The following is a 56,143-nucleotide window of genomic DNA, read 5'->3' as shown; positions in this document are numbered from 1 at the left end:
GTCGGTGGCGTACTCGGTGGAACGCGAGTCCAGCGGGTTGCTGATGGTGAAACCGACCTGGTTGTTGATCACGATGTGCACGGTACCGCCGGTCTTGAAACCGCGGGTCTGCGACATCTGGAAGGTTTCCATGACCACGCCCTGACCGGCAAATGCCGCGTCACCGTGGATGGAGATCGGCAGTACCTTCTCACCGGTCAGGTCGTTGCGACGGTCCTGACGGGCGCGCACCGAACCTTCGACAACCGGGGAAACGATTTCCAGGTGGGACGGGTTGAACGCCATGGCGAGGTGAACTTCACCGCCGGTGGTCATCACGTTGGACGAGAAGCCCTGGTGGTATTTGACGTCACCGGAACCGAGCTCGACCTTCTTCTTGCCTTCGAACTCGTCGAACAGCTCGCGCGGGTTCTTGCCGAAGGTATTGACCAGAACGTTCAGACGGCCACGGTGGGCCATGCCGATGACGACTTCCTTGGTGCCGTACGAGCCGGAACGCTGGATCAGTTCGTCGAGCATCGGAATCAGGCTTTCGCCGCCTTCCAGACCGAAACGCTTGGTGCCCGGGTATTTGGTACCGAGGTATTTTTCCAGGCCTTCACCGGCAGTCACGCGCTCAAGCAGGTGGCTCTTGATGTCGGCGGAGTACGTCGGACGGCCACGCACGCTTTCCAGACGCTGCTGGAACCACTGGCGCTGCTCGGAATCGGTGATGTGCGTGAATTCAGCGCCGATGGTGCGGCAATATGTCTGCTGCAACGCTTCGTGAATTTCGCGTAGGCTCGCTTCCTCTTTGCCGATGAACAGGTCGCCGGCACGGAAGGTCGTATCAAGATCGGCATTGGTCAAGCCGTAATGATTGATCGACAGGTCTGCAGGTGCAGGACGCTGCCACAGCCCCAGCGGGTCAAGCTGGGCTGCCTGGTGGCCACGCATACGGTAGGCCTGGATCAATCGCAGCACTTCAACTTGCTTCTTCTCGTGCTCACTGCTCACGCTGCCGGCGGAAACCGGTTGGGCGCGGCGCTGGTTCTTTGCCAGCAGCACGAAATGATCGCGAATCGTCGAGTGCGAAACATCAGTGGCAGAGTTGCCGTCGGCTGGCAACTTCTGAAAGTAGGTGCGCCACTCTTCTGGCACAGCGTTAGGGTCGTGCAGGTAGAGCTCATAAAGCTCTTCCACATAGGCAGCGTTTCCACCTGAAAGGTAGGCGCTGTTCCACATGCGCTGCATCACGCTTTCTTGCATGCTTGGTCACCCTCGGTTAGGGGAACACCATCGGTGTCGACACCGAGCAAACTTGCAGAAGTCCGAATGCAGCGACTAAAACAAGCCACCTAGGATCACACTGATAGTCCGGGTACCAGCCCGGATGCCCCTGCTTGTCTCATTTCTTCAAAAGAAGAGCTGCAGCTTATGGCTACTGCTCTGGTTATAGCCATGACGCGGGTTGAAGCCCGCGCCACAGCCTCTACGGTGCAACGGTTACAGCAGCTGAATCACACGCCGCTCGAAAGCAGCATGTTACGGATGTGACCGATGGCCTTAGTCGGGTTCAGGCCTTTCGGACATACGTTGACGCAGTTCATGATGCCCCGGCAGCGGAAAACGCTGAACGGGTCGTCAAGTGAAGCCAGACGCTCGCTGGTCTTGGTGTCGCGGCTGTCTGCCAGGAAGCGGTAGGCTTGCAGCAGCGCAGCAGGACCCAGGAACTTGTCCGGGTTCCACCAGAAGGACGGGCAAGAGGTCGAGCAGCAGGCGCACAGGATGCACTCGTACAGACCGTCGAGCTTTTCGCGCTCTTCTGGCGACTGCAGACGCTCGATGGCCGGAGCCGGCGTGTCGTTCTGCAGGTAAGGCTTCACCTTCTCGTATTGCTTGTAGAAGATGCTCATATCGACGACCAGGTCACGGATAACCGGCAAACCTGGCAGCGGACGAACGATCAGCTTGTTGCCTTTTACAACGGCAGACAGCGGCGTGATGCAGGCCAGACCGTTCTTGCCGTTGATGTTCATGCCGTCGGAGCCGCAGACGCCTTCACGGCAGGAGCGACGATAGGAGAAACCTTCGTCCTGCTCTTTGATCAGGGCCAGCACGTCCAGCACCATCAGGTCTTTACCACCGGTATCGACCTGGAAATCCTGCATGAACGGCGCGGCGTCCTGATCAGGGTTGTAGCGATAAACACTGACTTGCAACATGGCGGTCACCCTTAATAAGTCCGGACTTTAGGTTCGAAAGTCGGAACAGTCTTCGGCGAGAAGTTCACGGCACGCTTGGTGACGCGCTTGTCACCCGGGAAGTACAGGGTGTGGCACAGCCAGTTTTCGTCATCACGGTCTTCGAAGTCTTCACGGGCGTGAGCGCCGCGGGACTCTTTACGTACTTCGGCCGCGATGGCGGTAGCTTCAGCCACTTCCAGCAGGTTCTGCAGTTCCAGCGCTTCGATACGTGCAGTGTTGAACGCTTGCGACTTGTCGTTGATCTTCACGTTGGCGATACGCTTGCGCAGATCGGCCAGCTGAGCGATGCCCTTCTGCATGTATTCGCCAGTACGGAATACACCGAAGTAGTTCTGCATGCAGCTTTGCAGCTCGCGACGCAGGGTGGCAACGTCTTCACCGTCGGTACGGTTGTTCAGCGCGTTCAGACGCGACAGTGCAGCTTCGATGTCGGACTCGGTAGCGTCGTCGTATTCGATGCCATCGGTCAACGCCTTTTCCAGGTGCAGGCCGGCAGCGCGACCGAAGACCACCAGGTCGAGCAGCGAGTTGCCGCCCAGACGGTTCGCACCGTGTACCGATACGCAAGCCACTTCGCCTACCGCGAACAGGCCAGGGATGATCTGGTCCTGACCTTCGGCGTTCTGGGTGATCGCCTGGCCATGAATGTTGGTGGCAACGCCGCCCATCATGTAGTGGCAGGTCGGCACAACCGGAACCGGAGCAACGACCGGGTCAACGTGGGCGAAGGTCTTCGACAGTTCGCAGATGCCTGGCAGACGGCTGTGCAGCACTTCCTCGCCCAGGTGGTCGAGTTTGAGCATTACGTGGTCGCCATTCGGACCGCAACCGTTGCCGGCGATGATTTCCTTAACCATCGAACGGGCAACCACGTCACGACCTGCAAGGTCTTTCGCGTTCGGAGCATAACGCTCCATGAAACGCTCACCGTGCTTGTTGATCAGGTAACCACCTTCACCACGGCAACCTTCGGTAACCAGTACACCGGCGCCGGCAATGCCGGTCGGGTGGAACTGCCACATTTCGATGTCTTGTACCGGCACGCCAGCACGCAGAGCCATGCCGACGCCGTCACCGGTGTTGATCAGGGCGTTGGTGGTGGACGCGTAGATACGGCCTGCACCGCCAGTGGCCAGAACGGTGGCCTTGGCACGGATGTAGGAGGTTTCGCCGGTTTCGATGCAGATCGCGATCACACCAACGAATTCGCCTTCCTGGTTTTTCACCAGATCAACAGCGTAGTACTCGTTGAGGAACGTGGTACCGGCTTTCAGGTTGCCCTGATAAAGGGTGTGCAGCAGCGCGTGACCGGTACGGTCGGATGCAGCGCAGGTACGTGCAGCCTGACCGCCCTTGCCGTAATCCTTGGACTGGCCACCGAACGGACGCTGGTAGATGCGGCCTTGCTCGGTACGCGAGAACGGCAGACCCATGTGGTCCAGCTCGAACACGGCAGCCGGGCCTTCCTGACACATGTATTCGATAGCGTCCTGGTCACCGATGTAGTCGGAACCCTTGACGGTATCGTACATGTGCCAGCGCCAGTCATCGTTCGGGTCGGCGGAAGCGATGGCGCACGTGATGCCGCCCTGTGCGGACACAGTGTGCGAACGGGTCGGGAAAACCTTGGTGATCACCGCAGTCTTGTGGCCGCCCTGTGCCAGCTGCAGCGCAGCGCGCATGCCGGCACCGCCACCACCAATAATGATGGCGTCGAAAGAAATCGTTGGAATGTTAGCCATGAATCAGATACCCCAGAGAATCTGCACACCCCAGACGAAGTAAGCGAACATCGCAACGCCGCATACTGCCTGGAAAAGGAAACGTATCGCCGTTGCGGACTTGCCGAACGCCATTGGCGTCAGGTAGTCGGTCGCGATGGTCCACATGCCGACCCAGGCGTGAGCGCCCAGAGCAACAAGGGCCAGCAGGCTGAAAATACGCATTCCGTTGTGAGCGAACAGTTCATGCCACTGGGCATACTCGAGGCCAGGGTTGGCGACGATGTATCCGATCAGAAAGATGAAGTAAGCCGCGAGAACGACCGCAGACACACGCTGTGCCATCCAGTCATAGAGGCCCGAACGCGACAGGTTAGTGACGTTAGTTACCATATCCAGACTCCTGCCAGAACGATTACCACCACGGAAACGGCGATAACGATTTTCGAGCCCAGTTTGCCGCCTTCCAGCGTCTCACCGATGCCCATGTCCATGATCAAGTGGCGCACACCGGCTACCAGGTGATACAGCAGAGCGGACAGGATGCCCCAAATCACTAGCTTGGCTAGCGGACTGGTCAGACACGCTTTCACCTGACCGAAGCCTTCCTCGGAGCTCAGCGACTTGTCCAATGCGTAAAGCATGATGGCAAGGCACACGAAGAGGATGACACCGGAGATACGGTGAAGAATGGACGTGTAAGCAGTGACTGGGAGTTTGATGGTCCTTAGGTCTAGGTTTACAGGTCGTTGGCTTTTCACGGCTTTTTTTTCACACTGAAGAGCCCCTAACAATCAGGGCAAAGTTGTTGGGGAGTGCACTGGTCAGGTAACCACCACCCAGGGATGCGACCCCCAATGAAAGCAAGCCCAAAAGCCCTTGGCGGTCGGTGGCCGAGTATAGACAGTTAGGCTACTAATGACAACGCGTTCACCTACCCCCAATAGCGGATTGCACAAGTTGCATAAAAGGCGTAAATGGCAGGCAATTTCGAGGAAAAAGTCGGCTTAAAGCCTTCTGGAGCAAGACTTTAGGCAAATTGACATTCGAATTTATCTCACTATAGTGGTGCGGGCCCTGCGTGGGGGGTCTGTCTGATGGTTCAAGCATAAATAGGAGGCCACATGGCTGACAAAAAAGCGCAGTTGATCATCGAGGGCGCAGCCCCCGTCGAGCTGCCCATTTTAACCGGCACCGTTGGTCCCGATGTAATCGATGTTCGGGGCCTGACGGCCACGGGCCGCTTCACTTTCGACCCGGGTTTCATGTCGACCGCTTCGTGCGAATCGAAAATTACCTATATCGACGGCGACAACGGCATTTTGTTGCACCGCGGCTACCCGATCGAACAGCTGGCTGAAAAGTCGGACTACCTGGAAACCTGCTACCTGCTGCTCAACGGCGAATTGCCGACCGCAGAACAGAAGGCCCAGTTCGTCAGCACCGTGAAGAACCACACCATGGTTCACGAGCAGCTGAAAACCTTCTTCAACGGTTTCCGTCGCGACGCCCACCCGATGGCCGTCATGTGCGGTGTAGTCGGCGCCCTCTCGGCCTTCTACCACGACTCCCTGGACATCAATAACCCGCAGCATCGCGAAATTTCCGCGATCCGTCTGGTTGCGAAGATGCCGACCCTGGCAGCGATGGTTTACAAGTACTCCATGGGCCAACCCATGATGTACCCGCGCAACGATCTGACTTACGCGGAAAACTTCCTGCACATGATGTTCAACACCCCGTGCGAGATCAAACCGATCAGCCCGGTACTCGCCAAGGCCATGGACCGGATCTTCATCCTCCACGCCGACCACGAGCAGAACGCTTCGACCTCCACCGTGCGTCTGGCCGGCTCTTCGGGTGCCAACCCGTTCGCCTGCATCGCCGCCGGTATCGCCGCACTGTGGGGTCCTGCCCACGGCGGTGCGAACGAAGCCGTGCTGACCATGCTCGACGAGATTGGCGATGTGTCGAACATCGACAAGTTCATCGCCAAAGCCAAGGACAAGAACGATCCGTTCAAGTTGATGGGCTTCGGTCACCGCGTCTACAAGAACCGCGACCCTCGCGCGACTGTCATGAAGCAGACCTGCGACGAAGTGCTGAAGGAACTGGGCATCAACAACGATCCGCAACTCGAACTGGCCATGCGCCTGGAAGAGATCGCGTTGACCGACCCGTACTTCATCGAGCGCTCGCTGTACCCGAACGTCGACTTCTACTCGGGGATCATCCTCAAGGCGATCGGCATTCCAACCAGCATGTTCACGGTGATTTTCGCCCTGGCGCGTACTGTGGGCTGGATTTCGCACTGGAAAGAAATGCTTTCGAGCCCGTACAAGATTGGCCGTCCGCGCCAGCTGTACACCGGTTACGAGTCGCGTGACATTACCAAGCTGGAAGATCGCAAATAAGGTTTTTTCTTTTTTGTGATGGTTTAGTGGTGTGTCAGGAACGGCCTCTTATATAGAGGCCGTTTTTGTTTGTGGTTTCAGCGGCCTTCGGGCCGACTGGTTCTTGGATTTTGGGGGCATATCCGTTGCTGCGGGTGCTGCCGCTGGCGGTTTCGCTCTTACAGCGAGTCACCTTTTCCAAACGCCGAAAAGGTAACCCAAAAGGCTTTGCCCCGGCGTACGGCCCGCTCGCTAGGGCTCGGGGTACCTTCGTTACGGGACCGATCCGGTAACGAAGCCTGCCGAAAGGGCAAAAGATCAAAAGCAAAGGCCAAAGCCAGATCAAGAGCCCCTCACCCTAGCCCTCTCCCAGAGGGAGAGGGGACTGACCGAGGTGTTCAGGCGAAACACGCCGACTTGCGATACCGAGTCGAATGCAGGTTTTGAACACCACACAAATCGGCTCCCTCTCCCTCGGGAGAGGGCTGGGGTGAGGGGCGAATCCACCGAAAATCTCAAGCCATGCGACGCTTCTAACCACTCAACAATGAGCGTTAGCTCGAGTGCTTTTGATCTTGATCCACGGGCGACGTCGGAAGGCTGAGTGGAGGGATTGATCCGGGCGTGGGAGCGCAGCGACCGTCTGGCGCAGCCAGACACAGCGGAAGGAGGTGCAGCGAAGCAAACCGGAGCCGCTGCGCCAGGATCAGTCCCGGAGCGAAGGAACCCCGAGCCCCAGCGAGCGGGCCGAACGTAGGAGCTAGCGTTTTTTGCTTACTTTTTTAGGCGCTTGTAAAAAAGTAAGTCGCCGTAAGGGCGAAACCGCCAGCCGCAGCACTGCAAAAAACGGATATACACACCAAACCAACCAATAACCACCCACAAAAAAAACGCCCCAATCTCTCAATCAGGGCGTTTTCTTGAAGCTTGAAGTTTGCAGCTTACAACTGATCTCTTAGTGCGAAACCGCCCCACTCGCCCCCAACCCGGTCTGCGAACGCACAAACTGCGGGAAGAACAGCGCCCGCTCGTTATCCGCAGCCGCCGACTTGTCGGTAATCGAGAAGAACCAGATCCCGATGAACGCAATCATCATCGAGAACAGCGCCGGATATTCGTAAGGGAAGATCGCCTTCTCGTGATGCAGAATCTGCACCCAGATGGTTGGGCCGAGGATCATCAGACCAACAGCACTGACCAGACCCAGCCAGCCACCAATCATCGCGCCGCGAGTGGTCAGCTTCTTCCAGTACATCGAAAGCAGCAGCACAGGGAAGTTGCAGCTCGCCGCGATGGAGAACGCCAGGCCGACCATGAACGCAATATTCTGGCTTTCGAACAGAATGCCCAGACCAATCGCCAGCACCGCCAGGGCGATGGTGGTGATCTTCGACACGCGAATCTCATCTTTCTCGTTGGCCTTGCCCTTCTTGATCACACTGGCGTACAGGTCGTGAGAAACCGCCGAAGCACCCGCCAGCGTCAGACCGGCTACCACAGCCAGAATGGTTGCAAACGCCACTGCCGAGATGAAGCCAAGGAAGATGCTGCCGCCCACCGCGTTGGCCAGGTGCACCGCCGCCATGTTGTTGCCGCCGAGCAAAGCGCCCGCTGCATCTTTGAAGGCCGGGTTGGTGCTGACCAGCAGGATCGCGCCGAAGCCGATGATGAAGGTCAGGATGTAGAAGTAGCCAATGAAACCGGTAGCGTACAGCACGCTCTTGCGCGCTTCTTTTGCGTCACTCACGGTGAAGAAGCGCATCAGAATGTGCGGCAGGCCAGCGGTGCCGAACATCAGCGCCAGACCCAGCGAGAATGCCGAGATCGGATCCTTCACCAGACCGCCGGGGCTCATGATCGCTTCGCCCTTGGCGTGAACCTTGATCGCTTCGGAGAACAGCGTATTGAAGTCGAAGCCCACGTGCTTCATCACCATCAGCGCCATGAACGAGGCACCGGACAGCAGCAGCACTGCCTTGATGATCTGCACCCAAGTGGTCGCGAGCATGCCGCCGAACAGCACGTACATGCACATCAGCACGCCGACCAGGATCACCGCAACGTGGTAATCGAGGCCGAACAGCAGCTGGATCAGCTTGCCGGCACCGACCATTTGCGCGATCAGGTAGAACGCCACCACCACCAGCGAGCCGCAGGCGGACAGGGTGCGGATCTGGGTTTGCCCGAGGCGGTACGACGCCACGTCGGCAAAGGTGTATTTACCCAGGTTGCGCAGGCGTTCGGCGATCAGGAACAGAATGATCGGCCAGCCCACCAGGAAGCCGATCGAGTAGATCAGGCCGTCATAACCGGAGGTGAACACCAGCGCGGAAATCCCCAGGAAAGACGCCGCCGACATGTAGTCGCCGGCAATCGCCAGGCCGTTCTGGAAACCGGTGATCTTGCCGCCCGCCGCATAGTAGTCGGCGGCCGAGTTGTTTTTCTTTGAAGCCCAGTAGGTGATGTATAAAGTCGCGCCGACGAAGGCCACGAACATCAGGATCGCCGGGATGTTCAGCGGCTGTTTGGCCACCTCCCCCGTCAATGCGTCAGCCGCCCAGACACTCGGCGCGAAAGCCGCAACACTCAATAAAGCCAGTAGACGCCGGATCATTGCTGAGCCTCCTTGAGAATCGCATTGTTCAGGTCGTCGAACTCGCCATTGGCGCGGCGCACGTAGATGCCGGTCAGGACGAAGGCTGAAATGATCAGACCGACACCGATCGGGATGCCCCAGGTGATCGAGGATTCAGGACTGAGTTTCGCCCCGAGCACGTGCGGCCCGTATGCGATCAGCAGGATGAATGCGGAGTAGAGCCCAAGCATGATTGCCGAGAGAATCCAGGCGAATCGTTCCCGTTTCTGAACCAGCTCCTTGAATCGGGGACTGTTTTGAATCGAGAGGTAAATGCTGTCGTTCATTGTTTTTATCCTCGCAGCACAAATTATTGTTGGAACGTAGCTAATGTATGCGGCTGCGAGAGAGGTTCCAGACGACCTTAGTAGTAGATGGCCATGATGTTTTAGCCATTTTCCGGTACACAGAAAAAAACTGTGGGAGCGAGCCTGCTCGCGAAGGCGTCGTATCAGTCGATATTGCATCAACTGACAGATTGCATTCGCGAGCAGGCTCGCTCCCACAGGGGTGTGGCGGTGTTTAAATTATTTGGTCCAGTCAGCTACACGATCCGGGTGTTTGGCCACCCAGTCCTTGGCCGCTGCATCAGGCTTGGCACCGTCCTGAATCGCCAGCATGACCTCGCCGATTTCGTCTTTCGAGGCCCACTGGAAGTTTTTCAGGAACTTGGCCACTTCCGGCGCCTTGGCGTCCAGGCCTTTGCTGCCGATGCTGTTCACGGTTTCAGCCTGGCCATACACGCCTTTCGGGTCGTCGAGGAAGCGCAGTTTCCACTTGGCGAACATCCAGTGCGGCACCCAACCGGTGACGGCGATGGATTCGTTCTTCTTCTCGGCGCGGGTCAGCTCGGCAATCATGCCGGCGCCGGAACTGGCCTTGAGGCTGTATTTGTCCAGGCCGTAATCCTTGATCGCCTGATCGGTCTTGAGCATTACGCCTGAACCGGCGTCGATGCCAACAATGCGGTTTTTGAAGGTATCGTCGGTTTTCAGGTCTTCGATCGATTTGGCTTTGACGTACTCCGGCACGATCAGGCCGATCTTCGCGTCCTTGAAGTTCGGGCCGTAATCGACGACCTGATCCTTGTTTTTCGTCCAATAGTCACCGTGGGTCACGGGTAGCCAGGCCGAGAGCATCGCATCGAGTTTGCCGGTGGCCACGCCCTGCCACATGATCCCGGTGGCGACGGCTTGCAGCTTCACGTCATAACCGAGCTTCTGTTTGATCACTTCGGCCGCCACGTGGGTGGTCGCGACGCTGTCGGACCAGCCGTCAACGTAACCGATGTTCAGGGTCTGTTTTTCAGCGTTGGCGAAAGTGGAACTCATCGCAAGCACCAAAGCGGCACCTGCGCCTAAAAGTCGTCGCATCTTCATCGTTTACTTCCCCGAAATGCTGCGCCCGACGGATGCCGGGCATCGTCAACGTATTGTTATGGTGCACAGCGCCCCCATCACGCCGGACCTCACACACCGAACATCAGCCGATTTTTCAAAAAGGGTACTGATGGTTTGATCATCAACCTCAAGCGGCCGGCGACCTGCTCTGTCAGCGACCTCAAGGCAGCGAGAAACGACATCAGAAAGCCATTAATCAAGCGAGATTAATTGACGCCAGACAATCCGCCCGAACTTTGCATGTACATCGCCTGCGAGCCACCAGCCCTTCTATAAATGCAGGTAACATGCGTCGCTTTGCAGCCACTCGGCCTGACCATGTCCGCAACGTACCGATTTCCTTTTCTGCCTTATCTGTTCGCCTGCCTGCTCGGGCTCCTGGCCCTGGGCAGTTTCTGGTATGGCCTCGGCCAACCGGTGATCCTGCCGGACGCCGCGACGCCGACGCACAAGTTGCAATGCGCCTCCTACACACCGTTCGACAAAGACCAATCGCCGTTCGACGTGCCGTTCAAATTGCGCCCCGAGCGCATGGATGCCGACCTCGCGCTGCTGGCGACGCGCTTTGAATGCATCCGCACCTACTCGATGACCGGCCTCGACGCCCTGCCCGATCTGGCGCGCAAACACGGTCTGAAGTTGATGATCGGCGCCTGGGTCAACAGCAACCCGGTCGACACCGAGCAGGAAGTCGAGCTGCTGATCAAATCGGCCAATGCCAACCCCGACGTGGTCACAGCCGTAATCGTCGGCAACGAGGCACTGTTGCGCAAAGAAGTCACCGGCGCGCAACTGGCCCGGCTGATCAACAAGGTAAAAAGCCAGGTCAAGCAACCGGTGACTTACGCCGATGTTTGGGAATTCTGGCTCAAGCACCCGGAAGTCGCCCCGGCCGTGGATTTTCTGACCATCCACTTGCTGCCGTACTGGGAAGACGATCCGTCGAATATCGACGTGGCGCTGCGGCATGTGGCGGATGTGCGTCAGGTGTTCGGCAACAAGTTCGCGCCCAAGGACGTGATGATCGGCGAAACCGGTTGGCCCAGCGAAGGCCGCCAGCGCGAAACCGCCGTGCCGAGCCGGGTCAATGAGGCGAAATTCATTCGTGGATTCGTGGCGATGGCCGAGCAGGAAGGCTGGCGCTACAACCTGATCGAAGCCTTTGATCAACCGTGGAAGCGCGGCAGTGAAGGCGCGGTCGGCGGCTACTGGGGGCTGTTCGATGCGGATCGGCAGGACAAAGGCGTGCTCGCCGGACCGGTGAGCAATGTGCCGTACTGGAAAGAATGGCTGGCAGTCGGTGCTTTGATTTTCCTCGGCACGCTGATCCTTGGTGGACGCGTGCGCACCACTCGTTCGGCGTTGCTGCTACCGCTGCTGGGCGCGGTCGCAGCGTGCTCGATTGGCGCCTGGGGCGATCTGGCTCGATTGACCACACGGTTTGCCGGTGAATGGCTGTGGGTCGGCTTGCTGACCGGGTTGAATCTGTTGGTGCTCGCGCATGCCGCGCTGACGTTGAGCGCACGCAGCGGTTGGCGCGCGCGAGCATTCGATTTGCTCGAGCGTCGCGCCGGCTGGCTGGTCGCGGTGGCCGGTTTTGCCGCGGCGGTGATGATGCTGGAAATGGTCTTCGACCCGCGCTATCGCAGTTTCGCCAGCATGGCGTTCGTCCTCCCGGCGCTGGTCTACCTGTGCCGCCCGGTAAGCGTGCCGCGTCGGGAGGTTGCTCTGCTGACCTTTATCGTTGGCGCGGGGATTGCACCGCAGTTGTATCAGGAAGGGATGCTGAATCAGCAGGCGTGGGGCTGGGCGCTGGTCAGTGGATTGATGGTGGTGGCGTTGTGGCGCTGTCTGCGGGTTCGCAAGGCCTGATTTCAGCGCTTTCGAAATCGCCATCGCTGGCAAGCCAGCTCCCACAGGATTTCTGCTGCACACAAATGTTGTGTTCACCTCAATCCCTGTGGGAGCGGGCTTGCCCGCGATGACTGACTGTCAGGCGCTGCGGGACTCGCGGACCAGGCGCAATCCGGCAATCACCACCGCAAATACCGCTAATGTGGTGTTGTACAACGCCAGCGCCGGCAGGCCGAACACCAGCGCCAGCACCCCCAGCCACCACCCTGTCCGTCCCGGCAATACAAACGCCAATACCGCCGCGCCCACCGCCGCCCAGCCCAGCACCTTGAAATGAATCATCAGCCCGAGGTTCGACCGCACCACGCATTCCCAACGGCCGGTCTCGTCGACACAGATGCCCACCCACTGCCCGTCTTCCATGAAGCCATAGCGCGCGGCATAACTGCCGGCCAGCCACAGCGGCAACAAAACGAGCAGCACAATAACGGGCAAGCGGCGGGACATGGAGCACTCCAATCTGCGGAAATCGGCGGCCAGCTTAATCTGCCGACCGGCATTCGCAAGCACTAACAACTGTTAACTGTTCAGCGAGCCCTTGCAACGTGTATCGTCCAGCTACTATTACCCCGAATTCCGCCTGTTTGGTGCCGCAGCATGGCACTTTGGCGCACGGCCGGTGGTCATAGCCTGCGAACTTCAATCGGCACCTTCCTCTAAGGGATCTAGTCATGCTCCGTTCCTTGCGCTTCGCCGCGCTGTTCAGCGGCCTTATCTTGAGTGCGTCCGCGCTGGCGGTGGATATCGACGCCGCCAGCTATGGCTACCCGCTGACCAACCCGTTCGAGGCGACGATCGCCACGACACCACCGGATCTGCGTCCGGAGTTGCCGCTGGACGACGACATCAATCAAACGGACCGCAGCCTCACCCTGCGCCCGGAGCGTGAATTCCAACTGCCGGACAATTTCTGGGCAGTGAAGAAACTCACTTACCGCATCGCCACGCAGGACAAACCGGCGCCGCTGATCTTCCTGATTGCCGGCACCGGCGCGCGCTTTGACAGCACGCTCAACGAATACCTGAAAAAGCTGTATTACAAGGCCGGCTACCACGTCGTGCAGTTGTCCTCGCCGACCAGCTTCGACTTCATCAGCGCTGCCTCGCGTTTCGCCACGCCGGGCGTGACCAAGGAAGACGCCGAAGACATGTATCGGGTGATGCAGGCCGTGCGGGCGCAGAACCCGAAGCTGCCGGTCACCGAGTATTACCTGACCGGCTACAGCCTCGGCGCCCTTGATGCCGCGTTCGTCGCGCATCTGGACGAAACGCGCCGTAGCTTCAACTTCAAAAAAGTCCTGCTGCTGAACCCGCCGGTCAACCTCTACACCTCGGTGACCAACCTCGACAAGCTGGTGCAGACCGAGGTCAAGGGCATCAACAACAGCACCACGTTCTATGAACTGGTACTGACCAAGCTGACCCGTTACTTCCAGCAGAAAGGCTACATCGATCTCAACGATGCGCTGCTGTACGACTTCCAGCAGTCCAAGCAGCACCTGACCAACGAACAGATGGCCATGCTCATCGGCACGTCGTTCCGCTTTTCGGCAGCCGACATTGCCTACACCTCGGACCTGGTCAACCGTCGCGGCCTGATCACCCCGCCGAAATTCCCGATCACCGAAGGCACCAGCCTCACGCCGTTCCTCAAGCGTGCGCTGCAATGCGATTTCGACTGCTACATCACCGAGCAGGTTATTCCGATGTGGCGCGCACGCACCGACGGCGGCAGCCTGCTGCAACTGATCGATCAGGTCAGCCTGTATGCGCTCAAGGACTACCTGCACGACAGCCCGAAAATCGCCGTCATGCACAACGCCGACGACGTCATCCTCGGCCCTGGCGACCTGGGCTTCCTGCGGAAAACCTTCGGTGATCGCCTGACCGTTTATCCACTGGGCGGCCACTGCGGCAACCTTAACTATCGCGTCAACAGCGACGCCATGCTGGAGTTCTTCCGTGGCTAAATATCTCCTGCTGATTGCAGCGTTCCTCTGTGCAGGCGTGGCCCAGGCCGACAACAGTAAAGCCGATGCACCGGTGGTGGTCGACAGCGATGGCTTCAAGCAGCCGCTGACCAAACTCAAGTTCAACCCGGGCCTGGATCAGCGCGAATTCGAACGCTCCACGCTCAATGCGCTGAACGTCTATGACCCGCTGGAATCGTGGAACCGCCGGGTCTACCACTTCAACTACCGCTTCGACCAGTGGGTGTTCCTGCCAGTGGTCGATGGCTATCGCTACATCACGCCAAGCTTCGTGCGTACCGGGGTGAGCAACTTCTTCAACAACATTGGCGACGTGCCGAACCTGGTCAACAGCCTGCTGCAGTTCAAGGGCCAGCGCTCGATGGAAACCACTGCGCGCCTGCTGCTCAACACCACGATCGGCATCGCCGGCCTGTGGGACCCGGCGACCGCCATGGGCCTGCCGCGCCAGAACGAGGACTTCGGGCAGACTCTGGGCTTCTACGGCGTACCGGGCGGCGCCTACTTCGTACTGCCGATCTTCGGCCCGTCGAACATCCGCGACACCGCAGGTCTGGCCGTGGATTACACCGCCGATACCGCGATCAACTTCCTCAATGTCGCGGAAGTCAGCTCCAACCACCCGGAAGTCTGGGCCTTGCGTGCAATCGACAAGCGCTATCAGACCAGCTTCCGCTACGGCCAGATGAACTCGCCGTTCGAGTACGAGAAAGTGCGGTACGTGTATACCGAGGCGCGCAAGTTGCAGATCGCCGAGTAAATCGGCTGGCGCAAAACACTGTGGGAGCGAGCCTGCTCGCGAACGCGGAGTTTCAGTCAACATCGATGTTGACTGAACTACCGCATTCGCGAGCAGGCTCGCTCCCACATTTGTTATGTGTTGCTGATTAACCCTTCAGCGCTTTCCAGAGCTTGCCTACGACCGAAACCACCGCCAACACCACCGCCCCGGCAATTATTCCCGCAACACCATTGAGCAACATCGGCACGGCGAACCCGGCACTGCCCGCTGCCGCGCCGATGCCTTCAATCCAGTGATGCAGCACCGGTACACCATGGGTCAGGATGCCGCCGCCGACCAGGAACATCGCCGCCGTGCCGACTACCGACAGGGTTTTCATCATGTACGGCGCGGCACTGAGAATGCCGCCGCCGATCTTTTTCGCCATCTGCCCGGGCTTCTGCGTCAGCCACAGCCCCAGGTCGTCGAGCTTGACGATGCCCGCCACCAAACCGTAAACGCCCACGGTCATGACAATGGCTATGCCGGACATGACAACCACTTGCTGGGTCAGCGAGGCATCTGCCACGGTGCCGAGGGTGATCGCAATGATTTCTGCCGAGAGAATGAAGTCAGTGCGGATCGCGCCTTTGATCTTGTCCTTTTCGTACGCCACCAGATCGGTCGCCGGATCGGCCACTGCTTCGGTCAACTGTGCGTGTTCTGCCTCGTCTTCCTCTTTGCTGTGCAGAAACTTGTGCGCGAGCTTTTCAAAACCCTCGAAACACAGGTACGCGCCGCCGACCATCAACAGCGGCGTCACCAGCCAAGGCACAAAGGCGCTGATTGCCAGCGCCGACGGCACGAGGATCAGTTTGTTGACGAACGAGCCCTTGGCCACCGCCCACACCACGGGAATTTCCCGCTCGGCGCGCACGCCCGAAACCTGCTGGGCATTGAGCGCCAGATCATCACCGAGCACCCCGGCGGTCTTCTTCGCGGCCATCTTGGTCATCAACGCAACGTCATCCAGAACGGTGGCGATGTCATCGATCAGCACCAGCAAACTGCTTCCTGCCATGAATCCTGTTTCCTTCTGTGTATGAATGTTGCCAAGCATAACGCGACCGCCGGCCACAGGCTGCATTGTTGAGCGCCGCTCAAGGCCGGTGCTACCATGCGCCACCGCCAGAACAGGCAAGGAACCACCGGGTTTATGAGCACAATCCGCGAGCGTAACAAAGAACTGATCCTGCGCGCCGCCAGCGAAGAGTTTGCCGACAAGGGCTTCGCGGCGACCAAAACCAGCGACATCGCCGCCAAGGCGGGATTGCCCAAGCCCAACGTCTACTACTACTTCAAATCCAAGGAAAACCTCTATCGCGAGGTGCTGGAAAGCATCATCGAGCCGATTCTGCAGGCCTCGACCCCGTTCAACCCGGACGGCGTGCCGAGCGAAGTGCTGAGCGGCTACATCCGCTCGAAGATCCGCATCTCCCGCGACCTGCCCTACGCCTCCAAGGTGTTCGCCAGCGAAATCATGCACGGCGCCCCGCACCTGAGCGCTGACCTGGTAGAGCAGCTCAACGCCCAGGCCAAACACAACATCGCCTGCATCCAGAGCTGGATCGACCGCGGCCAGATCGCCCCGATCGACCCCAACCACCTGATGTTCAGCATCTGGGCCGCGACCCAGACCTACGCCGACTTCGACTGGCAGATTTCCGCGGTGACCGGGAAAGACAAGCTTGATGAAGCCGATTATGAAGCGGCTGCGCAGACGATTATCCGGTTGGTGTTGAAGGGGTGTGAGCCGGATCGGTGAGATCGGGGGAACCGCTTCGCGAGCAGGCTCGCTCCCACAGGGGTTGTGGTGTCCAGACATTTTGTGTCCAATCCAAATCCACTGTGGGAGCGAGCCTGCTCGCGAATGGCCGCACCGCAGATCTCAACTCATAACCAGATCGAATCCCACAACGGATAGTCGCCAAGGCTTTTGACCAGCCCTGCCCGCAATGGGTTGGCAATGACATACCTAGCCATCTTCACCAGATTCTCCTCTTTACGCAGTGCCCGGTCATGGAAGCCAGGTTGCCAAAGGCTGGACTTTCTACCGGTCGAAAGCTTTACCGCTTTGGTGCTGAGGGATTTAGTTCGCTGCATCAATTCGCCGAGCGAGCCACTCTTCAATTCAATCAGCCAGTGAAAATGATCTGGCATTACGACCCAAGCCAGAGAATTGGCCAATCCCGTTTCCTCAGCTGCCCGAAATTGGCTTACAAGCAATCTGCCCAGGAAGAAATCGCTGAATACGGGTTCTCTCCCGGCGGTATTGGCGGTCAGAAGGTAAATGCGGTTGTGTTCTGAATAGCGTCCGATGCGCAAGCGATGTGAAGCAGATAAACCCGGCATTCCGTTGCCTTCTCATATGTTGATCATGAGAAGGCTAGCCGTGGAGATGGCAAAGGGAGCGTCAGACTTTTAGCAAGATGTGTAGCGCAGATCGTATTCGCGAGCAGGCTCGCTCCCACAGTGGGCTTCAGGTGTTCAGACATTTTGTGTCCAACCCTGATCCCATGGGGGAGCGAGCCTGCTCGCGAAAGCGGTTATTCAGACACTGACATTCAACCAACCACCCCGCCATCCGCCCTCAAATCCAGCGCCTCCACCGCTCTGATCGCCACCTGCTCATCGACATCCGACAAATCCCCACTGATCCCGATCGCGCCCAGCACTTCACCCGCCTGATTTCGAATCAACACGCCACCCGGGGCCGGCACAACGCTGCCCTGCCCCATGCTGTTCAACGAAGAAAAAAACGCCGGGCGTTGCTGGGCGTCCTGGGCGAGCAGGCGTGAGCCTTTGCCCAGGGCGATGGCGCCCCAGGCTTTGCCGATGGCGATGTCCGGGCGCAGCAGGCTGGCGCCGTCTTCGCGTTGCAGGGCGATCAGGTGGCCGCCGTTATCGAGTACCGCGATGGTCAGAGGTGCGGCGTTGATGCCGCGTCCTGCGTTGATGGCTTCGCTGACCAGGTTGACTGCGACTTTCAAGGTTAAAGCGCTCATGGTGCCGTCCTCATTTTGTTATAGGGAAAGTCGTGGGACCGCGCGTTTGTGCCGCAGTCCGATGCCACAAATAGAACACAATGAATTATTTTTTTGTATACAATAATTCTCGAAAAGCGCCACATGCGACGAAAAGCCACAGCACATCGGGCTTCCGACGAATGAAACAGCCGCTTGAGAAAATGGATTGACCTGCGCCGTCCGCCGTGAATACACTCTGCGCAAAGCCACTTGTATACAATTACAAAACGTAAAGAGGCACAAAACCATGAGCAAAATGAGAGCAATCGAAGCCGCCGTTCTGGTGATGCGCCGTGAAGGGGTTGATACCGCTTTTGGCATCCCGGGCGCAGCGATCAACCCGCTGTACTCCGCCTTGCAGAAGGTCGGTGGCATCGATCACGTCCTTGCTCGCCACGTTGAAGGCGCCTCGCACATGGCCGAGGGCTACACCCGCACCAAGGCCGGCAATATCGGCGTGTGCATCGGCACGTCCGGCCCGGCCGGCACCGATATGGTCACCGGGCTCTACAGCGCCTCGGCTGACTCGATTCCAATCCTCTGCATTACCGGTCAGGCACCCCGCGCCCGTATGCACAAGGAAGATTTCCAGGCTGTCGACATCACCAGCATCGTCAAGCCAGTCACCAAGTGGGCGACCACGGTTCTCGAACCGGGCCAGGTGCCTTATGCGTTTCAGAAAGCCTTCTATGAAATGCGCTCCGGCCGTCCAGGCCCTGTACTGATCGACCTGCCGTTCGACGTGCAGATGGCCGAGATCGAATTCGACATCGACGCTTATCAACCGCTGCCATTGGCCAAACCGACCGCAACCCGCGTACAGGTCGAGAAGGCTCTGGCGCTGCTGGATCAGGCCGAGCGTCCATTGCTGGTCGCCGGCGGCGGCATCATCAACGCCGACGCCAGCGACCTGCTGGTCGAGTTCGCCGAGCTGACCGGCATCCCGGTTATTCCAACCCTGATGGGCTGGGGCACCATCCCTGACGATCACCCGCTGATGGTCGGCATGGTCGGTTTGCAGACGTCGCACCGTTACGGCAACGCCACCATGCTCAAATCCGACGTGGTGCTGGGCATTGGTAACCGTTGGGCCAACCGTCACACCGGTTCGGTGGATGTCTACACCGAAGGCCGCAAGTTCATTCACGTCGACATCGAAGGCACGCAGATCGGCCGCGTGTTCACCCCTGATCTGGGCATCGTTTCCGACGCCGCTGCCGCGCTGACCGTGTTCATCGAAGTCGCCCGTGAATGGCAAGCCGCCGGCAAGCTGAAGAACCGCAGCGCCTGGCTGCAGGATTGCCAGCAGCGCAAGGCCAGCCTGCATCGCAAGACCCACTTCGACAACGTGCCGGTCAAGCCGCAGCGCGTTTACGAAGAAATGAACCAGGTGTTCGGCAAGGACACCTGCTACGTCAGCACCATTGGTCTGTCGCAGATTGCCGGCGCGCAGTTCCTGCACGTCTACAAGCCGCGTCACTGGATCAACTGCGGTCAGGCCGGCCCGTTGGGCTGGACCATTCCGGCGGCGCTGGGCGTGGTCAAGGCCGATCCGAACCGCAAAGTCGTGGCCCTGTCGGGGGACTATGATTTCCAGTTCATGATCGAAGAACTGGCGGTCGGCGCTCAGTTCAAACTGCCGTACATCCACGTCGTGGTGAACAACTCGTACCTGGGCCTGATCCGTCAGGCCCAGCGCGGGTTCGAAATGGACTACTGCGTGCAGCTGTCCTTCGATAACCTGAATGCGCCGGAACTCAACGGTTACGGGGTTGACCACATCGCAGTCGCCGAAGGCCTCGGCTGCAAGGCACTGCGTGTGTTCGAACCGTCGGAAATCGCCCCTGCCCTGCGCAAGGCCGAACAGATGATCGAAGAGTTCAAGGTGCCGGTGATCGTCGAGATCATTCTGGAGCGTGTGACCAACATCTCCATGGGTACCGAGATCAACGCGGTCAACGAGTTCGAAGACCTGGCACTGGTCGGCAACGATGCGCCGACGGCGATTTCGTTGCTCGATTGATTGCTTTTAGCCCCCTCTCTCTCTGGGAGAGGGCTGGGGTGAGGGAAAGGTTTTGCGGTGTTCGCACAATCGGGATCAGACTCAGGATTCCCCCTCACCCTAACCCTCTCCCCCAGGAGAGGGGACTTGACCGCGCTCAGTCTGACCTACCGTGCCTCATCAGTTTTTAGGAGACCACCATGCCGCGTTTCGCAGCCAACCTGTCCATGCTGTTCACCGAACAGGATTTCCTTGCCCGTTTCGACGCCGCCGCCAAGGCCGGTTTCACTGGCGTGGAATACCTGTTCCCGTACGACTTCAGCTCGGCTGAAATCAAGGCAAAACTCGAGGCCAACGGGCTGACCCAAGTGCTGTTCAACCTGCCGGCCGGTGACTGGGCCAAGGGCGAGCGTGGCATCGCCTGCCTGCCGGATCGGGTCGAAGAGTTCCGCGCCGGGGTCGATCTGGCGATCGCCTACGCACAAGTGCTGGGCAACACCCAGGTCAACTGCCTGGCCGGTATCCGCCCGCAAGGCGTTGACGATGCCACTGTGGAAAAGACCTTTGTCGCCAACCTCAAATACGCCGCCGACAAGCTGCAAGCGGCGGGCATCAAACTGGTAATGGAAGCGATCAACACCCGCGACATTCCCGGTTTCTACCTGAACAACACGGCGCAAGCCCTGTCGATTCGCGAGCAGGTCGGCAGCGCCAATCTGTTCCTGCAATACGACATCTATCACATGCAAATCATGGAAGGCGATCTGGCCCGCACCCTGCAATCGCACCTGGGCGAGATCAACCACGTGCAACTCGCGGACAACCCGGGGCGCAACGAGCCGGGCACCGGTGAGATCAACTACCGCTTCCTGTTCGAACACCTTGATCGCATCGGTTATCAGGGTTGGGTCGGTTGCGAATACAAACCGCTGACCACCACCGAAGCGGGCCTGGGTTGGTTGAAATCACACAACGCAATCTGACGAACACATGACCCTGTAGGAGCTGCCGAAGGCTGCGATCTTTTGATCTTGACCTTCAAAAGCAAAGTCAAAAGATCGCAGCCTGCGGCAGCTCCTACGGCTGTTTATAAAAACAAGAGGATTTTCTCATGGCTAAAATCGGATTCATCGGCACCGGCATCATGGGCCACCCAATGGCGGCGAACCTGCAGAAAGCCGGTCACAGCCTGTTCCTGTCGCAACACCACGACGCGGCCCCGGCCGACCTCGTCGCCGCTGGCGCCGTCGCCCTGGCCAACCCGCGCGAAGTGGCGCAGGAAGCCGAATTCATCATCGTCATGGTTCCGGACACCCCGCAGGTCGACGACGTGCTGTTCCGCGCCGACGGCGTCGCGGCCGGTATCGGCAAGGGCAAAGTCGTGATCGACATGAGCTCGATTTCGCCGACCGCCACCAAAGCCTTCGCGGCGAAGATCAACGAAAAAGGCGCGCAGTACCTCGACGCGCCAGTGTCCGGCGGTGAAGTCGGCGCCAAGGCCGCAACCCTGAGCATCATGGTCGGTGGCGACGCCGATGCCTTCGAACGCGCCCTGCCGCTGTTCCAGGCCATGGGCAAGAACATCACCCTGGTTGGTGGCAATGGCGACGGCCAGACCGCCAAAGTGGCGAACCAGATCATCGTCGCGCTGAACATCCAGGCCGTAGCCGAAGCCCTGCTGTTCGCCTCGAAAAACGGTGCCGATCCGGCCAAGGTGCGTGAAGCGCTGATGGGCGGTTTCGCTTCTTCGAAGATCCTCGAAGTGCACGGCGAGCGCATGATCAAGGGAACCTTCGACCCGGGCTTCCGCATCAGCCTGCACCAGAAGGACCTGAACCTGGCCCTGCAAGGCGCCAAGGAGCTGAACATCAACCTGCCGAACACCGCCAATGCCCAGCAGGTATTCAGCACCTGCGCGGCCATCGGCGGCAGCAACTGGGACCACTCGGCGCTGATCAAGGGCCTGGAACACATGGCCAATTTCTCGATTCGCGACAATAAATAAACCCTGCACAAAACCCTGTGGGAGCGAGCCTGCTCGCGAAAGCGGCTTCACATCCAACATCCATGTTGGCTGACATGCCGCGTTCGCGAGCAGGCTCGCTCCCACAAGGGTTCCGAGTTGCCCTTTCGAATAACAAGAATTCCGGGAGCCCGCCATGTCGGTCGATCCGCAACAACTGCTGCGCGAGCTGTTTGCCACAGCCATCGACGCGGCCCATCCGAACCAAGTCCTCGAAGCCCATTTGCCTGCCGATCGCACCGGTCGGTTGATCGTCATCGGCGCCGGCAAAGCCGCTGCCGCCATGGCGCAAGTGGTCGAGCGCTGCTGGGAGGGTGAAGTCACCGGCCTGGTGGTGACCCGCTACGGCCACGGCGCTCCGTGCGAAAAAATCGAAGTGGTCGAAGCCGCGCACCCGGTGCCGGATGCGGCCGGGCTGGCCGTGGCCAAACGCGTGCTGGAGCTGGTCAGCAACCTCACTGAAGACGACCGCGTGATCTTTCTGCTTTCCGGCGGCGGCTCTGCCCTGCTCGCCTTGCCCGCCGACGGCATTACCCTCGCTGACAAGCAGGCGATCAACAAAGCCCTGCTCAAATCCGGCGCGACCATCGGCGAGATGAACTGCGTGCGCAAGCACCTCTCGGCGATCAAGGGCGGCCGCCTCGGCAAGGCCTGCTGGCCGGCGACGGTTTACACCTACGCGATTTCCGATGTGCCGGGCGACCTCGCCACCGTCATTGCCTCCGGCCCGACCGTGGCCGACCCGAGCACTTCCGCCGAAGCACTGGCGATCATCAAACGCTACGGCATCGACATTCCCGCCTCCGTGCGTACCTGGCTGCAAAGCCCGGAATCGGAAACCGTCAAACCCGGCGATCCGAGTCTGGCGCGCAGTCATTTCCAGTTGATCGCCCGCCCGCAGCAGTCGCTGGACGCGGCGGCGGTGAAGTGCCGTCAGGCCGGTTTCAGCACCTTGATTCTCGGCGACCTCGAAGGCGAATCCCGCGAAGTGGCGAAAGTCCACGCCGGCATCGCCCGACAGATCATCAATCACGGCCAGCCACTGGCGACGCCGTGCGTGATTCTTTCTGGCGGTGAGACCACGGTAACCGTGCGCGGCAATGGCCGTGGCGGGCGTAACGCCGAATTCCTCCTCAGCCTGACCGACAGCCTCAAGGGCCAGCCCGGCGTCTACGCGCTGGCCGGCGACACCGATGGCATCGACGGCTCGGAAGACAACGCCGGCGCAATCATGACTCCGGACAGCTACGCCCGCGCCGCCGCACTGGGTCTGAGCGCCAGCGACGAGCTGGATAACAACAACGGCTATGGCTACTTCCAGGCGCTCGATGCGCTGATCGTCACCGAGCCGACCCGCACTAACGTCAACGACTTCCGCGCCATTCTGATCCTTGAGAACTGCAAATCATGACGCCTGATAAAAAGGTCAAAATCCTCGCCACCCTCGGCCCTGCGGTCGACGGTATCGACGACATCCGCGAGCTGGTCGAGGCCGGGGTCAACATCTTCCGGCTGAATTTCAGCCATGGCGATCACGCCGACCACGCCAAGCGCTATCAATGGATCCGCGAAGTCGAGCGCCAGCTCAACTATCCGCTGGGCATTCTGATGGACCTGCAAGGGCCGAAACTGCGTGTGGGCAAGTTCGCTGACGGCAAGGTGCAGTTGCATCGCGGTCAGGCGTTCCGCTTGGATCTCGATGCGACACCGGGCGATGAGCGCCGGGTCAACCTGCCGCATCCGGAAATCATTGCCGCGCTGGAAGCGGGCATGGACCTGCTGCTCGACGACGGCAAGCTGCGCCTGCGCGTGGTCACCAAGTACGCCGATGCGATCGACACCAGCGTGCTCAACGGCGGCGAACTGTCCGATCGCAAAGGCGTGAATGTGCCGCAAGCGGTGCTCGACCTCAGCCCGCTGACCGCCAAGGATCGCCGCGATTTGAGCTTCGGCCTGGAATTGGGTGTGGACTGGGTCGCGCTGTCGTTCGTACAGCGCCCGCAGGACATTGTCGAAGCCCGCGCATTGATCGGCGACAAGGCGTTTCTGATGGCGAAAATCGAGAAGCCTTCGGCGGTCGAGCAACTACGTGAGATTGCTGAGTTGAGCGACGCGATCATGGTCGCGCGCGGCGATCTTGGTGTGGAAGTGCCGGCGGAAAGCGTGCCGCAGATTCAGAAAAACATCATCACCACCTGCCGCGCGCTGGGCAAACCGGTGGTGGTGGCGACGCAAATGCTCGAGTCGATGCGCTTCTCCCCTGCCCCAACCCGTGCCGAGGTGACTGACGTCGCCAACGCCGTGGCCGAAGGCGCCGATGCGGTGATGCTCTCGGCGGAAACCGCGTCCGGCGAATACCCGCTGGAAGCCGTGCAGATGATGAGCAAGATCATCCGTCAAGTTGAGAACGGCCCGGATTATCAGACCCAGCTTGACGTCAGCCGACCGAAAGCCGAGGCGACGGTTTCCGATGCAATCAGCTGTGCGATCCGCCGGATCAGCAACGTGCTGCCGGTGGCGGTGCTGGTCAATTACAGCGAGTCCGGCGCCTCGACGTTGCGCGCATCGCGGGAACGGCCGAAAGCACCGATCCTCAATCTGACGCCGAACCTGCAAACGGCGCGGCGCTTGAGCGTGGCGTGGGGCATTCATTCGGTAGTCAACGATCGCCTGCGTCAGGTCGACGAAGTCTGCTCGACCGCACTGGAGATTGCTCAGGCGCAAGGCATGGCCGAGCGTGGCGATACGCTGCTGATCACCGCTGGCGTGCCGTTTGGGCAGCCGGGATCGACCAATTCGCTGCGCATTGAGACGTTGATCTGACCCACCATAAAAGTGGGTGCATAAACTTGTGGCGAGGGGATTTATCCCCGTTGGGCTGCGAAGCGGCCCCCAATCGGAGAATGCGGTTTCTCTGTGGAAACCGTCACACCCTTAAAAGCGACGACTGCTGCGCAGCCGAACGGGGCGGTGCGACGTTTCGCTAAATCCCCTCGCCACAGTGACTTGCAAGACCTTTTGATGTTCCAACTGCCCAGATTTTCTCAACATGCCTGCCAATCACTTCAACACCCACTGCCCCGACTGGGCCGAGGCTTTGCTCAACGGTTTCAGTCAGATTTTCTTCCAGCGCCATCCGCTGTGCGGCCTGCTGTGTCTGTTGGCGATCCTGCTGACCGCGCCGGTGCTGTTCGCCGGGGCGCTGCTCGGTGGCGTTGCCGGTCTGCTCACCGCGCAGCGGCGCAACTACGCCAAGGCCGATCGCCAGGCCGGGTTGTTCAGCTACAACGGCGTGCTGCTCGGCCTGCTGCTGAGCCTGTATTTCCCTTGGTCGCCACTGCTGCCGCCGTTGATTCTTGCAGCCGGTGGCTTGAGCGCGATGCTTACTCAGCAATGGCTCAAACACGTGTACCGCAGTCGCGCCATACCGGCGTATACCTCGCCGTTCGTGGCGCTCAGTTGGGTGCTGCTGATGTTCGCCGAGCCGTCCGCGCCGGCGGCATCGGTCGACCTGAACACGACAAATCTGCTGGCCGCTGAACTGCGCGGATTCGGCCAGGTGATGTTTCTCGACCATCCATTGGCCGGGGCGTTGATCGCCAGCGGTTTGCTGCTCGCCGATCGCCGCGCTTTCTGCTGGGCGCTGCTGGCGTCGGCGATCGGCCTGGGCTCGAGTCTGCTGCACCACGAAACGTCCGCCGCACTGCTCGGCCTCGGTGGCTACAACGCCGTACTCGCCGCCCTCGCCTTCAGCGCGCAACGGCAACATCCGTGGCTGCCGCTGCTCGCCATTGTCCTGGCGCTGCTGGTGACGCCGCTGTTTGCTGCCCTTGGATTGGCGACGCTGACCGCGCCGTTCATCCTCGCCTGCTGGTTGATCCGGGCTGGCATTCAAATGCTTGGCAAAGCTTCGCTCGCGCATGAGTCTTGCGCTCACGAGGAGAATCACCCTAGGCTGCGCTGATCTTCGATTCAGGCGTTATCCATGGACAGCAGCAACAATTGGCGCGAACGGCTCTACGTCATGATTTTCCAGAGCGACACCCCGGCCGGGCGTCGCTTCGACGGCATTCTGCTGTTGATCATCCTCGCCAGTCTGGTGATCGTGATGCTCGACAGTATCGACAGCATCCACCGTAATTACGCCGACGTTCTGGCCTATATAGAGTGGGGCTTCACGGCGATCTTCCTCGGCGAATACATCCTGCGTCTGTACTGCTCGCCCAAGCCGCTGCGCTATGCCTTCAGCTTTTACGGCCTGGTGGATCTGCTGGCGATCGTGCCGGGCATCCTCGCGCTGTATTACAGCGATGCGCAGTATCTGCTGATCATCCGCATCATTCGGATGCTGCGGATTTTCCGCGTGCTCAAGCTCAGCCCGTATCTCAAGCAAGCCAACTATCTGATGTCGGCGCTGCGCGGCAGCAAGCAGAAAATCGTCGTGTTTCTGGTCAGCGTGTGCACGCTGGTGACGGTGTTCGGCACGCTGATGTACGTGATCGAAGGCCCGGAACATGGCTTCACCAGCATTCCCAAAGGCATCTATTGGGCCATCGTGACCTTGACCACTGTGGGCTTCGGCGACATCGTGCCGAAGACGCCGCTGGGCCAGGTGATTTCCTCGCTGGTGATGATCACCGGTTACTCGATCATCGCCGTGCCCACGGGGATTTTTACCGCAGAGCTGGCCAACGCCATGCGCGGCGAACAGCTGCAACATGACTGCCCGGGCTGTCAGAAAAAGAGCCATGAACAGAGCGCAGCGTTCTGTTCGCGCTGCGGCAGTCAGCTGTTCAAGAAAGTGGAATAAGCACAGAGCTTTTTAATCTTTAAGCGACTATGCGAGGCCCGCTATAGTCGCTGGCAAATGGCTTCATTTTTGACAAGACACCCCACAGAACAAGGAATGCGCAGTGAAAAAACTCTTTGGCGCCTCACTTCTCGCCGCCGGCCTGGCCTTGGCCAACATCGCTCAGGCAGCACCGACGCTGCTCAACGTTTCCTACGACGTGATGCGCGATTTCTACAAGGACTACAACACTGCGTTCCAGAAGCACTGGCAAGCCGAGCACAAGGAGAACATCACCGTGCAGATGTCCTTCGGCGGCTCGAGCAAGCAGGCGCGTTCGGTGATCGACGGCCTGCCGGCTGACGTCATTACCATGAACATGGCCACCGACATCAACGCCCTCGCCGACAACGGCAAACTGGTGCCGGACAACTGGGTCACGCGCCTGCCGAACAACAGCGCACCGTTCACCTCGGCGACAGTGTTCATAGTTCGCAAGGGCAATCCAAAAGCGCTGAAAGACTGGCCGGACCTGCTCAAGGACGGCGTACAGGTGATCGTGCCGAACCCGAAAACTTCGGGTAACGGCCGCTACACCTACCTGTCGGCCTGGGGCTATGTGCTGAAAAACGGTGGCGACGAGAACAAGGCCAAGGACTTCGTCGGCAAGCTGTTCAAGCAGGCGCCGGTGCTCGATACCGGTGGCCGCGCCGCCACCACCACGTTCATGACCAACCAGATCGGCGACGTGCTGGTGACCTTTGAAAACGAAGCGGAAATGATCGCCCGCGAGTTCGGTCGCGATCAGTTCGAAGTCATCTACCCGACCGTCTCCGCGGAAGCCGAGCCACCGGTTTCGGTGGTCGATAAAGTCGTCGACAAGAAAGGCTCGCGCGCTGCGGCTGACGAGTATCTGAAATACCTGTGGTCGCCGGAAGGACAGGAAATTGCGGCGGCCAACTACCTGCGCCCGCGTGACCCGGCGGTGCTGGCGAAGTACACCGACCGTTTCCCGAAAGTCGACTTCCTTTCGGTGGAGAAGACGTTTGGTGACTGGCGCACGGTGCAGAAAACCCACTTCAATGATGGTGGCGTGTTCGATCAGATTTACAGCGGGCAGTAAGTCTTGATCTGAAAAAATCAAAAGGCGACCCACCGGGTCGCCTTTTTGTTGCGCGGCAATACCGCTCATTACACTGCGTAATAACAGTTATCATCCGAAAACGTCTTCTGCCAGTCCACGTTGTCCATTAGCCTCAGCCCTTTCCTGTGCCTGACCCGAGATCCCCTATGACCACCACTCCTCACGCAATGACCCGAGGCATGGTCCTGCTGTTCGCGTTCTGCTGCGGCGCCATCGTTGCCAACATCTACTACGCACAGCCGATCATCGGCCTGATCGCGCCGGACATCGGCCTCTCCGACACCATGGCCAGTTTCATCGTCTCGCTGACGCAGATCGGTTACGCGTTGGGCCTGTTCTTTCTGGTGCCGCTGGGGGATCTGCTGGAGAACCGTCGGCTGATGATCATCACCACGGTCGTGGCGATCGCCAGTCTGCTTGGCGCCGCGTTCACTGAACAGCCGAACGTATTTCTGCTGATCTCACTGCTGGTCGGGTTCAGCTCGGTGTCGGTGCAGATCCTGATTCCGCTGGCCGCGCATCTGGCGCCGGAAGAGTCCCGTGGTCGCGTGGTGGGCGGGATCATGGGCGGTTTGCTGCTGGGTATTCTGTTGGCGCGACCGGTATCGAGTGTGGTCGCCGATCACCTCGGCTGGCGCGCCATGTTCATGATCGCCGCAGCGTTGATGGCGGCAATCAGCGTGGTGCTGGCGCTGACCGTGCCCAAGCGCCAGCCGGATCACAGCGCTACTTATGGCCAGTTGATCGGTTCGCTATGGACACTGCTGCGCCAGCAACCGGTGCTGCGTCAGCGGGCGTTTTACCAGGGCTGCATGTTTGCCACGTTCAGCCTGTTCTGGACCGCCGTGCCGCTGGAGCTGGCACGCAACCATGGCCTGTCGCAAAGCGAAATCGCGATCTTCGCCCTGGTCGGCGCCATCGGTGCCATCGCCGCGCCAATCAGCGGCCGCCTCGCTGATGCCGGTCACACACGCATCGCCTCGCTGCTGGCCATGCTCTTCGCCAGCCTGAGCTTCCTGCCCGCCTTCATTCACCCGGCCTACAGCGTCATCGGCCTGGCCGTGACCGGCGTGGTGCTGGACTTCTGCGTGCAGATGAACATGGTCCTCGGCCAACGCGCGGTGTACTCGCTGGACGCGAAAAGTCGTGGCCGTTTGAACGCGCTGTACATGACCAGCATCTTCATCGGCGGCGCGTTCGGCTCGTCGGTGGCCAGCGCGGTGTACGAGCATGGCGGCTGGTTGTGGATCGTGATTGTCGGCAGCGTGTTTCCGTTGTTGGCGTTGGTGCGGTTTTTGAGTGCATCGCAAAACGCTGCGCTGGCGCAGCGAAAAGTCGCGTCCTGACGCGATGTCATAGTGGGAGCGAGCCTGCTCGCGAAGGCCGGTGTGTCAGCCATAGATCAGTGCCTGACCTGACGCCTTCGCGAGCAGGCTCGCTCCCACAATTGCGCAGACCCTCAATACCGAACCAGTTTCTCCATCGCCGCATCCGCCAGAAACGAGGAGCGGCTTTTGACGTTGTGCTCGCGTACATAGCGATCAATACGCTGAATCACATAGCCGGGCAGCGTAACGTTGACCTTTTCGGTCTTGCCAAGGTACGGCGAGATATCCAGCTCCAGCATGCCCCAGCCCATCTCGGCAAAATCCGGATGATTGCGATGCGCCGCTGCCGAGGTCGGCATCGGAATCGCCTGACCGGCCGCCGCGATCTCCTGCAGCATGAGGTGAGCCACTTCCACGGCCGCGTTGTAGGCCTCCTCAAAGCTGTCACCGGCCGTGACTGCGCCGGGAATATCGGGGATCTGAATACCGATGGCAGTGTTCTCGTCACCCCACTCGATGCAGATGGGATATTGCATTACGGATCTCCTTCATGACGGGTTGGCGGGCTGAATAACCCCGCGCGCCGCCGAATGCTTTTGACTGTCCCCAGCGGTAAATCCTTTTTCGGATGCGGGACGGCAATCGTGTTCGGGTTGTAACGATGAGTGAAGATGTAATGACTGCCCGCAACCCGATCCAGCGTCCAGCCCGCCTCCTCCAGCTCCTTCATCAATAGCCTGCTCTGCACCAACCGCCTCCTTGGCCTGGCCCATTAAAAGTAACTCTAGAGTTATCTTTACTCAAGCACAGAATGGGACGGGGTGATGGTTGGTAGTTTTACAAAGTATTCCTGCACCAGTTTCGTTTATTGCGAATTCGTTTAATTCGAATAACGTCGACACATCCTTCCATAGAATGCTGGAACAGTCTTATGACCACCGCTACTCCATCTGCCATCAATCTGCCTGTCGAACGAGAGGTCAAAGCCGCGATTGCAGGCCAGCGCGCCCTGAGCGCCTTCCTCACAACCGCTTTTGAAACTCAGCGAATCCAGATTTTTGATGAACAGAACGAAGCCCACAGCGTCGAGCTGCCAACATCGGCGTTGCGCTTGCTGAGCGATATCCTCGCGGCGCTGGCGCAGGGCAACGCTGTGAAGGTGGTACCGATCCACGCGGAGCTGACCACGCAGGAAGCTGCCGATCTGCTCAACGTCTCACGTCCGCACATGATCAAACTGCTGGAGAGCGGTGAGGTTTCCTACCACAAAACAGGCAAGCACCGACGTGTGCGTTTTGCTGATCTGATGGAATATAAAACCCGGCGAGACACCGCCAGCGAGCAGGCAATGATGCTTCTCGCGGAGCAGGCACAGGCGCTAAGGACAGGATACGAGTGAGGCATTCCTCTTTCACTGCTGTATACGATGCATGCGTTTTATATCCGGCGCCTTTAAGAGATTTCCTGATGTGGCTCGCGTTGTGAGGGCTGTATCGGGCTCGCTGGACTCAGGAAGTACACCACGAATGGAAGCGTAACTTATTGAAGAACAGGTCCGACCTGACCCGCGAACAACTCGATCGCACATCGCAATTGATGGACCTGGCCCTTCCAGATGCGTGTATCGATGGCTATGAAGACTTGGTGTCAGGCCTGACACTGCCTGATGAGAACGACCGCCATGTTCTAGCGGCCGCAATCCGATGCGGTGCCGATGTAATAGTGACGTTCAACCTGAAAGATTTCCCCACCCGTCACCTCGCGCCATACGGCATTGAAGCTCAGCACCCGGATGAGTTTGTGGAAAACCTTTTCCATCTTGATTCGGCTGCCGTCGTCGCTGCGGCTCAAAGCCAGCGACGGCAATTGAAAACGCCCAATGTGGAGGTGGACAAATATCTTGGCTTTCTCCAACGGCAAGGATTGGTCGAGTCGGTAAAGGCGTTAGGTAACTATCGTGCGATTCTCTGAGAATCAGACGCAAAAAAAACGGCGATCCCAGGATCGCCGTTTCTCTTACTGCCCGAACTTCTTGCCCAACCCCGGCGGGACGCCGTGGATGTTGGTGTCTTCCCACGGGCCGTTGGGGCTGACCGAGCGGCTCCAGCCGTTGTTCCAGCGGTAGTAGGTGCGCTGGCGGTAGAAGGTGTTGGTCTGGTCGTCGAGCACGTAGACGCCGAGCTTCTGGTCCCAGTGGCTGTTGCCGCCCGGTGGCGGGGCGAAGCTGGCCGAGGTGCGTGGCACGGGCTTGGCGGGTTTGGCCGGGATGCTCTTGCCGGGGCTCGGCGAGGTCGACGGGGTCGGGCTTGGCTGCGAGGGCGGGATTGGCGGCAGGCTGGTGGTCGGTTCCGGGCGTTGTACCGCACATGCACTCAAGCCCAGGGCCAGTGTGAGGACTGTGATGCGGGCGATGGTGTGCATGGCGGTGCTTTCCTGTTGGGTCCGGTTACTTGTCCGGGCTGTCGATAGTCAGTTTTTGTGGCGCGGTGGTGTTGCTGGCCACTGGGCCGCTGCGACCGATCCACTCACCGGCAGTCGGTTGACCGGCTCGTGAGATGCGCGCAACCAGTTGGACTTCAGGGAAGTTGGACAGTTTCAACTGCGGCATCATCGCGTCGGCATCGCCCAGTTCGACGGTTACCGGCAGGTCGGCGACGGTCAGGCGTTTGGCCGCCAGCGGCGCCGGTGGGCCAGAAGTGGCGCGGGCGAAGATGAACACGCTGTCGCCCGGTTGCACCTTGCTCTTGAGTTCGCTGGCCAGATCAACGCTGACTGTCAGCAATGCCGCTTTCGGCGCCGGTGCCTGGGCAACTTTGCCGCCGCTGGCTTTCAAGCGTTCGGCGGCACGCTCGATGCCGCCTTGCAGCGCAGCGCGAGAGTTGTCATCCGGCGGCAGTTGCGCGAGCAGGCGATTCCAGTAGTCGATGGCCTCCTGATAACGCTCGCCTTCGAACGCGGCGATGCCGAGCAGGCCGAGGCTGGTAACTTCCTTCGGATCGGCCTTCAGCGCTTCGTCGGTCAATTTCTGAATCTGCTCCGACCACTTTTTACCGTCAGCAAAATACTGCGCCTGCGCCCACTGGCCGAGCAGTTCCGGCTGGCGACCGGCGAGGTTGGCGGCGCGTTCGAACATCTTCGCCGCGTCTGCCGGACGGTCTTGAGCCATGTAGGTACGGCCGAGGAAATACAGGCCTTCAGCGGAATCCGGTTGCGCGGCAACCGCACGCTCCAGACGCTGGGTCATCTCTTCCATCGACTGTGGTGCCTGAGCGAATTCGCGGGTCAGTTCGACCTTGTCGGCGGCGCCGAAATGCAGGTACAGACCGAGACCCAGCACCGGTACCAACACGGCGGCCAGCAGCGGCAACGGCTTGCCCAGGCGGGAGACACGCGGTGCGGTGACGCCTTCGGTGTCCGCGAGCAATTCACGCGCGGCTTCTGCGCGGCCGCTGTCCAGTTGCGCGGCGTCGAGCACGCCTTCGGCCTGCTGCGCTTGCAGCTCGGCAACCCGTTCCTGGTACAGCGCGACGTTCAACGCGGTGCGATCTTCTTCCCGCTGAGCGCGGCGTTCGCGCAGTACCGGGATCAGCAGAAAACTCAGGGCGACCAGAAGCAACAGCCCTGCGGCAAGCCAGAAATCAATCATTCTTGGTTTTTATCCAACAGTTGGTCGAGGCGCTGACGTTCTTCGGCAGACAGCGATGACGGCGTTTCGGCGCGTTGCCCGCGACGCCTGCGCACGATCAGCGCGATCACCACGAAACCACCGAGCAGCAGAGCGGCCGGGCCGAACCACAGCAGCGCAGTCTTGGCATTGAGCGCCGGTTTGTAGCGGACGAAATCACCGTAGCGATCGACCATGAAGTCGATGATCTGCTGATTGTCCTTGCCCTCGCCGAGCATGCGGAAAATCTCTTTGCGCAGGTCGGCGGCAATCGGTGCGTTGGAGTCGGCGATGTCCTGGTTCTGGCATTTGGGGCAGCGCAGTTCCTTGGTCAGCTCGCGGAAACGCTCGCGGTCGCCCTCTTTGGCAAATTCGTAGGTGTCGATGGCCGCATGGGCGACACCGGCCAGGCTCAAACCCAACACGACCGCAGCGAGAAAACGCTTCATGGCTTGGCCTCATCGACCAGCGCCTGATACTTGGCCGCGAGTTTTTCGCGCCAGACCTGCTCGTCGATCACCCCGACGAACTTGTCGCGGATGATGCCTTTGGCGTCGATAAAGAAGGTTTCCGGCGCGCCGTAGACACCGAGGTTGAGGCCCAGCGAACCCTCGTCGTCACGAATATCCAGCGCATACGGATTGTGGAACTCGGCCAGCCATTTCAAGGCGTCGGCATTGGTGTCCTTGTAGTTGATGCCGTAGATCACCACGCCGCGCTCGGCAAGTTTGTTCAGCACCGGATGCTCGACCCGGCAGGAAATGCACCAGGTGCCCCAGACATTGACCAGCGCCGGTTTGCCGAGGATGTCGGCCTTGGTCAGCGTCTTGTCACCCTGCACACTCGGCAGGGAAAACTCCGGGAACGGCTTGTCGATCATCGCCGACGGCAGCTCCGCCGGATCCAGGTACAAGCCGCGATAGAGAAACACCGCCACCAGCAGAAAAATCGCCAACGGCAACAACATCAACCAACGCCTCATGCCGCCGCTCCCGTCATGCCCAGCGCTTCGCGCACTTTGCTTTTCACCTTGACCCGATAACGCCGATCCAGCGCCGCCAGCAAACCACCCAATCCGGTGAGCAAGCCGCCGAACCAGATCCAGCGCACGAACGGTTTGACGTGTACGCGCACGGCCCAGGCGCCGTTATCCAGCGGCTCGCCGAGGGCGACGTAGAGATCGCGAGTGAAACCGGCATCGATCCCGGCTTCGGTCATCACCGAGTTCTGCACGGTGTACAGACGTTTTTCCGGGTGCAGCACGCTGATTTCCTCGCCGTCACGAATGACGCGGATGGTGCCTTTGTCGGAGGTAAAATTCGGCCCCTCGAAATGCTTGGCGCCCTCGAAGACGAATTGATAGCCGGCCAGATCCATCGACTCGCCCGGTGCCAGACGCAGGTCGCGTTCGGCACTGTTCTGACTCGACAACACCACGCCCAGCGCGCACACGGCGATGCCGAGGTGGGCGATCTGCATGCCCCAATAGCTGCGGGTCAGCGTCGGCAAACCTTTGATCAGGCCTTTGTGCCGAGTCTTGTCGAACAGATCGCGCACACCGGCAAGCAACACCCACGCCGCCAGCAGGAACGTCGCGATCACTGCCCAGTTGAAATCGCCATAAGCCACGCCGGCCACCACGGCCAATGCGACGCTGCCGAGCAGCACCGGAGTGAGCATGCTCGCCAGCCATTTCACTGGCGTGTCCTTCCAGCGCACGATCACGCCGATCGCCATGACCAGCATCAGCAACGCCATCAACGGAATGAACAACGCATTGAAGTAAGGCGGGCCGACCGACAGCTTGGCGCCACTGATGGCATCAAGAATCAGCGGATACAAGGTCCCAAGGAGGATCATCGATGCAGCGACAACCAACACCAGGTTGTTGCCCAGCAGCAAGGTTTCCCGTGACCAAAGATTGAACCCGACCTGACTTTTCACCACTGGCGCGCGCAGGGCGAAAAGGGTCAGCGAACCGCCCACCACGAACAGCAGGAAAATCAGGATGAACACGCCGCGCTCGGGATCCGAAGCGAAGGCATGCACCGAAGTCAGCACGCCTGAACGTACGAGGAAAGTGCCGAGCAGGCTCAACGAGAACGCGGCGATCGCCAGCAACACCGTCCAGCTCTTGAACACGCCGCGTTTCTCGGTGACCGCCAGCGAGTGAATCAACGCGGTGCCGACCAGCCATGGCATGAACGAGGCGTTTTCCACCGGGTCCCAGAACCACCAGCCGCCCCAGCCGAGTTCGTAATACGCCCACCACGAACCGAGGGTGATGCCGATGCCGAGGAAGGCCCAGGCGACGATGGTCCATGGCCGCGACCAGCGCGCCCATGCCGCATCGAGACGGCCGCCGAGCAGCGCGGCGATGGCAAATGCGAAGGCCACCGAGAAACCGACGTAACCCATGTACAGCATCGGCGGATGCACGATCAGGCCAATGTCCTGCAGCAAAGGATTGAGGTCGCGACCGTCGGCGGGAATCTGCGGCAGGATCCGCGAAAACGGGTTCGAGGTAAGAATCAGGAACAGCAGGAAACCGGTGCTGATCATGCCCATCACCGCCAGTACCCGGGCGAGCATGACTTGTGGCAACTGCCGGGAGAACACCGACACGGCGAAGGTCCAGCCGCCGAGGATCAACGCCCACAGCAGCAGCGAACCTTCGTGGGCACCCCACACTGCGCTGAATTTGTAGTACCACGGCAGCGCGCTGTTGGAGTTCATCGCAACGTAGCCGACCGAGAAATCGTCGGTCATGAACGCGTAGGTCAGGCAGCCAAAGGCAAACAGCAGAAAGGCAAACTGGCCCCACGCCGCCGGTTGCGCCAGGCTCATCCACAAGCGGTCACCGCGCCACGCGCCGAGCATCGGCACCAGCGCTTGGACCAGTGCAAAACACAGGGCGAGGATCATCGCCAGATGGCCCAGCTCGGGAATAAACAGTGCAGCAGCCATCGATCAACCCTCCTTCACAGGCGTCGGTGCGGATTGACCGCTGTCCTTGAGCGCTTTGGTCACTTCCGGCGGCATGTACTTCTCGTCGTGCTTGGCCAGCACTTCATCGGCGACCACCACGCCATCGGCGTTGAGCTTGCCGAGGGCGACGATGCCCTGCCCTTCGCGGAACAGATCCGGGAGGATGCCGCGATAGGCGATGGTCACGGATTTGTTGAAATCGGTGACGACGAATTTGACGTCCAGCGAATCCTTGGAGCGTTGCAGCGAACCGGCCTCGACCATGCCGCCGGCGCGGATGCGCGTGTCCTGCGGCGCATCGCCGTTGGCGATCTGCGTCGGCGTGTAAAACAGATTGATGTTTTCCTGCAACGCGCTCAGGGCCAGGCCGACAGCAGCGCCCACTCCGACCAGAATCGCCAGAATGATGATCAGACGTTTTTTGCGCAGCGCATTCACTTGCCGTTCTCCCGGCGCAGACGACGCGCCTCTTGTTGCAGATAACGCTTACGCGCCGCAATCGGCGCCACTACGTTGAGGGCCAGCACCGCCAGGCAGATGCCGTAGGCCGACCAGACATACAGGCCGTGATGGCCCATGGCGAGAAAATCGCCGAATGAAGCAAAACTCATCGCACCGCCTCCAGACTCTGCTGCACTTCGGCCTTCACCCAACTGGCGCGGGCCTCGCGCTTGAGCACTTCCAGCCGCATGCGCAGCAACAGCACGGCGCCGAAGAAGCAGTAGAAACCCAGCACTGTCAGCAGCAGCGGCAGCCACATTTCCGCGGGCATCGCCGGTTTTTCCGTGAGGGTGAACGTCGCGCCCTGGTGCAGGGTGTTCCACCACTCCACCGAGTATTTGATGATCGGAATGTTGATCACGCCAACGATCGCCAGCACCGCGCAGGCCTTGGCGGCGCTGTCGCGGTTGCTGATGGCATTGCCCAGCGCGATCACACCGAAATACAGAAACAGCAGAATCAGCATCGAGGTCAGGCGCGCATCCCACACCCACCACGAGCCCCAGGTCGGCTTGCCCCAGATGGCCCCGGTGACCAGCGCCACGGCGGTCATCCACGCACCGATTGGTGCGGCGCATTGCAGGGCGACGTCGGCCAGTTTCATCTTCCACACCAGCCCGACTACGCCGCACACCGCGAGCATTACGTAGATCGACTGGGCGAGCATCGCCGCTGGCACGTGGATATAGATGATGCGAAAGCTGTTGCCTTGCTGGTAATCCGGCGGCGCGAAGGCCAGGCCCCAGACCACGCCAACGCCGATCAGCAGCAACGCTGCAATGCTCAACCACGGCAGGAACTTGCCGCTGATGCCGTAGAACCACTTGGGCGAGCCGAGCTTGTGAAACCAGGTCCAGTTCATACTGTTTCCATCACGGTTGCCGCTCATCATCGCGAGCTGGCAGAGGGTCATGCCTTTCTTCTTGAAGAAGTGGTCAATTTTTGACCAGGCCTCATTATTATTCGCCGACGCTGATCTTCAGGCCAGCGGCTATTGCAAAGGGTGTCAGGGTGATCGCCAGCGCTGTGAGGCTGGCCATCCACAACAGGTAGCCGGTCGCCGGCATGCCTTGCAGCGCCGCTTGCAACGCGCCGCTGCCAAGGATCAACACCGGGATGTACAACGGCAGAATCAGCAGCGCCAGCAACAGCCCGCCGCGCTTCAGGCCGACCGTCAGCGCCGCACCGACTGCGCCGAGCAGGCTCAACACCGGCGTGCCCAACAGCAACGACAGCAGCAGCACCGGCAGGCACGCAGCCGGCAAACCGAGCATCAGCGCCAGCAACGGCGATAGCAGCACCAGTGCCAGACCGGAGAACAGCCAGTGTGCCAGCACCTTGGCCAGGACCAGAAGCGGCAGCGGGTGCGACGAAAGGACCCACTGTTCCAGCGAGCCGTCTTCGAAGTCACTGCGAAACAATCCGTCCAGCGAAAGCAGGACCGACAACAACGCCGCCACCCAGACTAACCCCGGGGACAGGTTTTGCAAGACTTGAGTTTCCGGGCCGACGGCCAGCGGGAAAAGGGCAATGACGATGGCAAAGAAAATCAGCGGATTGGCCAGCTCCGCCGGGCGGCGGAACAGCAGGCGCGATTCGCGGGCAAGCAGCAGGCCGAAGACACTCATACCGCCCATTTCCCCAGATCGATGTCGCGATAACCGGCCGGCATTCGGCTCAGGGTGTGGTGGGTGGTCAGCACCACCAGACCGCCGCGTTCGCAGTGGCCGGCCAGATGCTCTTCCAACTGAGCGACACCCTGCTTGTCCAGCGCGGTGAACGGTTCGTCGAGAATCCACAACGGCGGGCTGTCCAGATACAACCGCGCCAGCGCCACGCGGCGCTGTTGGCCGGCGGAAAGACTGTGGCAGGGAACGTCTTCGAAACCGCGCAATCCTACCGCTGCCAACGCCTGCCAGATCGCCTCGCGTTCGGCGGGATGATGCAGGGCGCACAGCCACGACAGGTTTTCTTCGGGAGTGAGCAGATCCTTGATCCCGGCGGCGTGGCCGATCCACAACAGGTTTCGCGCCAGTTCGCTGCGTTGCTCGGCCAGCGGCTGACCGTTGAGCAGCACCTGGCCGTCGGTGGGTTGCATCAAACCGGCGAGCAGACGTAAAAGACTGGTCTTGCCGCTGCCGTTGGGGCCGCTGATCTGCACCATGTCGCCACTGGCCAGGCGCAATTCGAGGTTTTCGAAAAGCAGCCTGAGATCGCGTTCACACGCCAGGGCAACGGTTTGCAGGACAGGACTGGTCAAGGGATCACGGGCCTTATACGGTTCAAGTCGGCTCTAGAGCGGCCGTTAAAGAGATGCAGCATAGATGCTTTGATCGCTCGATCTGGCGAGCTGGATCAAACAATTGCCAGGTTTTTTGAACGAAGCGCACGACGCGCGGCATTATACATGCCGTGCCTTACTCTCAAGAGCGCAATTTCCTCAGGTTGTGTCCGCGTATGACAGGCGAAATGAACATCCTCCCGCTGCCGCCCACCGTGCCGGCGAGCGCTCGCCCGCAGACGGGTGAACTGCTCAAGCTGCTGACACCGGTCGAAGGCTTGATCGGCGCGGGACAAAGCGCCAAGGCCGAGGTGTTGTCGCTCAAGCAGGCCGATCAGACCTTTGAATTGCTGTTGAAAGTGACCCTCGACAGCGGCCGTCAGACCACCGTTCAGGCCAGCAGCAACCTGCCGTTGCCACAGGGCACCAACCTGGCGATCACTCAGCCATCGGCCGGTAATCTGGCGATCACCGTACAGCAAGCGATCGCCAGCAGCGTCGCCACCCTCACCCGCATCGATACCGCGCAATTGCCCGCCGGCACCTTGCTGCAAGGCAAAGTCGTGACCTCGCAGGCCCTGCCGCAGACGCCGGGGCAAGCGGCGGTGTTTCGCTCGATGGTCACCCTGCTCAACACCGCATTGAGCGGCAGCACTTTGACCGTCGACAGCCCGCAACCGCTGCGCATCGGCACCTTGTTGTCGGCGCAGGTGCAGGATGCGCAAACCCTCAAATTCGTGCCGCTGAGCAGCCGTCAGGAGCAACTGGCGGTCAGTCAGCAATTGCTCGGTCAGCAAAGTCGTCAGGGCTCGCTCGATGGCCTGCTGAAGATGTTGCAGAACCTGCCGCCATCCAGCGATCAGACTTCGGCCGATCTGCGCGCGGTGGTCGACAAGCTGCTTGCCAGCCTGCCGGACCTGCAGCAAATGAGCACCGCCAAGGGCGTGGCGCTGGCATTGGCCAACAGCGGCGCATTCCTCGAAGCGAAATTGCTCGGCGGACAAAACCCGACTCTCGCCCCGGACATGAAAGCCGACCTGCTCAAACTGATCGCGCAACTGACCCCGGGCCTGCCGAGCAACACCAATTTTAATGCGATCATTGCCGCCAATACCCTGGCGCAAGCGCTGCCGAGTTTCGTCCGGAACGCCCTCGGCACCCTCGGCCAGGTCAGCGCCAAACCGGTGCCCAGCAGCTTCCCGTTGCCCGAACGACTGCTGGCGAAACTCGAAGGCGAAGGTGATCTCGAACAACTGCTGCGCCTCGCCGCCGCTGCGGTGTCGCGTCTGCAGAGCCACCAGCTGTCGAGCCTGGAGCAGACAGGCGTCACCGACGATGGCCGCCTGCTCAGCACCTGGCAACTGGAAATCCCCATGCGCAATTTGCAAGACATCGTGCCGTTGCAGGTCAAGTTTCAGCGTGAAGAAGCGCCGGAGCGCGAACCGCAGCCGCACGAACGCCGCGATGAACGCGAAGCCAAACAGCAATTGTGGCGCGTCGATCTGGCCTTCGATCTGGAACCGCTCGGGCCGATGCAGATTCAGGCGCAACTGATCGCCGGCAGCCTGTCCAGCCAGCTGTGGGCTGAGCGGCCGTACACCGCCGACCTGATCGAAAACAATCTGTTTGCCTTGCGCCAGCGCTTTCTCGATTCCGGGCTCAACGTCGGCGACCTCGACTGCCACCACGGCACCCCGCCGCAAGGCAACCAAACCCGCCTCGAACACCGCTGGGTCGACGAAACCGCATGAACGATTCCACTGCTCCACGCCAGGCTATCGCCCTCAAATACGACGGCAACCACGCCCCGACGCTCACCGCCAAGGGCGACGAGGAACTGGCCGAAGAAATCCTGCGCATCGCCCGCGATTACGAAGTGCCGATCTACGAGAACGCCGAGCTGGTGCGCCTGCTGGCGCGGATGGAACTGGGCGACAGCATTCCCGAAGAGCTCTATCGCACCATCGCCGAGATCATCGCGTTTGCCTGGAACCTGAAGGGCAAATTCCCCGAAGGACAAGACCCGAACGCGCCGATGGTCGAGAAGGACATCACCGCGCGCGGGGATGACTACTGAGCCGCAGTCGCAGTCTCTTCTGCGCCCTGCCATATACCGTTTGTCGCTACTGTCAGGTCTGACAGTAGCGCATGCCCGATCCCGCAGCGCTTGATTACGGACCAGACCTGACCAGGTTGCCCGCAGGTCCACAATCTTGAGGGATTGATTCCATGCCAAACGAGAAAGATGAATTGCCCCTGAAGATAAACGCTGAAGGCGGACTGCTGGTCATGGGCGCACGCGGCAATCGGGGTGGTCTTGGCAACTTCTACACGCGCAGCTGGCGACTTGTAGCGCTGGACGCCTCAACGCTCAAACCGTTGAACGTCATGTGGCAGTATGTTGGAGACAAGCAGTCAGCCACTGGTAGCGAATTTTTCGATGTCCGGCCTTATGAGGAACTGGTCGTCTGGTCGGGCAAGAAACGGATAACCCTGAACCCGTCAAACATTATCGGTACATCATTCGCCCTGTGCGCTGTTTTGGACAGCCGGGCAGTCCATGCATGGGGTCACGTCGATGGCGGCGGCACTTTGCCGGAACCGGTAAGAGAAGCGCACGACGTCGTAGAGTTGTCGGCGGGGATGAGAGCCTTTGCGATTCGGCGCGCGCAAGGCAATGTCCTCGCTTGGGGACTTCAGCCCAGCGGGACCGTCCCCGAAGATATCGCACAGCTGAATACGGTTGTCGCGGTGTCGGGAAGCACTTATGTTTTCGTAGCCCTTCTTGAATCGCGCAAGCTTGTCGCATGGGGCATGCCCGAGATGGGAGGCGCACTTCCGCCCGAAATCGCCGATTTGACCGATATCATGCAAGCGTCGGGTGGCCAGTATGGTTTCGCCGCGCTGCGCAGCACTGGCAACGTCGTCTGTTGGGGCTATCATGACCATTCAGCGCAGTTGCCGGACGATATCGCGTTGCTCACCGACATAACCAGACTGGCTTGCTCGACTCATGCTTTCGCAGTACTGAGCGGCAATGGCCAAGTGCGCGCATGGGGGCATGAATCGCTTGGAGGCCAAGTGCCGTCGGACATCGCAGCGCTTAGAGATATCGTCGACCTGGCCAGTAACAGCTCAGCCTTTGCAGCACGCAGAAGCAATGGCGCACTGGTCGTATGGGGACATATGCCGGCCATGCCAGAAGAGATTGCCAGTCGCAACGACATCGTCCACGTCATAGGCTCCGGATCCGGATTTGTCGTGCTGTGCGGGGATGGCTCAGTGCACGCTTGGGCTACCCTCCCCAGCGATATCGTTAACATTCCGCCACACATTCGCCAGTTGAGAGACATTGTCGCCATTAATGCCAACCAAGACGCGGTCGTAGCATTGCGCAGCAACGGCGTGGCAGTTGCGTGGGGAAGAGAGAACGGCGGCGGCGATACCAGCGCAGTTGCCCATTTGCTCACTGACGTTCGTGCTGTGTACGGAGGAGGCGATACCTTCGTGGCACTCAGGGCAGATCGTCGGGTAGTGGCTTGGGGCAACGCCGACTTCGGCGGTAACGGTGAGCAGAAAGCCCTGTATCAACTGATCAGTTACACAAAAACTCCGGCGAGCTGATCCGGACAACTGCGGATCGCTATGCCTGCGATGCAATCGAGAAAAAAGATCGCAGCCTTCGACAGCGCTTACACGGGATTTATGCAGGCGCTGCCTCCGATGCGATCTTTTGATCTTGCTTGAAGCTTGAAGCTTGAAGCTTGAAGCCCCTAGCTGCCCTTGTGCAACTTGCGCATCAACTCCGCCTCAGCCTGGGTCAACCCGCACGACTGAGTCAGTTCATCGACGCTGGCGCCCATGCCCACCAGTTTCGCCGCCTGGGCGAATGACAGGCTCGATGGGTCGCGTTGTTCCAGTGCAACGATCTTGTCCGGCAACGGGCTTACCACCGCGCGCAACTCGTGCAGGGCTTCGCCCATGCGCACGTTGCCGTTCTGGTAGTCGTCGACGCGTTTGGCCAGTTCCTTGATGCGCTGATCACGCAGCGCATCGCCTTGGGCCTGCTGCGCAGCGATCACTCGCTGCGCCTTGATGTACGAGACGAACATCGCCAGCGTGCCGGCCCAGAACAGGAACAGAACAATTACCGCAACCTCGAGAATCAAATCAGATGCTCTCCAGTTCCGACCATTCTTCTTCGCTCATCATCTTGTCCAGCTCGACCAGAATCAGCAGTTCGTTGTTCTTGTTGCACACGCCCTGAATGAACTTGGCCGATTCTTCGTTACCGACGTTCGGCGCGGTTTCGATTTCCGACTGACGCAGGTAAACCACTTCGGCCACGCTGTCGACCATGATGCCGACGACTTGCTTGTCGGCTTCGATGATGACGATACGGGTGTTGTCGCTGATCTCGCCGCTGTGCAGGCCGAAGCGCTGACGGGTGTCGATCACGGTGACCACGTTACCGCGCAGGTTGATGATGCCCAGCACGTAGCTCGGTGCACCCGGCACCGGCGCGATCTCGGTGTAGCGCAGCACTTCCTGCACGCGCATCACGTTGATGCCGTAGGTTTCGTTATCCAGTTTGAAGGTCACCCATTGCAGGATCGGATCTTCAGAACCTTTTGCATTCGACGCCTGATTACTCATACCCTGACCCCTCGAAAAAACCGCCCCGGGCGGTGTGTGTTCTGTGTGGTGGCATTGGAAAATGCCATCGCCTGATTGTTATGTCGGCTGCTATGTCGGTTTATGTAGCGGCTTGTTGCCACTCAAGTGCTTTGCCCCGCCGCTGGCGATCAACTCGGCCAGTGCGGATACGTCAAGCAATGCACACATGTGCTCGATCACGGTGCCGGCGAGCCATGGCCGCTGACCCCGGTGACTTCTCCATTTGATTTCATTCGGGTCAAGGCGCAACGAGCGGCTGACCTGATGCACCGCCAGCCCCCACTCGTAACCTTGTACCGAAATCACGTATTGCAGGCCCTGCCGGAAGTCATCGCGGTAACGGTCCGGCATGACCCAGCGCGCGGTGTCCAAAACTTTCAGGTTGCCAGCCTGGCTCGGCAGAATGCCGAGGAACCACTCCGGCTGACCAAACAGCGGCGTCAGCTCGTGGCCGGCCAGCGAATAGATCGAGCCGAGGCACACCAGCGGCACCGCCAGGGTCAGCCCGGCAACGTCGAACAGCAAGCATTCGAAAGCATCGGCAGCCCAGGCCGGACGGCCATCGGGCTCGACCGGTGGCGGCGGGTTGTTCGGTGGCAGATGCACTTCGACCAGCGGCGAGACCAGCACCTTCGGCTCCACAATCTGCGGCGCGGGTTCTGGCTCCGGCTCGGGTTCCGGCACGGTCAATAATTGCGTTTGCAGCAGCGGCGCCAAGGTCGACAGCGGCGCACGCGGTTCGTCGATCAGCGCGACTGGCGCTTTGGCCACGGGGGCAGCAGCGGGCGCGGTAATCGGAGCGACGGATTTCTGCGCGTCGCGGGCCTGTTCTTCCAGCACCGCGGCCTGGAACTCGTCCATGGCCTCGGTGCTTTCCACCACTTCAGGCTGCGCCTGTTCGGCGACTGGCGGCGGCGCTTCGACCGGCGCAGGCAAGTCCTCGGGCAGGTCGAGCAACAGGTCTTCCAGATAGGACTGCAAGGCCTGTTGCGGACGAGAAGTCAGCTTCACCGGCCGGTTCATGCGCGACTCCCTGTAGGAGCTGCCGAAGGCTGCGATCTTTTGATCTTTTCAGGAGCACTGACAGGCCAGATCAAAAGATCGCAGCCTTCGGCAGCTCCTACACGAATAAAGATCATGCTCAGGCCACCTGCGGAACAAGTTGCTGCGCGAGCAGGTGCTTGAGCAGTGCGCGGTAGGCCAGCACGCCACGGCTCTTGCCGTCGAATTGCGAAGGCGTGACGCCGGCCCGGCTGGCGTCGCGCAGACGGGTATCGACCGGGATGTAGCCGTGCCAGATGTCGTCGGGGAATTTGTCACGCAGCACGCGCAAGGTGCCCATCGACGCCTGCGTGCGGCGGTCAAACAGGGTCGGCACGATGCTGAACGGCAGCGGTTGTTTGCGCGAACGGTTAATCATCGCCAGGGTGTTGACCATGCGCTCCAGACCTTTCACGGCCAAGTGCTCGGTCTGCACCGGGATCACCAGTTGCTGGCTCGCCGCGAGGGCGTTGACCATCAGCACACCGAGCAACGGCGGGCTGTCGATGATCGCGTAATCGAAGTCCTGCCACAATTGCGCCAGACTCTTGGCGATCACCAGGCCCAAGCCACTCTGCCCCGGCGACTGTCGTTCAAGGGTGGCCAGTGCGGTGCTCGATGGCAGCAGGGAAATGCGTTCGTCGCTGGTCGACAACAGCAACTGCCCCGGCAGGCCTTGCGGCACGCTGCCCTTGTGCAGAAACAGGTCGTAGTTGCTGTGCTCCAGGCTGTCGGGGTCGTAACCGAAATAGCTGGTCATCGAGCCGTGCGGGTCGAGATCGACCACAACCACGCGCTTGCCCGCCTCGGCCAGCAACCCGGCTAAAGCGATGGAGGATGTGGTTTTACCGACACCACCCTTTTGATTGGCGACTGCCCAGACTCTCATTCAGTTCGTTCCTCCCGGCCAGGTTGATTGGCCGAGACATGCTTCAGCGTGTTAATGCGGGCGACGGAGAATTGACGGCACTCTCGCGTCCCGGCGTCTTGACCGGGGTCGGTGCAGTTTGTGTGCCAGCGCGCTTCAACGCCGCATCCGGTTGCGCATTGGCGGTTCCGGTGCCGGTGAGGCTGCGGCGCACATCGAGATTGCGCGACACCACCAGCACCACACGACGGTTCTTCGCCCGGCCTTCGACCGTGGCGTTGTTGGCCACTGGCTGGAATTCGCCGTAGCCTACCGATGCCAGTCGCCCAGGGTTCACACCCTGCATGGCGAGCATGCGCACGATGCTCGCCGAACGCGCCGAGGACAGTTCCCAGTTGGTCGGGTACTGCGCGGTGCGGATCGGTTGATCGTCGGTGAAGCCTTCGACGTGGATCGGGTTATCGAACGGTTTGAGGATCGCCGCGACCTTGTCGATGATGTTGAACGCGATGTCGCTCGGCATGGCATCGCCGCTGCCAAACAACAGGCTGGAATTGAGCTCGATCTCGACCCACAACTCGTTGCCGCGCACGGTCATCTGGTTGGAGCTGATCAAGTCACCGAAGGCGGCACTGATGTCATCGGCGATGCTTTTCAGCGGATCGCTGGCCCCGGAAATACCGGCGTCGACCTGTTCGGCATCCTTGACCAGCGGCTTGGCCGGGGTCACGGTTTTCGGTCGTTCGTCGCCGATCGGAATCGGCTTGAGCGAGCGATCGGAGTCGGTAAACACGCCGATCAGCGCTTCGGAAATGACTTTGTATTTGCCTTCGTTGATCGACGAGATCGAGTACATCACCACGAAAAACGCGAACAGCAAAGTGATGAAATCCGCGTAGGACACGAGCCAGCGCTCGTGATTGACGTGTTCTTCCTGGTGGCGACGACGAGCCATGAGGTTATTCCCTTAGTCCATGAAGCCTTGCAGCTTCAACTCAATGGAACGAGGGTTTTCACCTTCGGCGATCGACAGAATTCCTTCCAGCAACATTTCGCGATAACGCGACTGCCGCAACGCGATGGACTTGAGCTTGGCCGCGACCGGCAAGAGGATCAGGTTGGCACTGGCCACGCCGTAGATGGTCGCGACGAACGCCACGGCAATGCCGTTACCCAGTTGCGACGGATCGGCGAGGTTGCCCATCACGTGGATCAGGCCCATCACCGCACCGATGATGCCGATGGTCGGCGCGTAGCCGCCCATGCTCTCAAAGACCTTGGCCGCTTCGATATCGCGGGATTCCTGAGTGTAGAAATCCACTTCGAGAATGCTGCGAATGGCTTCCGGCTCGGCGCCGTCGACCAGCAGTTGCAGACCCTTGCGCGAATAGCTGTCAGGTTCGGCGTCAGCCACGCCTTCGAGGCCGAGCAAGCCTTCCTTGCGCGCCGTCAGGCTCCAATTGACCACGCGGTCGATGCCACCAGCCAGATCGACACGCGGCGGAAAGAAGATCCAGCCGAGAATCTGCATGGCGCGCTTGAACGCACTCATCGGCGATTGCAGCAGCGCAGCACCGACCGTGCCGCCCAGTACAATCAGCGCCGCCGGGCCGTTGGCCAGCGCGCCGAGGTGACCGCCTTCAAGGTAGTTGCCGCCGATGATGGCGACGAACGCCATGATGAGGCCGATTAGGCTGAGAACATCCATCAGATACACGCCTCGACGATGTGCTTGCCGATGTCGTCCAGACCATACACCGCGTCAGCCAGATCGGCTTTGACGATGGCCATCGGCATGCCGTAGATCACGCAGCTAGCTTCGTCCTGCGCCCACACCGAACTGCCGCCCTGCTTGAGCAGACGCGCGCCTTCGCGGCCGTCGGCGCCCATGCCGGTCAGCACCACTGCCAGAACTTTGTCGCCGTAAGACTTGGCTGCAGAACCGAAGGTAATGTCCACGCACGGCTTGTAATTCAGACGTTCGTCACCCGGCAAAATCTTCACCGCGCCACGGCCGTCGATCATCATCTGCTTGCCACCCGGCGCCAGCAGCGCCAGGCCCGGACGCAGGATGTCGCCATCCTCGGCTTCCTTGACGCTGATGCGGCAGAGCTTGTCGAGACGCTCGGCAAACGCCTTGGTGAACGCCGCCGGCATGTGCTGGATCAGCACGATCGGCGCCGGGAAGTTCGCCGGCAACTGCGTCAGTACACGTTGCAGCGCGACCGGGCCGCCAGTCGAGGTGCCGATGGCAACCAGTTTGTAGGCTTTGCGTTTCGGTGCCGGCGACGAAGCACTGGCAGCGGATGCACGGGCAGGCGCAGGCGCAGGCGCAGGTGCCGGACGTGCCGGGACAGGGCTGCTGTGGCTCGTGTGGCTGCCGTAGCTCGACGCTGCCTGAGCAGGCGTCGGCGCTGGCGCAGCGGCGGGAGCCGGCGCGCTGTAGGCACTGAAACGACGGTTACTGCGCGAGATGCTGTGGACTTTCTCGCACAGCAACTGCTTGACCTTTTCGGGGTTGCGCGAGATGTCTTCGAAATTCTTCGGCAGGAAATCCACCGCACCGGCGTCCAGCGCATCGAGGGTTACCCGCGCGCCTTCGTGGGTCAGCGAGGAGAACATCAACACCGGGGTCGGGCAGCGCTGCATGATGTGCCGCACTGCCGTGATGCCGTCCATCATTGGCATCTCGTAGTCCATGGTGATCACGTCAGGCTTGAGGGCCATGGCCTGATCGATCGCCTCTTTACCGTTGGTGGCCGTGCCGACCACCTGGATGCTCGGATCCGCCGAAAGAATTTCCGAGACGCGGCGGCGGAAAAAACCCGAATCGTCCACCACCAGGACTTTGACTGCCATAAACACTCCATTAGGTGCAGCGGCGCGTCATCGCGCCGCCGCCCCGGATTCAAATACGCTTTGTGGCGTAACGCTTGAGCATGCTTGGAACATCGAGAATCAGCGCAATGCGGCCGTCACCGGTGATGGTGGCGCCGGACATGCCCGGAGTTCCCTGGAGCATTTTGCCCAATGGCTTGATGACCACTTCTTCCTGGCCGACCAGTTGATCGACGACGAAGCCGATCCGCTGAGTGCCCACCGAAAGAATCACCACATGGCCTTCGCGCTGCTCTTCGTGAGCGGCGGAGCTGACCAGCCAGCGCTTGAGGTAGAACAATGGCAGCGCCTTGTCGCGCACGATCACCACTTCCTGACCGTCGACGACGTTGGTGGTCGACAGGTCGAGGTGGAAGATTTCGTTGACGTTGACCAGCGGGAACGCAAACGCCTGATTGCCCAGCATGACCATCAGCGTCGGCATGATCGCCAGGGTCAGCGGCACCTTGATGACGATCTTCGAGCCTTGGCCCTTGGTCGAGTAGATGTTGATCGAACCGTTGAGCTGGGAAATCTTGGTCTTCACCACGTCCATGCCGACACCACGGCCGGACACGTCGGAGATCTCGGTCTTGGTCGAGAAACCCGGAGCGAAAATCAGGTTGTAGCACTCGGTATCGCTCAGGCGATCGGCGGCGTCCTTGTCCATCACACCGCGTTTTACCGCGATCGAACGCAGGACGTTCGGGTCCATGCCTTTGCCGTCGTCGGAGATCGACAGCAGGATATGGTCGCCTTCCTGCTCGGCCGCCAGCACCACGCGACCGCCACGGGCCTTGCCCGATGCTTCGCGTTCTTCCGGCGACTCGATGCCGTGGTCGACAGCGTTGCGCACCAAGTGGACCAGCGGGTCGGCCAGAGCCTCGACAAGGTTTTTGTCGAGGTCGGTTTCTTCGCCCACCAGTTCCAGGTTGATCTCTTTCTTGAGCTGACGTGCGAGGTCGCGAACCAGACGCGGGAAGCGCCCGAAGACCTTCTTGATCGGCTGCATCCGCGTTTTCATCACGGCGGTCTGCAGGTCAGCGGTGACCACGTCGAGGTTCGACACGGCCTTGGACATGGCTTCGTCGCCGCTGTTGAGGCCCAGACGCACCAGACGGTTACGCACCAGCACCAGCTCACCGACCATGTTCATGATCTCGTCGAGCCGCGCGGTGTCGACGCGCACGGTGGTTTCCGCTTCGCTGGCCGGCTTTTCTGCCGGGGCAGCAGCTGGCGCGCGGGCCGGAGCCGGTGCAGCAGCGGCGGCCGGTTTCGGCGCCTCGGCTTTCGGTTCAGGCTTGGCGGCAGGCTTCGGCGCAGCAGCGGCAGCCGGAGCTTTCGCCGCTGGCGTGGCGACGCTCGACACGGAGCCGGCAGTCGCAGCGCTGGCGTCAAACTTGCCTTTGCCGTGCAGTTCGTCGAGCAGCGATTCGAATTCGTGATCGCTGATCAGGTCACTGCCGGCCGCAGCGGCTGCCGGTGCAGCAGGTGCTGACGGGGCCGAAGCGATGGCCGATTCCAGCGCGTCAACGGCGAAGTTGCCCTTGCCGTGCAACTGATCGAGCAAGGCTTCGAATTCGTCGTCGGTGATGTCCGAGCTGTCGCCCGCAGCAGGCGCGGCCGGAGCAGCCGGCGCTGCTGGTGCCGCCGGAGCGACCGCATCGACAGCAAACTGGCCTTTGCCATGCAGTTGATCGAGCAGCGATTCAAATTCGGCGTCGGTGATTTCATCGCTGGCCGCCGTGTCGGCAACCGGCGCGGGCGCCACAGCAGCGGCCGGAGCCTCGGCCTGGGCCTTGACGGCATTCAGCGAGTCCAGCAGTTGTTCGAATTCGTTATCGGTGATGTCGTCCGAGGAGTCGCTTTCAACGACCAGTTCTTCGATCATCTCGGCAACCGGCGAAGCCGGGGCTTCATCCGCCGATTGCGGTTCGGCCAGACGCGCCAGCGCGGCCAACAGTTCCGGCGTGGCAGCGGTGATCGGTGCACGCTCACGGACTTCGCTGAACATGCTGTTCACCGCGTCCAGTGCTTCGAGCACCACGTCCATCAGTTCTGCATCAACGCGACGCTCACCCTTGCGCAGGATGTCGAACACGTTTTCGGCGATGTGACAGCACTCCACCAGCTCATTGAGCTGAAGGAAGCCGGCGCCCCCTTTTACAGTGTGGAAACCGCGAAAAATTGCATTGAGCAGATCTGCATCATCCGGACGGCTTTCCAGCTCGACCAATTGTTCGGACAGTTGCTCAAGAATCTCGCCGGCCTCAACCAGGAAATCCTGAAGGATCTCTTCATCGGCGCCGAAGCTCATTAATGGGGTGCTCCTACAGGTCTAAAAACCCAAAAAACCCGAATTCCGAAACTCTAGAATCCAAGGCTGGATAACAAATCGTCCACATCGTCCTGACCGGACACAACGTCTTCTCGTTTATCGGCATGAATCTGCGGACCTTCACCCTGCGAGAGATGTTTTTGTGGATCTTTTTCAGCAAGCATTGCGGCGCGGTCATGTTCGATGCCCGCAAAGCGGTCGACCTGACTGGCCATGAGCACGAGTTTGAGCAGATTGCTTTCGACTTCGGTGACCAGTTGGGTCACACGCTTGATCACTTGACCTGTGAGGTCCTGGTAATCCTGAGCCAGCAGGATGTCGTTGAGGTTGCTCGACACCGCACGGTTGTCCGTGCTGCTGCGTGACAGAAAACCGTCGACCCGGCGCGCCAGTTCACGGAACTCTTCAGCCCCGACCTCGCGACGCATGAAGCGGCCCCAATCGGCGCTCAACGTCTGCGCTTCATCAGCGAGACTGTTGACCACCGGCGTGGCGCTTTCCACCAGATCCATGGTGCGGTTGGCCGCGGCTTCCGTCAGCTTGACCACATAGCCCAGGCGTTCGGTGGCGTCGGTGATTTGCGACACTTCCTCGGCCTGCGGCATGTGCGGATCGATCTGGAAATTGACGATCGCACTGTGCAGTTCACGTGTGAGCTTGCCCACTTCCTGATACAGGCCGCGGTCACGGGTCTGATTGAGCTCATGGATCAGTTGCACCGCGTCGCCGAACTTGCCTTTTTCAAGGCTCTCGACCAGTTCGACCGCGTGTTTTTTCAGGGTCGATTCGAAATCGCCCTGTGATGATTCGTTATGCTCCATAGCTCCCCCGCGCATTCATCAGCCGATGCGTTCGAAAATCTTCTCGATTTTGTCTTTCAACGCTTGAGCCGTGAAAGGTTTGACTACGTAACCGTTCACACCGGCCTGAGCGGCCTCGATGATCTGCTCGCGCTTGGCTTCAGCAGTCACCATCAACACCGGGAGGTGCTTGAGTTTTTCATCGGCGCGCACGTGACGCAGCAGGTCGATACCGGTCATGCCCGGCATGTTCCAGTCCGTTACCAGAAAGTCGATGCTGCCGCTGTTGAGCACCGGAATGGCAGTGGTGCCATCGTCGGCCTCGACGGTGTTGGTGAACCCAAGATCGCGCAGCAGGTTCTTGATGATCCGCCGCATCGTTGAGAAGTCATCAACGATGAGGATTTTCATGTCTTTGTTCAATTCGACCTCCAAGCAGTCTTAAACGCGCCCAGCACCTGGACGCGCCACTTCAATCAATCGGCGCAGCACTTAAAGTTTGTCTGGAGCACAACGGATCGAGACCGGCGCCGTTCATCACCGCACCAGCCTCGTTTCGCAGTGTCCCCACACTGCCTTCAGCGCGCTCGCCACTCCCCCAAACGCCCCCGCAGACGGGCCGCGCACTGGCTGTGTAACTGGCTGACCCGCGATTCACTGACGCCAAGGACTTCACCGATCTCCTTGAGGTTCAGCTCTTCGTCGTAGTACAGCGCCAACACCAGTCGCTCACGCTCCGGCAAATTGGCAATCGCGTCCGCCAGCGCCGCCTGAAAGCGTTCATCTTCCAGATCGCGTGACGGCTCCATATGAGCACTGGCGCCATCCTCGTGCAGCCCTTCGTGTTCGCCGTCCTGCAACAGGTCGTCGAAACTGAACAGGCGACTGCCCAAGGTGTCATTCAGAATCCCGTAGTAATCGTCGAGACTCAATTGGAGTTCGGCCGCAACCTCGTGATCTTTAGCGTCACGGCCGGTTTTAGCTTCAATCGAGCGAATCGCGTCGCTGACCATCCTGGTATTACGGTGAACCGAGCGTGGCGCCCAATCCCCTTTGCGCACTTCATCGAGCATCGCGCCGCGGATTCGAATGCCCGCGTACGTTTCGAAACTGGCGCCTTTGCTGGCGTCGTATTTGGTCGAGACTTCCAGCAAACCGATCATCCCGGCCTGGATCAGGTCTTCGACCTGCACGCTGGCCGGCAGGCGCGCCAGCAAGTGATAGGCAATGCGCTTGACCAGCGGCGCGTAGCGCTCGATCAATTCGTATTGCGCGTCACGCGCCGACTTTTTGTAAAGATTCATGCCACTGGCGGTCATATCACAGGCCCTGCGGTTTGCTGCACGAGACGCTCGACGAAAAATTCCAGATGCCCGCGCGGGTTGGCGGGCAGCGGCCAGGTATCGACCTTCTGGGCGATGGCCTTGAAGGCCAGTGCGCACTTGGAACGGGGAAAGGCTTCGTAGACGGCGCGCTGCTTCTGCACTGCCTTGCGCACGCTTTCGTCGTATGGCACGGCGCCGACGTATTGTAGGGCGACGTCGAGGAAGCGATCCGTGACCTTGGTCAACTTGGCGAACAGGTTGCGCCCTTCCTGCGGGCTCTGCGCCATGTTGGCCAGCACGCGGAAGCGGTTCATGCCGTAATCGCGGTTGAGCAACTTGATCAGCGCGTAAGCGTCGGTGATCGAAGTCGGCTCGTCGCAGACCACCAGCAACACTTCCTGGGCGGCGCGTACGAAACTGACTACCGAGTCACCAATACCCGCAGCGGTATCGATCACCAGCACGTCGAGATTGTCGCCGATGTCGCTGAACGCCTGGATCAGGCCGGCGTGTTGCGCCGGGCTCAAGTGCACCATGCTCTGCGTGCCGGAGGCCGCCGGCACGATGCGAATCCCGCCCGGGCCTTGCAACAGCACGTCGCGCAATTCGCAACGGCCTTCGATGACGTCGGCCAGTGTGCGCTTGGGTGTCAGCCCCAGCAGAACGTCGACGTTCGCCAGGCCCAGGTCGGCGTCCAGCAGCATGACCCGACGGCCAAGCTCTGCCAGCGCCAGCGACAAGTTCACTGACACGTTAGTCTTGCCGACGCCACCTTTGCCGCCGGTCACCGCGATCACCTGTACGGGATGCATGCTGCCCATGTTATTTCTTTACCTTGTCTTGCATAGACGGAGGCCACATTACTGGCTGCGCGTTCCTGATCGGAACAATGCGTGGCAGACCATCGATGTAGGTACAAAAACTGTTCATGATTACCTCAGCCAACCTGCTTGGTCGGGCTGTGATAGATATCAGCGAACATGTCAGCCATGGCTTCTTCGCTGGGTTCTTCCTGCATTTGCACGCTGACGGCGCGGCTGACCAATTGATGACGACGCGGCAGATGCAGATCATCCGGAATCCGTGGGCCATCGGTCAGATACGCGACCGGCAATTCATGACTGATCGCCAGGCTCAACACTTCGCCGAGACTGGCCGTTTCATCCAGTTTAGTCAGGATGCAGCCGGCCAGCCCGCAACGCTTGTAACTGTGATAAGCGGCAGTTAGAACCTGTTTCTGGCTGGTGGTTGCCAGGACCAGATAATTTTTTGAGCGAATGCCACGCCCGGCCAGGCTCTCAAGCTGCATGCGCAACGCCGGATCACTGGCTTGCAGGCCGGCAGTATCGATCAAAACTACGCGTTTGCGTAGCAGTGGATCCAATGCCTGCACCAGCGACTGACCCGGATCGACGTGCGTTACCGGCACGTTGAGGATGCGCCCGAGGGTTTTCAATTGTTCCTGAGCGCCGATGCGGAAGCTGTCCATGCTTACCAGTGCAACGTTCTGCGCGCCGTACTTGAGCACATAACGCGCGGCGAGCTTGGCCAGCGTGGTGGTCTTGCCCATGCCGGCGGGGCCGACCATGGCAATCACACCGCCCTCTTCCAGCGGCTCGACTTCCGGCACGGCAATCATCCGCGCCAGGTGGGCCAACAGCATGCGCCAGGCCTGACGGGGTTCTTCGATATCGGTGATCATCGCCAACAGATCGCGCGACAGCGGGCCGGACAGGCCGATGCGCTGCAGACGGCGATACAGATTGGCCTGGGCCGGACGGCTGCCTTGCAGCTGATTCCAGGCCAGGGTGCCGAGCTGCACTTCCATCAGCTCGCGCAAGCTGTTCAATTCAAAACGCATCGAATCCAGTGCACGCGGATCGACACCCGCCGAGGCCTGCGCAGGCGCTGCGGCCGGGCGCGGCGGGGCAGCGTAGGTTGGCTCGCTCAGCGGCTCGGCAGCGGTCAGCGGCAGGCCTGCGGTCAACGGCAGCCCGGCGAACAACTGCTGATTGGTGTTGCCGTCGGCTTCGCCACGCAGGCTCAGCTCGGCCTGGGCGGTGACGATGCGCGACTGGGTCTTGCGCAGCTCGTCTTCGAGTTCCATGTTCGGAACCCGTGGCGCCAGCGCCGACAATTTGTAATCCAGAGCCGCCGTCAACTCGACGCCGCCGGCAATGCGGCGGTTGCCGATGATGGCGGCATCAGCGCCCAGCTCATCGCGAACCAGCTTCATGGCCTGACGCATATCGGCGGCGAAAAAACGCTTAACTTGCATAAACCACTACCTCAGCCGTTGGGCCCTACTGTCGCAACGATGGTCACTTGCTTGTTGTCCGGTACTTCCTGGTAGGCCAGTACATGCAGCCCTGGCACTGCGAGGCGGCCGAAACGCGAGAGCATCGCGCGAATCGGGCCTGCTACCAGCAGGATCACCGGTTGGCCTTGCATTTCCTGACGCTGGGCCGCTTCGATCAACGAACGTTGCAGCTTCTCGGCCATGCTCGGCTCCAGCAGAACGCCCTCTTCCGAGCCTTGTCCTGCCTTCTGCAGACTATTGAGCAATATCTGTTCCAACCTTGGTTCCAATGTGATTACAGGCAGCTCGGACTCAGTGCCTACAATGCTTTGGACGATTGCACGGGATACGCCGACCCGCACAGCGGCGACCAGCGCGGCGGTATCTTGACTCTTGGCAGCGTTGTTCGCGATCGCTTCGGCGATGCTGCGAATGTCGCGCACCGGCACGTGCTCGGCGAGCAGCGCTTGCAGGACCTTGAGCAACTGCGACAGCGAAACCACGCCCGGCACCAGCTCTTCCGCCAGTTTCGGCGAGCTCTTGGCCAGCAATTGCATGAGTTGCTGCACTTCCTCGTGGCCAATCAGCTCACTGGAGTGCTTGTACAGAATCTGGTTCAAGTGCGTGGCGACCACGGTGCTCGCATCGACCACGGTGTAGCCGAGCGATTGCGCCTGGGCGCGCTGGCTGATTTCGATCCACACCGCCTCCAGGCCGAAAGCCGGATCTTTGGCGTTGATACCGTTGAGCGAGCCGTAGACCTGACCCGGGTTGATCGCCAGTTCGCGATCCGGGTAGATCTCGGCCTCGGCGAGAATCACGCCCATCAGCGTCAGCCGATACGCGCTCGGCGCCAGATCGAGGTTGTCGCGGATATGCACGGTCGGCATCAGAAAGCCCAGATCCTGCGAGAGCTTCTTGCGCACACCCTTGATCCGCGCGAGCAATTGCCCACCCTGATTGCGGTCCACCAGCGGAATCAGGCGATAGCCGACTTCCAGGCCGATCATGTCGATCGGCGTCACGTCGTCCCAGCCCAGCTCTTTGGTTTCCATGGCGCGGGCCGGTGACGGCAGCAGTTCCTGCTGACG

The 56,143-nt window shown here is 60.2% G+C and carries 56 protein-coding genes and 1 pseudogene (2 of these 57 cut by a window edge); 19 read left to right on the top strand and 38 right to left on the bottom strand.

From position 1 onward, the window contains the following. The 5 genes from NF676_RS08430 to sdhC all read right to left on the bottom strand — a co-directional run. Positions 1–1,248, bottom strand: partial view of a 2-oxoglutarate dehydrogenase E1 component gene (locus NF676_RS08430; RefSeq protein ID WP_041479560.1) — the start only. The gene continues 1,584 nt to the left of window position 1, outside the view; the window shows 1,248 of its 2,832 coding nt (coding positions 1–1,248); the start codon lies at positions 1,246–1,248; its stop codon lies beyond the left edge, outside the window. Between the two features lie 251 nt (positions 1,249–1,499). Next, a complete protein-coding gene (locus tag NF676_RS08425; protein WP_016773675.1) occupies positions 1,500–2,204 on the bottom strand; it encodes a succinate dehydrogenase iron-sulfur subunit in 705 nt (234 codons plus the stop codon). A gap of 11 nt (positions 2,205–2,215) precedes the next feature. Beyond that, a complete protein-coding gene (gene sdhA, locus NF676_RS08420; RefSeq protein WP_024012149.1) occupies positions 2,216–3,988 on the bottom strand; it encodes a succinate dehydrogenase flavoprotein subunit in 1,773 nt (590 codons plus the stop codon). 3 nt (positions 3,989–3,991) lie between these two features. Continuing rightward, a complete protein-coding gene (sdhD, locus tag NF676_RS08415) occupies positions 3,992–4,360 on the bottom strand; it encodes a succinate dehydrogenase, hydrophobic membrane anchor protein (protein ID WP_008049683.1) in 369 nt (122 codons plus the stop codon). Next, entirely contained in the window at positions 4,354–4,728 is a 375-nt protein-coding gene (gene sdhC, locus NF676_RS08410; protein WP_016773673.1) for a succinate dehydrogenase, cytochrome b556 subunit, read from the bottom strand. The genes sdhD and sdhC overlap by 7 nt, the downstream gene beginning before the upstream one ends. 363 nt (positions 4,729–5,091) lie before the next feature. On the opposite strand from sdhC, the gene gltA reads away from it, so the two are divergent. Continuing rightward, the gene (gene gltA / locus NF676_RS08405) at positions 5,092–6,381 is read left to right on the top strand and encodes a citrate synthase (protein ID WP_003222994.1); all 1,290 of its coding nucleotides are present in this window, start codon (positions 5,092–5,094) and stop codon (positions 6,379–6,381) included. A gap of 934 nt (positions 6,382–7,315) precedes the next feature. Here gltA and NF676_RS08400 read toward each other — a convergent pair. From NF676_RS08400 to NF676_RS08390, 3 genes are all read right to left on the bottom strand, one after another. Beyond that, complete coding sequence (locus tag NF676_RS08400; protein WP_016771015.1) at positions 7,316–8,974, bottom strand: cation acetate symporter; 1,659 nt, start codon at positions 8,972–8,974, stop codon at positions 7,316–7,318. Beyond that, complete coding sequence (locus NF676_RS08395; RefSeq protein ID WP_016771016.1) at positions 8,971–9,282, bottom strand: DUF485 domain-containing protein; 312 nt, start codon at positions 9,280–9,282, stop codon at positions 8,971–8,973. Before NF676_RS08395 ends, NF676_RS08400 begins: the two co-directional genes overlap by 4 nt. 240 nt (positions 9,283–9,522) lie before the next feature. Further along, a complete protein-coding gene (locus tag NF676_RS08390) occupies positions 9,523–10,374 on the bottom strand; it encodes a glycine betaine ABC transporter substrate-binding protein (protein ID WP_056783890.1) in 852 nt (283 codons plus the stop codon). Between the two features lie 297 nt (positions 10,375–10,671). Between NF676_RS08390 and NF676_RS08385 the strand changes: the two genes are divergently transcribed. Beyond that, positions 10,672–12,267 (top strand): glycoside hydrolase family 17 protein, encoded by a 1,596-nt coding sequence (locus NF676_RS08385; protein WP_252887520.1) that lies wholly within the window; start codon positions 10,672–10,674, stop codon positions 12,265–12,267. 120 nt (positions 12,268–12,387) lie between these two features. Here the strand turns inward: NF676_RS08385 and NF676_RS08380 are convergent, their stop codons facing one another. Next, the gene (locus NF676_RS08380) at positions 12,388–12,756 is read right to left on the bottom strand and encodes a hypothetical protein (RefSeq protein WP_095180744.1); all 369 of its coding nucleotides are present in this window, start codon (positions 12,754–12,756) and stop codon (positions 12,388–12,390) included. A 224-nt stretch (positions 12,757–12,980) separates the two neighbouring features. Between NF676_RS08380 and NF676_RS08375 the strand changes: the two genes are divergently transcribed. After that, positions 12,981–14,279 carry a serine protein kinase PrkA gene (locus tag NF676_RS08375; protein WP_024012145.1) on the top strand — a complete coding sequence of 433 codons (1,299 nt, stop codon included), beginning with the start codon at positions 12,981–12,983 and terminating at the stop codon, positions 14,277–14,279. Continuing rightward, positions 14,272–15,060 (top strand): MlaA family lipoprotein, encoded by a 789-nt coding sequence (locus NF676_RS08370; protein ID WP_041479602.1) that lies wholly within the window; start codon positions 14,272–14,274, stop codon positions 15,058–15,060. The genes NF676_RS08375 and NF676_RS08370 overlap by 8 nt, the downstream gene beginning before the upstream one ends. 127 nt (positions 15,061–15,187) lie before the next feature. On the opposite strand, the gene NF676_RS08365 is transcribed toward NF676_RS08370, so the two are convergent. After that, positions 15,188–16,102, bottom strand: coding sequence for a DUF808 domain-containing protein (locus tag NF676_RS08365; protein ID WP_095180743.1), 915 nt, complete (start codon positions 16,100–16,102; stop codon positions 15,188–15,190). A gap of 135 nt (positions 16,103–16,237) precedes the next feature. On the opposite strand from NF676_RS08365, the gene NF676_RS08360 reads away from it, so the two are divergent. Beyond that, positions 16,238–16,846 (top strand): TetR/AcrR family transcriptional regulator, encoded by a 609-nt coding sequence (locus NF676_RS08360; protein WP_041479604.1) that lies wholly within the window; start codon positions 16,238–16,240, stop codon positions 16,844–16,846. 128 nt (positions 16,847–16,974) lie between these two features. Here the strand turns inward: NF676_RS08360 and NF676_RS08355 are convergent, their stop codons facing one another. Both NF676_RS08355 and NF676_RS08350 read right to left on the bottom strand, forming a co-directional pair. Beyond that, on the bottom strand, positions 16,975–17,433 hold the full coding sequence (locus tag NF676_RS08355) for an REP-associated tyrosine transposase (protein ID WP_056783876.1): 459 nt from the start codon (positions 17,431–17,433) through the stop codon (positions 16,975–16,977). A gap of 212 nt (positions 17,434–17,645) precedes the next feature. Then, the gene (locus tag NF676_RS08350) at positions 17,646–18,086 is read right to left on the bottom strand and encodes a GlcG/HbpS family heme-binding protein (RefSeq protein WP_041479606.1); all 441 of its coding nucleotides are present in this window, start codon (positions 18,084–18,086) and stop codon (positions 17,646–17,648) included. Positions 18,087–18,354: 268 nt separating this feature from the next. On the opposite strand from NF676_RS08350, the gene gcl reads away from it, so the two are divergent. The 9 genes from gcl to NF676_RS08305 all read left to right on the top strand — a co-directional run bounded on the left by gcl (position 18,355) and on the right by NF676_RS08305 (position 29,411). Then, the gene (gene gcl, locus NF676_RS08345) at positions 18,355–20,130 is read left to right on the top strand and encodes a glyoxylate carboligase (RefSeq protein ID WP_042607573.1); all 1,776 of its coding nucleotides are present in this window, start codon (positions 18,355–18,357) and stop codon (positions 20,128–20,130) included. A 179-nt stretch (positions 20,131–20,309) separates the two neighbouring features. Continuing rightward, positions 20,310–21,092, top strand: coding sequence for a hydroxypyruvate isomerase (gene hyi, locus NF676_RS08340; RefSeq protein WP_252887519.1), 783 nt, complete (start codon positions 20,310–20,312; stop codon positions 21,090–21,092). A 128-nt stretch (positions 21,093–21,220) separates the two neighbouring features. Then, positions 21,221–22,114: a 2-hydroxy-3-oxopropionate reductase gene (locus tag NF676_RS08335; RefSeq protein WP_016771028.1), complete on the top strand. Its 894-nt coding sequence runs from the start codon at positions 21,221–21,223 to the stop codon at positions 22,112–22,114. 154 nt (positions 22,115–22,268) lie between these two features. Further along, on the top strand, positions 22,269–23,543 hold the full coding sequence (locus tag NF676_RS08330; RefSeq protein WP_252887518.1) for a glycerate kinase type-2 family protein: 1,275 nt from the start codon (positions 22,269–22,271) through the stop codon (positions 23,541–23,543). Then, positions 23,540–24,955: a pyruvate kinase gene (gene pyk / locus NF676_RS08325; protein WP_095180738.1), complete on the top strand. Its 1,416-nt coding sequence runs from the start codon at positions 23,540–23,542 to the stop codon at positions 24,953–24,955. The genes NF676_RS08330 and pyk overlap by 4 nt, the downstream gene beginning before the upstream one ends. Positions 24,956–25,181: 226 nt before the next feature. After that, complete coding sequence (locus tag NF676_RS08320) at positions 25,182–26,096, top strand: urea transporter (protein WP_252887517.1); 915 nt, start codon at positions 25,182–25,184, stop codon at positions 26,094–26,096. A gap of 21 nt (positions 26,097–26,117) precedes the next feature. Continuing rightward, on the top strand, positions 26,118–26,942 hold the full coding sequence (locus NF676_RS08315) for an ion transporter (RefSeq protein ID WP_041479613.1): 825 nt from the start codon (positions 26,118–26,120) through the stop codon (positions 26,940–26,942). Positions 26,943–27,045: 103 nt separating this feature from the next. After that, entirely contained in the window at positions 27,046–28,044 is a 999-nt protein-coding gene (locus NF676_RS08310) for a sulfate ABC transporter substrate-binding protein (RefSeq protein WP_136492212.1), read from the top strand. Positions 28,045–28,211: 167 nt separating this feature from the next. Continuing rightward, positions 28,212–29,411 carry an MFS transporter gene (locus NF676_RS08305; protein ID WP_252887516.1) on the top strand — a complete coding sequence of 400 codons (1,200 nt, stop codon included), beginning with the start codon at positions 28,212–28,214 and terminating at the stop codon, positions 29,409–29,411. A 113-nt stretch (positions 29,412–29,524) separates the two neighbouring features. Here NF676_RS08305 and NF676_RS08300 read toward each other — a convergent pair whose 3' ends face one another. Together NF676_RS08300 and NF676_RS08295 are read right to left on the bottom strand one after the other, a co-directional pair. After that, positions 29,525–29,929 (bottom strand): type II toxin-antitoxin system HicB family antitoxin, encoded by a 405-nt coding sequence (locus NF676_RS08300; protein ID WP_016771035.1) that lies wholly within the window; start codon positions 29,927–29,929, stop codon positions 29,525–29,527. Further along, on the bottom strand, positions 29,929–30,141 hold the full coding sequence (locus NF676_RS08295) for a type II toxin-antitoxin system HicA family toxin (RefSeq protein ID WP_041479616.1): 213 nt from the start codon (positions 30,139–30,141) through the stop codon (positions 29,929–29,931). Before NF676_RS08295 ends, NF676_RS08300 begins: the two co-directional genes overlap by 1 nt. 183 nt (positions 30,142–30,324) lie before the next feature. On the opposite strand from NF676_RS08295, the gene NF676_RS08290 reads away from it, so the two are divergent. Continuing rightward, the gene (locus NF676_RS08290) at positions 30,325–30,792 is read left to right on the top strand and encodes a helix-turn-helix domain-containing protein (protein ID WP_252887515.1); all 468 of its coding nucleotides are present in this window, start codon (positions 30,325–30,327) and stop codon (positions 30,790–30,792) included. Beyond that, positions 30,789–31,364 (top strand): annotated as a pseudogene (locus NF676_RS08285) (VapC50 family PIN domain-containing toxin). Before NF676_RS08290 ends, NF676_RS08285 begins: the two are co-directional and overlap by 4 nt. Before the next feature lie 45 nt (positions 31,365–31,409). On the opposite strand, the gene NF676_RS08280 reads toward NF676_RS08285, so the two are convergent. The 10 genes from NF676_RS08280 to ccmA form a co-directional block, all read right to left on the bottom strand. Then, positions 31,410–31,814: a hypothetical protein gene (locus NF676_RS08280; RefSeq protein WP_016771039.1), complete on the bottom strand. Its 405-nt coding sequence runs from the start codon at positions 31,812–31,814 to the stop codon at positions 31,410–31,412. 25 nt (positions 31,815–31,839) lie between these two features. After that, positions 31,840–33,039 carry a c-type cytochrome biogenesis protein CcmI gene (ccmI, locus tag NF676_RS08275; RefSeq protein WP_252887514.1) on the bottom strand — a complete coding sequence of 400 codons (1,200 nt, stop codon included), beginning with the start codon at positions 33,037–33,039 and terminating at the stop codon, positions 31,840–31,842. Continuing rightward, positions 33,036–33,506 carry a cytochrome c-type biogenesis protein gene (locus tag NF676_RS08270; RefSeq protein ID WP_252869016.1) on the bottom strand — a complete coding sequence of 157 codons (471 nt, stop codon included), beginning with the start codon at positions 33,504–33,506 and terminating at the stop codon, positions 33,036–33,038. Before NF676_RS08270 ends, ccmI begins: the two co-directional genes overlap by 4 nt. Beyond that, positions 33,503–34,039: a DsbE family thiol:disulfide interchange protein gene (locus NF676_RS08265; RefSeq protein WP_024012128.1), complete on the bottom strand. Its 537-nt coding sequence runs from the start codon at positions 34,037–34,039 to the stop codon at positions 33,503–33,505. Before NF676_RS08265 ends, NF676_RS08270 begins: the two co-directional genes overlap by 4 nt. After that, the gene (locus tag NF676_RS08260) at positions 34,036–36,024 is read right to left on the bottom strand and encodes a heme lyase CcmF/NrfE family subunit (RefSeq protein WP_056783848.1); all 1,989 of its coding nucleotides are present in this window, start codon (positions 36,022–36,024) and stop codon (positions 34,036–34,038) included. The genes NF676_RS08265 and NF676_RS08260 overlap by 4 nt, the downstream gene beginning before the upstream one ends. A 3-nt stretch (positions 36,025–36,027) precedes the next feature. Next, complete coding sequence (ccmE, locus tag NF676_RS08255; RefSeq protein WP_056783845.1) at positions 36,028–36,483, bottom strand: cytochrome c maturation protein CcmE; 456 nt, start codon at positions 36,481–36,483, stop codon at positions 36,028–36,030. Then, on the bottom strand, positions 36,480–36,656 hold the full coding sequence (gene ccmD, locus NF676_RS08250) for a heme exporter protein CcmD (protein WP_016771045.1): 177 nt from the start codon (positions 36,654–36,656) through the stop codon (positions 36,480–36,482). Before ccmD ends, ccmE begins: the two co-directional genes overlap by 4 nt. After that, the gene (locus tag NF676_RS08245; protein ID WP_056786756.1) at positions 36,653–37,408 is read right to left on the bottom strand and encodes a heme ABC transporter permease; all 756 of its coding nucleotides are present in this window, start codon (positions 37,406–37,408) and stop codon (positions 36,653–36,655) included. The genes ccmD and NF676_RS08245 overlap by 4 nt, the downstream gene beginning before the upstream one ends. Positions 37,409–37,505: 97 nt before the next feature. Then, positions 37,506–38,174: a heme exporter protein CcmB gene (gene ccmB / locus NF676_RS08240; protein WP_039763615.1), complete on the bottom strand. Its 669-nt coding sequence runs from the start codon at positions 38,172–38,174 to the stop codon at positions 37,506–37,508. Then, the gene (gene ccmA / locus NF676_RS08235; protein ID WP_041479623.1) at positions 38,171–38,806 is read right to left on the bottom strand and encodes a cytochrome c biogenesis heme-transporting ATPase CcmA; all 636 of its coding nucleotides are present in this window, start codon (positions 38,804–38,806) and stop codon (positions 38,171–38,173) included. The genes ccmB and ccmA overlap by 4 nt, the downstream gene beginning before the upstream one ends. A 197-nt stretch (positions 38,807–39,003) precedes the next feature. On the opposite strand from ccmA, the gene fliK reads away from it, so the two are divergent. From fliK to NF676_RS08220, 3 genes are all read left to right on the top strand, one after another. Continuing rightward, a complete protein-coding gene (fliK, locus tag NF676_RS08230) occupies positions 39,004–40,578 on the top strand; it encodes a flagellar hook-length control protein FliK (RefSeq protein WP_252887513.1) in 1,575 nt (524 codons plus the stop codon). Further along, the gene (locus tag NF676_RS08225) at positions 40,575–40,904 is read left to right on the top strand and encodes an EscU/YscU/HrcU family type III secretion system export apparatus switch protein (protein ID WP_041479625.1); all 330 of its coding nucleotides are present in this window, start codon (positions 40,575–40,577) and stop codon (positions 40,902–40,904) included. The genes fliK and NF676_RS08225 overlap by 4 nt, the downstream gene beginning before the upstream one ends. Before the next feature lie 152 nt (positions 40,905–41,056). Further along, complete coding sequence (locus NF676_RS08220; RefSeq protein ID WP_252887512.1) at positions 41,057–42,451, top strand: RCC1 domain-containing protein; 1,395 nt, start codon at positions 41,057–41,059, stop codon at positions 42,449–42,451. A gap of 149 nt (positions 42,452–42,600) precedes the next feature. Here the strand turns inward: NF676_RS08220 and NF676_RS08215 are convergent, their stop codons facing one another. The 14 genes from NF676_RS08215 to flhA form a co-directional block, all read right to left on the bottom strand. After that, the gene (locus NF676_RS08215; RefSeq protein WP_016771049.1) at positions 42,601–42,996 is read right to left on the bottom strand and encodes a DUF2802 domain-containing protein; all 396 of its coding nucleotides are present in this window, start codon (positions 42,994–42,996) and stop codon (positions 42,601–42,603) included. 1 nt (position 42,997) lies between these two features. Beyond that, positions 42,998–43,483 carry a chemotaxis protein CheW gene (locus NF676_RS08210; RefSeq protein ID WP_095180727.1) on the bottom strand — a complete coding sequence of 162 codons (486 nt, stop codon included), beginning with the start codon at positions 43,481–43,483 and terminating at the stop codon, positions 42,998–43,000. Between the two features lie 90 nt (positions 43,484–43,573). Further along, positions 43,574–44,527 (bottom strand): CheW domain-containing protein, encoded by a 954-nt coding sequence (locus NF676_RS08205; protein WP_095180726.1) that lies wholly within the window; start codon positions 44,525–44,527, stop codon positions 43,574–43,576. A gap of 118 nt (positions 44,528–44,645) precedes the next feature. After that, entirely contained in the window at positions 44,646–45,434 is a 789-nt protein-coding gene (locus NF676_RS08200) for a ParA family protein (RefSeq protein ID WP_024012121.1), read from the bottom strand. Positions 45,435–45,477: 43 nt separating this feature from the next. After that, positions 45,478–46,368 carry a flagellar motor protein MotD gene (motD, locus tag NF676_RS08195; RefSeq protein ID WP_016771054.1) on the bottom strand — a complete coding sequence of 297 codons (891 nt, stop codon included), beginning with the start codon at positions 46,366–46,368 and terminating at the stop codon, positions 45,478–45,480. A 12-nt stretch (positions 46,369–46,380) separates the two neighbouring features. After that, complete coding sequence (locus NF676_RS08190) at positions 46,381–47,121, bottom strand: flagellar motor protein (RefSeq protein WP_016771055.1); 741 nt, start codon at positions 47,119–47,121, stop codon at positions 46,381–46,383. Then, entirely contained in the window at positions 47,121–48,272 is a 1,152-nt protein-coding gene (locus tag NF676_RS08185; RefSeq protein ID WP_252887511.1) for a protein-glutamate methylesterase/protein-glutamine glutaminase, read from the bottom strand. Before NF676_RS08185 ends, NF676_RS08190 begins: the two co-directional genes overlap by 1 nt. A gap of 49 nt (positions 48,273–48,321) precedes the next feature. Next, complete coding sequence (locus NF676_RS08180) at positions 48,322–50,607, bottom strand: chemotaxis protein CheA (protein ID WP_236169671.1); 2,286 nt, start codon at positions 50,605–50,607, stop codon at positions 48,322–48,324. 53 nt (positions 50,608–50,660) lie between these two features. Continuing rightward, the gene (locus NF676_RS08175) at positions 50,661–51,449 is read right to left on the bottom strand and encodes a protein phosphatase CheZ (protein WP_016771058.1); all 789 of its coding nucleotides are present in this window, start codon (positions 51,447–51,449) and stop codon (positions 50,661–50,663) included. Between the two features lie 18 nt (positions 51,450–51,467). Continuing rightward, complete coding sequence (locus NF676_RS08170; RefSeq protein WP_024012118.1) at positions 51,468–51,839, bottom strand: chemotaxis response regulator CheY; 372 nt, start codon at positions 51,837–51,839, stop codon at positions 51,468–51,470. Between the two features lie 167 nt (positions 51,840–52,006). Beyond that, complete coding sequence (fliA, locus tag NF676_RS08165) at positions 52,007–52,747, bottom strand: RNA polymerase sigma factor FliA (protein ID WP_016771059.1); 741 nt, start codon at positions 52,745–52,747, stop codon at positions 52,007–52,009. After that, the gene (gene fleN, locus NF676_RS08160) at positions 52,744–53,574 is read right to left on the bottom strand and encodes a flagellar synthesis regulator FleN (protein WP_016771060.1); all 831 of its coding nucleotides are present in this window, start codon (positions 53,572–53,574) and stop codon (positions 52,744–52,746) included. Before fleN ends, fliA begins: the two co-directional genes overlap by 4 nt. Before the next feature lie 116 nt (positions 53,575–53,690). Continuing rightward, complete coding sequence (gene flhF, locus NF676_RS08155) at positions 53,691–55,031, bottom strand: flagellar biosynthesis GTPase FlhF (protein ID WP_252887510.1); 1,341 nt, start codon at positions 55,029–55,031, stop codon at positions 53,691–53,693. Positions 55,032–55,042: 11 nt separating this feature from the next. Next, on the bottom strand, positions 55,043–56,143 hold the 3' portion of the coding sequence (gene flhA / locus NF676_RS08150; protein ID WP_016771062.1) for a flagellar biosynthesis protein FlhA. It continues 1,029 nt past the right edge of the window; only the last 1,101 of its 2,130 coding nucleotides appear in the window; its start codon lies off the right edge, out of view — the gene reads right to left on this strand; the stop codon is at positions 55,043–55,045.

The organism is Pseudomonas siliginis, from assembly GCF_024072275.1.
In the GTDB taxonomy this organism is placed as follows: Bacteria; Pseudomonadota; Gammaproteobacteria; order Pseudomonadales; family Pseudomonadaceae; genus Aquipseudomonas; species Aquipseudomonas siliginis.
The sequence above is the reverse complement of the archived record's forward strand: the minus strand, read 5'-3'. Positions and strand labels throughout refer to the sequence as shown.

What these genes read in the sequence shown, in the direction of transcription:
- NF676_RS08175 (WP_016771058.1), bottom strand. Translation starts at nt 51,449, where the DNA reads ATGGAGCATAACGAATCATCACAGGGCGATTTCGAATCGACCCTGAAA.
- NF676_RS08260 (WP_056783848.1), bottom strand. Translation starts at nt 36,024, where the DNA reads ATGGCTGCTGCACTGTTTATTCCCGAGCTGGGCCATCTGGCGATGATC.
- NF676_RS08205 (WP_095180726.1), bottom strand. Translation starts at nt 44,527, where the DNA reads ATGAACCGGCCGGTGAAGCTGACTTCTCGTCCGCAACAGGCCTTGCAG.
- fliK (WP_252887513.1), top strand. Translation starts at nt 39,004, where the DNA reads ATGACAGGCGAAATGAACATCCTCCCGCTGCCGCCCACCGTGCCGGCG.
- gltA (WP_003222994.1), top strand. Translation starts at nt 5,092, where the DNA reads ATGGCTGACAAAAAAGCGCAGTTGATCATCGAGGGCGCAGCCCCCGTC.
- NF676_RS08220 (WP_252887512.1), top strand. Translation starts at nt 41,057, where the DNA reads ATGCCAAACGAGAAAGATGAATTGCCCCTGAAGATAAACGCTGAAGGC.
- NF676_RS08400 (WP_016771015.1), bottom strand. Translation starts at nt 8,974, where the DNA reads ATGATCCGGCGTCTACTGGCTTTATTGAGTGTTGCGGCTTTCGCGCCG.
- ccmI (WP_252887514.1), bottom strand. Translation starts at nt 33,039, where the DNA reads ATGATTGATTTCTGGCTTGCCGCAGGGCTGTTGCTTCTGGTCGCCCTG.
- NF676_RS08170 (WP_024012118.1), bottom strand. Translation starts at nt 51,839, where the DNA reads ATGAAAATCCTCATCGTTGATGACTTCTCAACGATGCGGCGGATCATC.
- NF676_RS08245 (WP_056786756.1), bottom strand. Translation starts at nt 37,408, where the DNA reads ATGAACTGGACCTGGTTTCACAAGCTCGGCTCGCCCAAGTGGTTCTAC.
- fliA (WP_016771059.1), bottom strand. Translation starts at nt 52,747, where the DNA reads ATGACCGCCAGTGGCATGAATCTTTACAAAAAGTCGGCGCGTGACGCG.
- NF676_RS08365 (WP_095180743.1), bottom strand. Translation starts at nt 16,102, where the DNA reads ATGGCAGGAAGCAGTTTGCTGGTGCTGATCGATGACATCGCCACCGTT.
- NF676_RS08320 (WP_252887517.1), top strand. Translation starts at nt 25,182, where the DNA reads ATGCCTGCCAATCACTTCAACACCCACTGCCCCGACTGGGCCGAGGCT.
- ccmB (WP_039763615.1), bottom strand. Translation starts at nt 38,174, where the DNA reads ATGAGTGTCTTCGGCCTGCTGCTTGCCCGCGAATCGCGCCTGCTGTTC.
- fleN (WP_016771060.1), bottom strand. Translation starts at nt 53,574, where the DNA reads ATGGGCAGCATGCATCCCGTACAGGTGATCGCGGTGACCGGCGGCAAA.
- NF676_RS08355 (WP_056783876.1), bottom strand. Translation starts at nt 17,433, where the DNA reads ATGCCGGGTTTATCTGCTTCACATCGCTTGCGCATCGGACGCTATTCA.
- NF676_RS08210 (WP_095180727.1), bottom strand. Translation starts at nt 43,483, where the DNA reads ATGAGTAATCAGGCGTCGAATGCAAAAGGTTCTGAAGATCCGATCCTG.
- NF676_RS08315 (WP_041479613.1), top strand. Translation starts at nt 26,118, where the DNA reads ATGGACAGCAGCAACAATTGGCGCGAACGGCTCTACGTCATGATTTTC.
- NF676_RS08425 (WP_016773675.1), bottom strand. Translation starts at nt 2,204, where the DNA reads ATGTTGCAAGTCAGTGTTTATCGCTACAACCCTGATCAGGACGCCGCG.
- motD (WP_016771054.1), bottom strand. Translation starts at nt 46,368, where the DNA reads ATGGCTCGTCGTCGCCACCAGGAAGAACACGTCAATCACGAGCGCTGG.
- sdhA (WP_024012149.1), bottom strand. Translation starts at nt 3,988, where the DNA reads ATGGCTAACATTCCAACGATTTCTTTCGACGCCATCATTATTGGTGGT.
- NF676_RS08350 (WP_041479606.1), bottom strand. Translation starts at nt 18,086, where the DNA reads ATGAGCGCTTTAACCTTGAAAGTCGCAGTCAACCTGGTCAGCGAAGCC.
- NF676_RS08375 (WP_024012145.1), top strand. Translation starts at nt 12,981, where the DNA reads ATGCTCCGTTCCTTGCGCTTCGCCGCGCTGTTCAGCGGCCTTATCTTG.
- NF676_RS08360 (WP_041479604.1), top strand. Translation starts at nt 16,238, where the DNA reads ATGAGCACAATCCGCGAGCGTAACAAAGAACTGATCCTGCGCGCCGCC.
- NF676_RS08200 (WP_024012121.1), bottom strand. Translation starts at nt 45,434, where the DNA reads ATGAGAGTCTGGGCAGTCGCCAATCAAAAGGGTGGTGTCGGTAAAACC.
- NF676_RS08270 (WP_252869016.1), bottom strand. Translation starts at nt 33,506, where the DNA reads ATGAAGCGTTTTCTCGCTGCGGTCGTGTTGGGTTTGAGCCTGGCCGGT.
- hyi (WP_252887519.1), top strand. Translation starts at nt 20,310, where the DNA reads ATGCCGCGTTTCGCAGCCAACCTGTCCATGCTGTTCACCGAACAGGAT.
- NF676_RS08390 (WP_056783890.1), bottom strand. Translation starts at nt 10,374, where the DNA reads ATGAAGATGCGACGACTTTTAGGCGCAGGTGCCGCTTTGGTGCTTGCG.
- NF676_RS08225 (WP_041479625.1), top strand. Translation starts at nt 40,575, where the DNA reads ATGAACGATTCCACTGCTCCACGCCAGGCTATCGCCCTCAAATACGAC.
- NF676_RS08335 (WP_016771028.1), top strand. Translation starts at nt 21,221, where the DNA reads ATGGCTAAAATCGGATTCATCGGCACCGGCATCATGGGCCACCCAATG.
- sdhD (WP_008049683.1), bottom strand. Translation starts at nt 4,360, where the DNA reads ATGGTAACTAACGTCACTAACCTGTCGCGTTCGGGCCTCTATGACTGG.
- NF676_RS08180 (WP_236169671.1), bottom strand. Translation starts at nt 50,607, where the DNA reads ATGAGCTTCGGCGCCGATGAAGAGATCCTTCAGGATTTCCTGGTTGAG.
- NF676_RS08380 (WP_095180744.1), bottom strand. Translation starts at nt 12,756, where the DNA reads ATGTCCCGCCGCTTGCCCGTTATTGTGCTGCTCGTTTTGTTGCCGCTG.
- NF676_RS08190 (WP_016771055.1), bottom strand. Translation starts at nt 47,121, where the DNA reads ATGGATGTTCTCAGCCTAATCGGCCTCATCATGGCGTTCGTCGCCATC.
- NF676_RS08185 (WP_252887511.1), bottom strand. Translation starts at nt 48,272, where the DNA reads ATGGCAGTCAAAGTCCTGGTGGTGGACGATTCGGGTTTTTTCCGCCGC.
- flhF (WP_252887510.1), bottom strand. Translation starts at nt 55,031, where the DNA reads ATGCAAGTTAAGCGTTTTTTCGCCGCCGATATGCGTCAGGCCATGAAG.
- NF676_RS08300 (WP_016771035.1), bottom strand. Translation starts at nt 29,929, where the DNA reads ATGCAATATCCCATCTGCATCGAGTGGGGTGACGAGAACACTGCCATC.
- NF676_RS08385 (WP_252887520.1), top strand. Translation starts at nt 10,672, where the DNA reads ATGCAGGTAACATGCGTCGCTTTGCAGCCACTCGGCCTGACCATGTCC.
- NF676_RS08290 (WP_252887515.1), top strand. Translation starts at nt 30,325, where the DNA reads ATGACCACCGCTACTCCATCTGCCATCAATCTGCCTGTCGAACGAGAG.
- NF676_RS08330 (WP_252887518.1), top strand. Translation starts at nt 22,269, where the DNA reads ATGTCGGTCGATCCGCAACAACTGCTGCGCGAGCTGTTTGCCACAGCC.
- gcl (WP_042607573.1), top strand. Translation starts at nt 18,355, where the DNA reads ATGAGCAAAATGAGAGCAATCGAAGCCGCCGTTCTGGTGATGCGCCGT.
- NF676_RS08305 (WP_252887516.1), top strand. Translation starts at nt 28,212, where the DNA reads ATGACCACCACTCCTCACGCAATGACCCGAGGCATGGTCCTGCTGTTC.
- NF676_RS08280 (WP_016771039.1), bottom strand. Translation starts at nt 31,814, where the DNA reads ATGCACACCATCGCCCGCATCACAGTCCTCACACTGGCCCTGGGCTTG.
- NF676_RS08395 (WP_016771016.1), bottom strand. Translation starts at nt 9,282, where the DNA reads ATGAACGACAGCATTTACCTCTCGATTCAAAACAGTCCCCGATTCAAG.
- pyk (WP_095180738.1), top strand. Translation starts at nt 23,540, where the DNA reads ATGACGCCTGATAAAAAGGTCAAAATCCTCGCCACCCTCGGCCCTGCG.
- ccmD (WP_016771045.1), bottom strand. Translation starts at nt 36,656, where the DNA reads ATGAGTTTTGCTTCATTCGGCGATTTTCTCGCCATGGGCCATCACGGC.
- NF676_RS08265 (WP_024012128.1), bottom strand. Translation starts at nt 34,039, where the DNA reads ATGAGGCGTTGGTTGATGTTGTTGCCGTTGGCGATTTTTCTGCTGGTG.